At 59.4% G+C, this 57671-nt stretch carries 49 protein-coding genes, 1 tRNA gene and 1 riboswitch (1 of these 51 running past the window's edge); of the genes, 26 read left to right on the forward strand and 24 right to left on the reverse strand.

Annotation, left to right across the window (positions count from 1 at the left end; genetic code table 11):
* Positions 1-179: 179 nt before the first annotated feature.
* From ACB042_RS17370 to ACB042_RS17380, 3 genes are all read left to right on the forward strand, one after another.
* A tRNA-Asp gene (locus tag ACB042_RS17370) sits at positions 180-256 on the forward strand.
* Positions 257-656: 400 nt separating this feature from the next.
* Positions 657-974, forward strand: a complete 318-nt coding sequence (gene tmaR, locus ACB042_RS17375) for a PTS system regulator TmaR (protein ID WP_005336024.1) — start codon at positions 657-659, stop codon at positions 972-974.
* Positions 975-1182: 208 nt separating this feature from the next.
* Positions 1183-4266: a transglycosylase domain-containing protein gene (locus ACB042_RS17380; RefSeq protein ID WP_371178804.1), complete on the forward strand. Its 3084-nt coding sequence runs from the start codon at positions 1183-1185 to the stop codon at positions 4264-4266.
* A 109-nt stretch (positions 4267-4375) separates the two neighbouring features.
* Here ACB042_RS17380 and yidA read toward each other — a convergent pair whose 3' ends face one another.
* The 4 genes from yidA to ACB042_RS17400 all read right to left on the reverse strand — a co-directional run bounded on the left by yidA (position 4376) and on the right by ACB042_RS17400 (position 9663).
* Positions 4376-5185, reverse strand: coding sequence for a sugar-phosphatase (gene yidA, locus ACB042_RS17385; protein ID WP_371178805.1), 810 nt, complete (start codon positions 5183-5185; stop codon positions 4376-4378).
* A 114-nt stretch (positions 5186-5299) separates the two neighbouring features.
* The gene (locus ACB042_RS17390; RefSeq protein WP_371178806.1) at positions 5300-6967 is read right to left on the reverse strand and encodes a FapA family protein; all 1668 of its coding nucleotides are present in this window, start codon (positions 6965-6967) and stop codon (positions 5300-5302) included.
* A gap of 255 nt (positions 6968-7222) precedes the next feature.
* Positions 7223-8371, reverse strand: coding sequence for a competence/damage-inducible protein A (locus tag ACB042_RS17395; protein WP_371178807.1), 1149 nt, complete (start codon positions 8369-8371; stop codon positions 7223-7225).
* A gap of 53 nt (positions 8372-8424) precedes the next feature.
* Positions 8425-9663: a DUF3391 domain-containing protein gene (locus ACB042_RS17400; RefSeq protein ID WP_005336014.1), complete on the reverse strand. Its 1239-nt coding sequence runs from the start codon at positions 9661-9663 to the stop codon at positions 8425-8427.
* A gap of 144 nt (positions 9664-9807) precedes the next feature.
* On the opposite strand from ACB042_RS17400, the gene metA reads away from it, so the two are divergent.
* On the forward strand, positions 9808-10755 hold the full coding sequence (gene metA, locus ACB042_RS17405) for a homoserine O-succinyltransferase (RefSeq protein ID WP_021231656.1): 948 nt from the start codon (positions 9808-9810) through the stop codon (positions 10753-10755).
* Here metA and ACB042_RS17410 read toward each other — a convergent pair whose 3' ends face one another.
* Positions 10756-11274, reverse strand: coding sequence for a cyclin-dependent kinase inhibitor 3 family protein (locus ACB042_RS17410; RefSeq protein ID WP_371178808.1), 519 nt, complete (start codon positions 11272-11274; stop codon positions 10756-10758).
* A 143-nt stretch (positions 11275-11417) separates the two neighbouring features.
* Here ACB042_RS17410 and ACB042_RS17415 point away from each other — a divergent pair, with 143 nt between their 5' ends.
* A complete protein-coding gene (locus ACB042_RS17415) occupies positions 11418-11888 on the forward strand; it encodes an Lrp/AsnC family transcriptional regulator (protein ID WP_005336001.1) in 471 nt (156 codons plus the stop codon).
* 91 nt (positions 11889-11979) lie between these two features.
* Here the strand turns inward: ACB042_RS17415 and ACB042_RS17420 are convergent, their stop codons facing one another.
* Complete coding sequence (locus ACB042_RS17420) at positions 11980-13944, reverse strand: LTA synthase family protein (protein WP_371178809.1); 1965 nt, start codon at positions 13942-13944, stop codon at positions 11980-11982.
* A gap of 259 nt (positions 13945-14203) precedes the next feature.
* Here ACB042_RS17420 and ACB042_RS17425 point away from each other — a divergent pair, with 259 nt between their 5' ends.
* The 3 genes from ACB042_RS17425 to ACB042_RS17435 all read left to right on the forward strand — a co-directional run bounded on the left by ACB042_RS17425 (position 14204) and on the right by ACB042_RS17435 (position 18412).
* Positions 14204-14461 carry a DUF2442 domain-containing protein gene (locus ACB042_RS17425; RefSeq protein WP_005335997.1) on the forward strand — a complete coding sequence of 86 codons (258 nt, stop codon included), beginning with the start codon at positions 14204-14206 and terminating at the stop codon, positions 14459-14461.
* 245 nt (positions 14462-14706) lie between these two features.
* Entirely contained in the window at positions 14707-16674 is a 1968-nt protein-coding gene (locus ACB042_RS17430) for a TonB-dependent copper receptor (RefSeq protein WP_371178810.1), read from the forward strand.
* 109 nt (positions 16675-16783) lie between these two features.
* Complete coding sequence (locus ACB042_RS17435; protein WP_371178811.1) at positions 16784-18412, forward strand: alpha-amylase family glycosyl hydrolase; 1629 nt, start codon at positions 16784-16786, stop codon at positions 18410-18412.
* Positions 18413-18495: 83 nt separating this feature from the next.
* Here the strand turns inward: ACB042_RS17435 and ACB042_RS17440 are convergent, their stop codons facing one another.
* Positions 18496-19935 (reverse strand): RimK family alpha-L-glutamate ligase, encoded by a 1440-nt coding sequence (locus ACB042_RS17440; RefSeq protein WP_021231661.1) that lies wholly within the window; start codon positions 19933-19935, stop codon positions 18496-18498.
* A gap of 186 nt (positions 19936-20121) precedes the next feature.
* On the opposite strand from ACB042_RS17440, the gene ACB042_RS17445 reads away from it, so the two are divergent.
* From ACB042_RS17445 to ACB042_RS17455, 3 genes are read left to right on the forward strand one after another with little or no spacing between them, the layout of a single operon-like run.
* Complete coding sequence (locus tag ACB042_RS17445) at positions 20122-20643, forward strand: GNAT family N-acetyltransferase (RefSeq protein WP_005363198.1); 522 nt, start codon at positions 20122-20124, stop codon at positions 20641-20643.
* 31 nt (positions 20644-20674) lie between these two features.
* Positions 20675-20920 carry a DUF3624 domain-containing protein gene (locus tag ACB042_RS17450; RefSeq protein ID WP_005363187.1) on the forward strand — a complete coding sequence of 82 codons (246 nt, stop codon included), beginning with the start codon at positions 20675-20677 and terminating at the stop codon, positions 20918-20920.
* A gap of 56 nt (positions 20921-20976) precedes the next feature.
* Positions 20977-21723: an SDR family oxidoreductase gene (locus ACB042_RS17455; protein ID WP_005335978.1), complete on the forward strand. Its 747-nt coding sequence runs from the start codon at positions 20977-20979 to the stop codon at positions 21721-21723.
* A gap of 61 nt (positions 21724-21784) precedes the next feature.
* On the opposite strand, the gene ACB042_RS17460 is transcribed toward ACB042_RS17455, so the two are convergent.
* Positions 21785-23257 carry a C69 family dipeptidase gene (locus tag ACB042_RS17460; protein WP_371178812.1) on the reverse strand — a complete coding sequence of 491 codons (1473 nt, stop codon included), beginning with the start codon at positions 23255-23257 and terminating at the stop codon, positions 21785-21787.
* Positions 23258-23730: 473 nt separating this feature from the next.
* On the opposite strand from ACB042_RS17460, the gene ACB042_RS17465 reads away from it, so the two are divergent.
* Both ACB042_RS17465 and ACB042_RS17470 read left to right on the forward strand, forming a co-directional pair.
* The gene (locus ACB042_RS17465; protein WP_267518744.1) at positions 23731-24186 is read left to right on the forward strand and encodes a hypothetical protein; all 456 of its coding nucleotides are present in this window, start codon (positions 23731-23733) and stop codon (positions 24184-24186) included.
* A 143-nt stretch (positions 24187-24329) separates the two neighbouring features.
* Entirely contained in the window at positions 24330-25481 is a 1152-nt protein-coding gene (locus ACB042_RS17470) for an iron-containing alcohol dehydrogenase (protein WP_371178813.1), read from the forward strand.
* Positions 25482-25570: 89 nt separating this feature from the next.
* Here the strand turns inward: ACB042_RS17470 and ACB042_RS17475 are convergent, their stop codons facing one another.
* The 4 genes from ACB042_RS17475 to ACB042_RS17490 all read right to left on the reverse strand — a co-directional run bounded on the left by ACB042_RS17475 (position 25571) and on the right by ACB042_RS17490 (position 29262).
* Positions 25571-26029 (reverse strand): methylglyoxal synthase, encoded by a 459-nt coding sequence (locus ACB042_RS17475; RefSeq protein WP_005363178.1) that lies wholly within the window; start codon positions 26027-26029, stop codon positions 25571-25573.
* Positions 26030-26117: 88 nt separating this feature from the next.
* A complete protein-coding gene (locus ACB042_RS17480) occupies positions 26118-28229 on the reverse strand; it encodes a DUF885 family protein (protein ID WP_157161903.1) in 2112 nt (703 codons plus the stop codon).
* A 202-nt stretch (positions 28230-28431) separates the two neighbouring features.
* Positions 28432-28911, reverse strand: coding sequence for a bacterioferritin (gene bfr, locus ACB042_RS17485; RefSeq protein ID WP_005335967.1), 480 nt, complete (start codon positions 28909-28911; stop codon positions 28432-28434).
* A 144-nt stretch (positions 28912-29055) separates the two neighbouring features.
* On the reverse strand, positions 29056-29262 hold the full coding sequence (locus ACB042_RS17490) for a bacterioferritin-associated ferredoxin (RefSeq protein ID WP_042081881.1): 207 nt from the start codon (positions 29260-29262) through the stop codon (positions 29056-29058).
* Between the two features lie 136 nt (positions 29263-29398).
* Here ACB042_RS17490 and ACB042_RS17495 point away from each other — a divergent pair, with 136 nt between their 5' ends.
* Both ACB042_RS17495 and ACB042_RS17500 read left to right on the forward strand, forming a co-directional pair.
* Positions 29399-29710, forward strand: a complete 312-nt coding sequence (locus ACB042_RS17495) for an HlyU family transcriptional regulator (RefSeq protein ID WP_371178814.1) — start codon at positions 29399-29401, stop codon at positions 29708-29710.
* Positions 29707-31773 (forward strand): tRNA(Met) cytidine acetyltransferase TmcA, encoded by a 2067-nt coding sequence (locus ACB042_RS17500; protein ID WP_371178815.1) that lies wholly within the window; start codon positions 29707-29709, stop codon positions 31771-31773. Before ACB042_RS17495 ends, ACB042_RS17500 begins: the two co-directional genes overlap by 4 nt.
* Here the strand turns inward: ACB042_RS17500 and ACB042_RS17505 are convergent.
* The gene (locus tag ACB042_RS17505; protein WP_371178816.1) at positions 31760-32479 is read right to left on the reverse strand and encodes an SDR family NAD(P)-dependent oxidoreductase; all 720 of its coding nucleotides are present in this window, start codon (positions 32477-32479) and stop codon (positions 31760-31762) included. The genes ACB042_RS17500 and ACB042_RS17505 overlap by 14 nt on opposite strands.
* A 201-nt stretch (positions 32480-32680) precedes the next feature.
* On the opposite strand from ACB042_RS17505, the gene ACB042_RS17510 reads away from it, so the two are divergent.
* The 3 genes from ACB042_RS17510 to ACB042_RS17520 all read left to right on the forward strand — a co-directional run bounded on the left by ACB042_RS17510 (position 32681) and on the right by ACB042_RS17520 (position 34983).
* Positions 32681-33697 (forward strand): chemotaxis protein, encoded by a 1017-nt coding sequence (locus ACB042_RS17510; protein ID WP_005335957.1) that lies wholly within the window; start codon positions 32681-32683, stop codon positions 33695-33697.
* Between the two features lie 174 nt (positions 33698-33871).
* A complete protein-coding gene (locus tag ACB042_RS17515) occupies positions 33872-34351 on the forward strand; it encodes a hypothetical protein (RefSeq protein ID WP_005354955.1) in 480 nt (159 codons plus the stop codon).
* A 17-nt stretch (positions 34352-34368) separates the two neighbouring features.
* Positions 34369-34983: a superoxide dismutase gene (locus ACB042_RS17520; RefSeq protein ID WP_042053672.1), complete on the forward strand. Its 615-nt coding sequence runs from the start codon at positions 34369-34371 to the stop codon at positions 34981-34983.
* Positions 34984-35067: 84 nt separating this feature from the next.
* On the opposite strand, the gene ACB042_RS17525 is transcribed toward ACB042_RS17520, so the two are convergent.
* The 3 genes from ACB042_RS17525 to ACB042_RS17535 form a co-directional block, all read right to left on the reverse strand.
* The gene (locus tag ACB042_RS17525) at positions 35068-36015 is read right to left on the reverse strand and encodes a vancomycin high temperature exclusion protein (protein ID WP_179903093.1); all 948 of its coding nucleotides are present in this window, start codon (positions 36013-36015) and stop codon (positions 35068-35070) included.
* A 186-nt stretch (positions 36016-36201) separates the two neighbouring features.
* On the reverse strand, positions 36202-38961 hold the full coding sequence (locus ACB042_RS17530; RefSeq protein ID WP_201908194.1) for a collagenase: 2760 nt from the start codon (positions 38959-38961) through the stop codon (positions 36202-36204).
* Positions 38962-39431: 470 nt separating this feature from the next.
* The gene (locus ACB042_RS17535; RefSeq protein ID WP_144713949.1) at positions 39432-39749 is read right to left on the reverse strand and encodes a fimbrial protein; all 318 of its coding nucleotides are present in this window, start codon (positions 39747-39749) and stop codon (positions 39432-39434) included.
* Between the two features lie 91 nt (positions 39750-39840).
* Positions 39841-39927, reverse strand: a riboswitch (cyclic di-GMP riboswitch).
* Between the two features lie 860 nt (positions 39928-40787).
* On the opposite strand from ACB042_RS17535, the gene ACB042_RS17540 reads away from it, so the two are divergent.
* From ACB042_RS17540 to ACB042_RS17565, 6 genes are all read left to right on the forward strand, one after another.
* Positions 40788-41330: a fimbrial protein gene (locus ACB042_RS17540; protein ID WP_026034942.1), complete on the forward strand. Its 543-nt coding sequence runs from the start codon at positions 40788-40790 to the stop codon at positions 41328-41330.
* Between the two features lie 99 nt (positions 41331-41429).
* Complete coding sequence (locus ACB042_RS17545; RefSeq protein WP_019445468.1) at positions 41430-41819, forward strand: hypothetical protein; 390 nt, start codon at positions 41430-41432, stop codon at positions 41817-41819.
* Between the two features lie 67 nt (positions 41820-41886).
* The gene (locus tag ACB042_RS17550; protein WP_371178817.1) at positions 41887-44421 is read left to right on the forward strand and encodes a fimbria/pilus outer membrane usher protein; all 2535 of its coding nucleotides are present in this window, start codon (positions 41887-41889) and stop codon (positions 44419-44421) included.
* A 10-nt stretch (positions 44422-44431) separates the two neighbouring features.
* Entirely contained in the window at positions 44432-45163 is a 732-nt protein-coding gene (locus ACB042_RS17555; RefSeq protein WP_144713953.1) for a molecular chaperone, read from the forward strand.
* A 5-nt stretch (positions 45164-45168) separates the two neighbouring features.
* Complete coding sequence (locus ACB042_RS17560) at positions 45169-46197, forward strand: fimbrial protein (RefSeq protein WP_139741654.1); 1029 nt, start codon at positions 45169-45171, stop codon at positions 46195-46197.
* 11 nt (positions 46198-46208) lie between these two features.
* Positions 46209-46760: a fimbrial protein gene (locus ACB042_RS17565; protein ID WP_139741655.1), complete on the forward strand. Its 552-nt coding sequence runs from the start codon at positions 46209-46211 to the stop codon at positions 46758-46760.
* Positions 46761-46762: 2 nt separating this feature from the next.
* On the opposite strand, the gene ACB042_RS17570 is transcribed toward ACB042_RS17565, so the two are convergent.
* From ACB042_RS17570 to ACB042_RS17600, 7 genes are all read right to left on the reverse strand, one after another.
* The gene (locus ACB042_RS17570) at positions 46763-47998 is read right to left on the reverse strand and encodes a transcriptional regulator (RefSeq protein WP_371178818.1); all 1236 of its coding nucleotides are present in this window, start codon (positions 47996-47998) and stop codon (positions 46763-46765) included.
* 301 nt (positions 47999-48299) lie between these two features.
* Positions 48300-49703 carry an o-succinylbenzoate--CoA ligase gene (gene menE / locus ACB042_RS17575; RefSeq protein ID WP_371178819.1) on the reverse strand — a complete coding sequence of 468 codons (1404 nt, stop codon included), beginning with the start codon at positions 49701-49703 and terminating at the stop codon, positions 48300-48302.
* Positions 49696-50625 (reverse strand): o-succinylbenzoate synthase, encoded by a 930-nt coding sequence (menC, locus tag ACB042_RS17580; protein WP_371178820.1) that lies wholly within the window; start codon positions 50623-50625, stop codon positions 49696-49698. The genes menE and menC overlap by 8 nt, the downstream gene beginning before the upstream one ends.
* Complete coding sequence (gene menB / locus ACB042_RS17585) at positions 50625-51485, reverse strand: 1,4-dihydroxy-2-naphthoyl-CoA synthase (RefSeq protein ID WP_193861047.1); 861 nt, start codon at positions 51483-51485, stop codon at positions 50625-50627. The genes menC and menB overlap by 1 nt, the downstream gene beginning before the upstream one ends.
* Positions 51486-51607: 122 nt before the next feature.
* On the reverse strand, positions 51608-52405 hold the full coding sequence (gene menH, locus ACB042_RS17590) for a 2-succinyl-6-hydroxy-2,4-cyclohexadiene-1-carboxylate synthase (RefSeq protein ID WP_371178821.1): 798 nt from the start codon (positions 52403-52405) through the stop codon (positions 51608-51610).
* A complete protein-coding gene (menD, locus tag ACB042_RS17595) occupies positions 52365-54122 on the reverse strand; it encodes a 2-succinyl-5-enolpyruvyl-6-hydroxy-3-cyclohexene-1-carboxylic-acid synthase (RefSeq protein WP_371178822.1) in 1758 nt (585 codons plus the stop codon). Before menD ends, menH begins: the two co-directional genes overlap by 41 nt.
* 32 nt (positions 54123-54154) lie before the next feature.
* Positions 54155-55477: an isochorismate synthase MenF gene (locus ACB042_RS17600; protein WP_371178823.1), complete on the reverse strand. Its 1323-nt coding sequence runs from the start codon at positions 55475-55477 to the stop codon at positions 54155-54157.
* A 208-nt stretch (positions 55478-55685) separates the two neighbouring features.
* On the opposite strand from ACB042_RS17600, the gene ACB042_RS17605 reads away from it, so the two are divergent.
* Both ACB042_RS17605 and ACB042_RS17610 read left to right on the forward strand, forming a co-directional pair.
* Entirely contained in the window at positions 55686-56591 is a 906-nt protein-coding gene (locus ACB042_RS17605) for a 1,4-dihydroxy-2-naphthoate polyprenyltransferase (protein ID WP_162506408.1), read from the forward strand.
* 106 nt (positions 56592-56697) lie between these two features.
* On the forward strand, positions 56698-56913 hold the full coding sequence (locus ACB042_RS17610; protein WP_005363132.1) for a DUF6500 family protein: 216 nt from the start codon (positions 56698-56700) through the stop codon (positions 56911-56913).
* Between the two features lie 70 nt (positions 56914-56983).
* Here the strand turns inward: ACB042_RS17610 and ACB042_RS17615 are convergent, their stop codons facing one another.
* Positions 56984-57671 carry the final stretch of a PepSY-associated TM helix domain-containing protein gene (locus tag ACB042_RS17615; protein WP_371178824.1) on the reverse strand. The gene runs 707 nt beyond the window's last position, so 688 of the gene's 1395 nt are visible here — the last part of the coding sequence; its start codon lies off the right edge, out of view; its stop codon occupies positions 56984-56986.

A 57671-nucleotide genomic window follows, 5' to 3' on the forward strand; every position in this document is an offset into this window, starting at 1 on the left:
CCCATGCCGAACTCAGAAGTGAAACGCGGTAGCGCCGATGGTAGTGTGGCATTCGCCATGCGAGAGTAGGACACTGCCAGGCACCCAATTAAACAGCGATGTGAAGAATCATGTCACTGGCTGCGAGGATGACACCTCAGAAAAAGCGGCAAACAATTTAGCGAAAGCTAACCGAATGCGGAGCGGTAGTTCAGTCGGTTAGAATACCGGCCTGTCACGCCGGGGGTCGCGGGTTCGAGTCCCGTCCGCTCCGCCACTAATTTGAAGGCCTTCCCGATTGGGAAGGCCTTTTTGCTATGGGCGGTTTTGTCCATAAGAACCACCGATTTGCACAGCAGAGCCCAGTCGTGAGACTGGGCTCTGCTGTTTTTAGCGTGTTAAGCAGCCAGTGTTAGCATTTATCTGCAGGAAGAAAGCTAAAATCCTGGCATTTCCTCCATTTTCTATCTATATCAAGCTCTTATCTGATGGATTACTGGCCATTTTAACTGGTTTACTTTTGGCCAAACTCTGTTCATGGCGCGCGATTAGGGTTGTATCTCGCTTATAACTCGGTAGAGTAAGGGCATCTTGAGTTTGCCTGTCCCGCGCCGAGTTTGCCGGGTTCCAGGTGTAACTTGGCCAGTTTTTATCAACCTTAAGTCAGTGGTATCGATATGGAACAAGTAAACAAGTCCACCTTCAGCGATGTACTGGAATATGTGCGTATGTCCCGTCGCCAGAACAAACTCAAGCGTGAAATTGCGGATAACGAGAAGAAGATCCGTGACAACCAGAAGCGCGTGCTGCTGCTCGACAACCTGAGCGACTACATCAAGCCGGGCATGAGCATTGATGATGTGCAGGCGATCATCGCCAACATGCGTGCCGACTATGAAGAGCGCGTGGATGACCACATCATCAAGAACGCCGAGCTCTCCAAAGAGCGTAAAGAGCTGAGCACCAAGCTGAAGGGCATGAGCTCTCACAAATAAGCGTTGCGCTTTCGCTTAAGAGACACCGGCCACTGGCCGGTGTTTTGTTATCAGCTCGGATCTCTGCCACTCCTGCAACAATCGGCTCCCCTTTTTAGAATTGCCCTGTTACCATCACTACAAAGCGGTCAATAGTTTCAAGCCATTGACTTGAAAAGACTAAGCTTGAGTGAAACACAATAAATTGCGCAACCATGGTGGGGCTGATATGGGCGCATCAGAACAGACGGATTTGACACAAGTGGCATCTCAAGATTCATCTGTCCAGACCTCGGACGGGAACCCAAAGCGCAAGCGTCGTCCCTGGTGGCGTTGGCTGTTCTGTTTTCTCTTTTTATTGTGCCTGGGGGCGGTGATCGCTCTGGTTGGCTATGAGATGAAAACCTCGAAGCTGCAATCTCAGGAGATCTCCCGCTATGCCGCCAAGCTCACCTATCAGGTCGAGCCTGGCCAGAGCAAGCAGATCGCTTTCCCTGAGGATGGCCCGTTCGACAAGCGGCTCGGCTATGTGCAACTGCCGATGATGCAGGAGCGTTTGCTTCAGCGGGGCTATGAAGTCAGCAAGCAGGTGCATTTCTCCGACGCGCTCTATGACTACGCCAGTCGTGGCTTCTTCGTGCCCTATACCGAGAAGGTGCAGGCTGGCCTGACGCTGCACGATTGCCGTGCCGAGCCCTTCTATCAATTCAAGTATCCGACCCATCACTATCCGGATTTTGATTCCATTCCGCCGCTCGTCATCCAGTCGCTGCTGTTTATCGAGAACCGCGACTTGCTGAGCAACGAAGAGCCGTTGGCCAACCCGGCGGTCGACTGGCCCCGTTTTGCCAAGGCGGCGCTCTCCCAGGTGGGCAAGGCGCTCGATATGCAGGATCAATCTGCCGGTGGCAGTACCCTGGCGACCCAGGTGGAGAAGTATCGCCACTCGCCGGATGGCCTGACCCTGTCGCCGACCGAGAAGGTCCGTCAGATGGCCTCTGCCAGCGTGCGGGCTTATCGTCTCGGGCCGGAAACCCTCGAAGCGCGCAAACTGGTCGCTTGGGCCTACCTCAACTCGGTACCGCTCTCGGCTGCGCCGGGATATGGTGAAGTGCATGGTCTGGGAGATGGTCTCTGGGTCTGGTTTGGGGCCAACGTCGATGATGTGAACCGTCTGCTGGATCCCGCCCGCAACCAGAATGCGCCGCTGGCCGAACAGGGGCTTGCCCTGCGTCAGGTTGTCTCTTTGATGATTGCGCACCGCCGTCCCTCTTACTATCTGGCTCAAGGGCGAGAGGCGCTGGCTACCCTGACCGACAGCTACTTGCGCCTGTTTGTGCAGGAGGGGATGATCACGCCACCTCTGATGGAGGCGGCGCTCAAGGCCAAGATTACGTTTCGTGATTTCCTGCAGTCCCCTGCTATCACTCGGGTGAACAATAACAAGGGGTTGCAGGTTGCCCGTACTCGCCTGAGCCGCCAGCTCGGGGTGCAGCTCTATGACCTCGACCGGATGGATCTGACCGCCGATACCAGCCTCAACATGCCGCTGCAGAACGAAATCTCCCGTTATCTGCAACAGCTGGCCGACCCGACGTTTGCCGCCCAGGTAGGGCTGTTTGGTGAGCGCCTGCTCTCGCCGGAGAAGACCGGTGATGTACGCTACAGCTTCACCCTGTTCGAGAAGTCGCCGGAAGGGTTCAAGGTGCGGGTGCAGACCGACAACACCGATCAGCCGTTCGATATCAACGAAGGCTCTAAGCTGGAGTTGGGCTCAACCGCCAAGTTGCGGGTGCTGACTACCTATCTGGAGATCGTGGCTGAACTGCACGACAACTATGCCGGGATGCCGGTCGAGAATCTGCGCAAGCTGGCTGCCGTCTCTCAGGACAACCTCAGCCGCTGGGCCATCTCCTATCTGATGACGGCTCAGGACAAGAGCCTGCCTGTGATGCTGGAAGCGGCGCTGGATCGCAAATACTCCGCCAGCCCCAACGAAGGGTTCTTTACCGGTGGCGGCATGCACACCTTCAACAACTTCCGCCGCGAGGATAACAATCGCATTCCGACGTTGCGTGACTCTCTGCGTGAGTCGATTAACTTGCCCTTTGTGCGACTGATGCGCGATATCGTGCGCTACAGCCTCTACAAGGAGGGCAACCGTGCCCAGCTGCTCAAGGATGACAAAGATCCCCGCCGTCAGGAGTATCTGGCCAAATTTGCCGACAAAGAGGGGCAGACCTATCTGCTGCGCTTCTGGCGCAAATATCGCGGCAAGACTCCCGAGGAGCAGCTCGATACCTTCCTCGACGGTCTCAAGCCGAGTGCTGTACGTCTGGCGGCGGTTCACCGCTACCTGATGCCGGAAGCCAGCGAAGCCGCATTTGCTGCCTTCCTGGCGGAGCGGTTGCCGCGGGAGAAGCTGAGTGCGAAACGGGTCAATCAGCTCTATGTGAGCTATGGTCCGGGCAAGTATTCACTGCCGGATCAGGGCTACATCGCCCGGGTGCACCCGCTGGAGCTGTGGCTGCTGGCCTATCTCAAGGAGTTCGACAAGGCGACCTTTGCCGACGCGGTGGCGGCCAGTCGTGACGAGCGGCAAGAGGTTTACAGCTGGCTGTTCAAGACCCGTCATCGCAGTGCCCGTGACAGCCGGATCCGCACCATGCTGGAGGTTGAAGCCTTCCTCGATATCCATCAGCGCTGGGCCAAGCTCGGTTATCCGTTCGACCATCTGGTGCCTTCGCTGGCGACTGCCTTGGGCAGCTCCGGTGACCGTCCGGCTGCACTGGCCGAGCTGATGGGGATTATCCAGAATGGCGGTGTCCGCTCGCCAACCCTGCGTATCGAGCACCTCTCGTTCGCCAAGGGGACGCCCTTCGAGACCGAGTTTGAGCCGCAGCACACCGAGGGAACCCGGGTGATGCCAGCAGAGGTGGCGGCCGCCCTGCGCAGTGCGCTCTCCAAGGTGGTCGAAGGGGGCACGGCAAGACGTATCGCCGGTGCCTTTACCCTGCCGGACGGCACTGTGCTGCAGATGGGGGGCAAGACTGGAACCGGGGATAACCGGATTGAAACCGTGGGTCGTTATGGCAACGTGACCAGCTCACTGGCGCGCAACCGCACCGCGACCTTCGTTTTCTATCTGGGTGAGGATCACTTCGGTACCCTGACCGCCTATGTACCGGGTAGCCAGTCTGACAAGTTCCGCTTCACCTCGGCGCTGCCGGTGCAGGTGCTCAAGGGGATGGCTCCCCTGCTGACGCCTTACCTGCAACCGGGCTCCCATACCCAGTGTCTGGCGAACCAGTGATGTGAGCGAATTACCGCTCATCACGCAGATAACTGACCAGAAAAAACGGGGAGGCTGACAGCCTCCCCGTTTTTATTTCCTTATCGGACGCAGCGGCGCTCGATTGCGATCAGGCATTCAGTACGAACTGCTCGATCACCTGAGCCACGCCATCTTCATCGTTGCGGGCAGTGGTGTGCTGGGCGAGAGCCTTGATCTCGTCGGTGGCATTGCCCATCGCCACACCGAGGCCTGCGTATTCGATCATGTGGCGATCGTTGCCCGCATCCCCGACGCAGATCACCTGATCGGCGGTCAGGCCTAGGTGCTCGGCCAGCGCGGCGACGCCGGTTCCCTTGTTGCTCTGCTTGTTCATGAACTCGAGGAAGAAGGGGGCGCTCTGTACCACGGTATAGCGCTCATAGAGCTCTGCAGGCAGTCGCTCGATGGCGCGGGAGAGCTGGGGCGGCTCGTCGATCATCATCACCTTCATGATCTGCTCGTCGGCAGGCAGGGTGGCGAAGTCGATCAGATTGATCGGCATGCCGATCAGGCGGGATTCGTGCTCGGTGTAGGTGCTGACACGGGGGCTGATCAGGCCGCGGGTGACCGAGAAACCGTGGACGTTCACCTCCAGCTCATCAGCCAGTTTGGCGACGACGCTGGCGTCACTGCCGGTCAGCAGCTGGCTGCGGATGATGCGCTGATCGGCCACCTGTTGCACCAGAGCGCCGTTGTAGCAGATGACGTAGTCATGCTCTGTGGTGAGGCCGAGTTCTTCCAGATAGCGGCTCATCCCTTCCAGCGGGCGGCCGGAGGCCATCACAACGGTTACCCCTTTGGCGCGCGCGGCGCTGATGGCGGCGTGGGTGCGGGGAGTAATCTGGCCCTGCGGGTTGAGCAGGGTGCCATCCATATCCAATGCGATCAGCTTGTACATCTCTCACTACCTGAGTCTGGGTGGCCCGCCCGGTGGGGCCAAGGAAGTGGCGAGTGTAGCGAAAATCGGCGGCGGGATCACGGCCGGTTCAGCGATGGGGCCGTGCCGGTTGAGCTATTTGTGTCCCTCGTAAGGGGTCATCTCCAGGGTTTCATCATGGATGGTCAGGCGGGTAGGGCCTCGGGTGATGGTAACCTTGCGTTTGAAGCTGGCCATCTCGACCTCGATGCCGGAGTAGAGGTGTTGGGTGGCAATGACCTCCATCTGAGCCATCAAGTTTCGCAGCTCCTCCTGGTTGGCGGTGAGCTGCTCATCGAGCTGGGCCAGTTCGGCCAGCTGATGATCCCGGATCGGTTTGAGCTTGCGCAGAGTATCCGGATTGCGCTTGTCGCCGGGCAGTTGCAGCAACTTCATGACCAGCTCCTTGATTTTCTCCAGCTGGGCCTGACACGCCTGCTGGCGCTGCTTGAGCTGGTGTTCCTGCTCCTTGTGGGTGAAGTAGCCACCAAGGATCTGCAGCCGGGTATGGTTGGCGGCCTCGGCCCCCAGGCTGGGGGCCATGATCAGGCGATTGGCAATGCTGGTCCCCCCCAGCAGAGTGCCTTTGCGCATGTTGCTATCGCCCACCTTGATGTCTTGTCCGCTGCGGGAGTAGCAGTGGCTGAGCTGGCTCTGGATCTGGATATCTCCCCCCGCCTCCAGCTGGGCATACTGGGCGTAGCTGGCGTGGATCTCTCCTTGTGCATTGAGCTGGCAAAGGTACTCCCCCTGCTCGTTGCGGCGGCCAATGACGCCGTGACGTACCGTAATGCTGCCCCCTGCCTCGATCCAGCCTCCTTCGATAAAGCCACCGATGACGATGTCACCGCTGACCCGGATCTTCATGCCCGGGTTGACGTCGCCGCTGACGATTAATCCCCCTTCAAAATCAATGTGGCCGTGGCGGGCATCCACCTGTTTGACGTTGAGCACCTCGTCCACCTTCATGCCTGCTTTTTCCTGACAGGGCAGGCCAGCCCGACCGGCAATCAGCAGGTCGGGATCGTCGGGGGAGATAAAGGTGCCCTCGCCAGCACTCATCGGACTGTCTTTGCCATCCTTGGCGGGCAGGTCCTGACCGGTCACGGTAAAACCGGGTACCCCGACGGTGGCCGGATGACGGCGCATCAGCGCAGCGCCTGCCTTGACGGTGACGATGGAGCCGAGATCCCGCAGGTCGACCTTGCCATGCCCTAACTCCTGCGGTTTGAGGATCCGTTCGGCCGGGGTCTCCACCAGCCGCTCATAGCGAGTGTCCTGACCATTGACGGCAGGCTGGCCGTTGGCAATCACCAGCTTGAGCTGACTGCCGGGGGCGGCCTCCTTGGCTGACTGGATGGCAGCGGTGAGCAGTTGCTCACTCACCCCCTGTTTGATTTCGCTGATGGCGATCGCCTCTTTCAGCTGTTCCAGCGTCACATACTTGCCACCCCAGTCGGCAGTGATCTGGGCGATGGCGCTCATGCGATCCTTCTCCACGATTACGGCGAGTCGGGCATCCTGACGCTTGCCGACAGGGATGGGGTTGGTGGGGACGGGGGCGGCAGGGTTGGTGAGCAGGGTATTAAGCAGGCTGATGGCCTGTTTGATCCCCTCGGGCTGCGGCTGATAGCGGCGACAGTTGGAAGCGAGCAGCAGAGCCTGCACATCCTGTTCCGTGACAGGTTTGGTGAGACCGGCGGCAATCCGCAGGCAGACCAGTTCCATATCGCTTGATAGCAGCAACCACTCTTTGCTTAACACCGCATCTCCTTGCTGGATGAGAACGGAACGATCGGCTCGTTCCTCTACTGTCATTTAATCTCTCAATGATTAATAAAGCGAGTCGCCAACCCTGAGAGTGGGCAGTATTCAGATATTTCCTCTGAATGGTCAATGAATTGAAGTCAAATCGGTGATGGCGGCCAGATAAATGTGGGCGCTGTTTGGAAACTGAGTGAAAAGACGGATCGCAGCGCCAGCGACATAGTGTCGCTGGCAGGGGAATGGCGGTTCTTATCAGCTGCGCTGGGCTGTTCTGGCCAGGGTGAGGTAATCGGCCAGTACCGGCAATCCCAGCAGATGGCGGCGCAGCATATCGAGGGCGGCGAAGGCGAGGATCTTGCGGCGGCTCTCCGGGTCGGGGTGGCTGACCTTGACCGTCTGACCGACGTGCATGCCATCGGCGCTGAGCAGCAGTGGCACCCCCTCCGGCCCTTTTCGCCCTATGGTCAGTTGCAGGCCCGCATCGGTGGTCGGCAGTTGCGCCAGCTCATCGGCTAGTTGCGTACTGAAGTTGGCCTCCAGCCGGGGATGGCCGTGACAAAGCGTCAGCAGGGCGCCGCCACTCTCTCCCTCCAGCAGAGCTAGCGGTTTGCCTTGCAGCAGCGCCAGGATCTGCTGCGCCGGTTCCGTATCTCCGCTGCCAACCAGCCAGGGTCGGATCGTATCCAGCAGTCGGCGCTCTGCACTCTCCATGTCAGCGGTATTGGCGCCGTGGCCGATCAGTTTCAGCTCGATAAGGGGCATCGAGGAGCGGTAACCCAGCTCGATGCCGGCTGGCCAGGGTTCGGCATCCAGCATATCGCTGAGGGCTGATTCCGAGATGCCGAAGGTGTAAAAGCGACGCAGCTCGGTATCGATCTGTGCTCCGGCCAGCTGTTTGAGGCGCGGCAGAATTTGCTCGCGCACCATCTGCTTGAATTCGAACGGCACGCCCGGGGTGAAGAAGAGCTGGCTCTGGCCACTTCGCAACACAAAGCCGCAGGCGGTGCCGACCGGGTTGTCGAGGATTTCGCTCCCCTGCGGCAACCAGGCCTGTTTGGCATTGCTTTGTGCCATGGGGCGACCACGGCTGGCGTAGCGCGCTTCGATGGTAGCGAGCCAGTCGGGGAAGAGGGTGAGCGGCAGGTCAAAGGACTCGGCGGCGGCCTGAGCGGTGAGATCGTCGGCGGTGGGCCCGAGCCCGCCACACACCAGCACCACCTCGGCGCGGCTGGCACTCTCTTGCAGCACCGTTTTCAGGTCGGCGAGGTTGTCCCCTACCGTCAGGCGACGGCGCACCTGCCAGCCCTGTTCCAGCAGCAGAGCGCTGAGCCAGGCTGCATTGGTATCAACCACCAGACCCGTCACTATCTCGTCTCCGGTACTGATGATCTCGATACGCATGGCAGGCTCCTTGGATTAAACGGGTGGCAATGGTTGGCCTCGGGCCAACACAATCAGGCTTTGTTGTGCTCGAAGTAGTAGCTGATCCGGGTACGTGGATTGAGGTACTCGAACACGGCGGGCGGCAGCCGTTTGGGGTGGATCACCTTGGCGATTGACAGTTCGGCTTGCTGCAGGTCGATGATTGCCGCTTCCTGACGGGGAATGCGCGGATCGTAGACCAGCACCGAGGGGTAGAGCAGGCGGGAAGCGTTGACCGACATTACCAGCCCCACCTGACCGTTGGAGAGTTGCACCACGCTGCCGGGGGGGTAGATCCCCATCAACCGGATCAGCATGCTGAGGTACTCCGGATTGAACTGCGCCTTGCGCTGCTTGTAGAGGCCGCTCAGGGCCGAGTAGGGCACCTTGGCCTGCATGTGGCAGAGGTTATCGTACTCGTTGATCAGCGACACCATCTGGGTCAGCGGATCGAGCTGGCCACCCTTGAGCCCTTCCGGCCCGCTGCCATCGAGATATTCGTGGTGATGGAGCACGATCCCCTTCGCCTCGGCCGGGAAATCCTTGGCCAGATTGAGCAGATCCAGCCCGTAGCGCGGGTGCTGGGCCATCAGGTTCTGCTCCGGCTTGGTCAGCGGCTCGGTCTTGCGCAGGATCTGGCTCGGGATCTTCAACTTGCCGATATCATGGAACAGCGCCCCCATGCCGACCTGACGGATCTCGTCGGCCGTCATGCAGCACTCCTTGGCCAGCAGCATGCTGAGCACGCTCACATTGAGGGAGTGAAAGTAGAGGTTGTTGCCATCCTCGCTGTCGGAGACCAGATGGAGCACCATCTCGTCCACCGAGAGCAGCTGCTCGGTCATGGCATTGACCAGCTCCTGCGCCTCGCCGATGGCATTGAGGGGGCGGGACTGGATCTTGCTCATCACGCTGCGCACCTGCGCCAGCGACTGCTGGAACTGCTTCTCGCACTGCTGCAGATTGCGGCGATAGAGTTGCAACTGCTCGATACGGCGATCCTTCTCCTGCTGCATCTGGGCCTGGCGCTGGGCTGCGTCTGCGCTCTCTTGTTGCTGAGGCTGTACCTGATTGAGAGGTTTGGGCGGAACGTCGCTCTTGTCGGGAATGATGGTGACCAGTTTCAGGCCGAGACGGCGGATCAGCTCGATCTCTTCTTCACTTTTGATCTTGAAGCTGGAAAACAGGAACGGGTGTTCGCGCCACCCCAGTGGCAGGGATACATAGTTGCCGACTTGCAGTCGATCTACGGAAATCTTGATACCGGTCATTATCTTGGAAGCAGGAGACACACTGAGCCGTATGCTAGTCAAAGGCGGGAGTGAATACAAAAGGTATCTGATGACAGGGCAGGAGCTTTATTATAGGCTTCTGGATGTCCAGACATATTTACTGATGCAGTACAGGGAGTAAGCATGCCGATCAAGATCCCGGATCAGTTACCCGCCGCCGAAGTGCTGGGGCAGGAGAACATCTTCGTGATGACGGAATCCCGGGCCGTCACCCAGAACATCCGCCCGCTGCGGGTGCTCATCCTCAACCTGATGCCAAAGAAGATTGAGACCGAGATCCAGCTGATGCGGATGCTCTCCAACTCGCCGCTGCAGGTGGATGTGGATCTGCTGCGCATCGATGACAGGGAGTCAAAGAACACACCGCAGGCCCATCTGGAGAACTTCTATCACGACTTCGAGCAGGTGCGTGGCAATAACTACGACGGCATGATCATTACCGGGGCGCCGCTCGGGCTGGTGGAGTTCGAGGAGGTGGTCTACTGGCCGCGCATCGTCGAGATCATCGAGTGGTCCCATCAGCATGTCACCTCCACCCTGTTCCTCTGCTGGGCGGTGCAGGCGGCGCTGAAAGCCTTGTATGGCATGGAGAAGCAGACCCACGGTGAGAAGCTCTCCGGGGTTTACCGCCACCATCGCCTCGATGAGCACGAGCCGTTGCTGCGCGGTTTCGATGACGAGTTCGTCGCCCCGCACTCCCGTTACGCGGCGTTTGATGGCGATCTGATCCGCGCCCATACCGACTTGCAGATTTTTGCCGAGTCAGAAGAGGCGGGGGTCTATCTGGCGGCCACCAAGGATTGTCGTCAGGTGTTTGTCACCGGCCACCCGGAGTACGATGCCCTGACGCTGGACGGGGAGTATCAGCGGGATCTGGCGGCGGGGCTCGAACCGGCCATTCCGGTCAACTACTACCCAAATAACGATCCGGGCAAGACCCCGCGCGCCAGCTGGCGCAGCCACGGTCATCTGCTGTTTGCCAACTGGCTCAACTACTACGTCTATCAGCTCACCAGCTATCGGGTGGAAGATATCGGCAAGGTCTTTACCTACGACCAGGGAGGCAAGTAGTCAGTCGCCCTGCGCCAGCCGCTGGGCCAGCTGGTCGAGCCATTGGCGGTGGCAGGCCAGGGTAAACGCCTTGGGTCTGTGGGCCTTGATGGCGGCCATCGCCTCTTGCTGTGGCTGGCCGAGGGTCATCAGCAGCGCGGCGGCGACCAGACCGGTACGACCGCTGCCCCCTTTGCAGTGGATGACCAGATGTTTGCCATCCCCCAGCAGCTCGCGCAGCTGTGGCAGCGCCTGTTGCCAGGCAGCTTCGAAGGCGGCATCGGGGGCCAGATCATCCTCGATGGGCAGATGGAACCAGCGCATCCCTTCGTGCTCGACCTGCTGGCCGAGCTGCGCCAGTTCGAGTCGGATCAACTCGGCGCTTGTCATCAGGGTCACCACCCCGTGGGCACCGGCCAACCGCAGTTGATCGAGCGCCAGGGTCAGCGGCACCTGCTGGGTGCCGGGGCAGGGGGTCAGCAGCAGCTGACCGTCGACACGGGGAACCTCAAGGCTCCAGAAGGGGTGATACGGGTGCATGGCGGATCCTCGCGTGGTGGCCGCAGGGCTGCGACCGGTGAATGGCGCCAAGGATAGGCGGGGCAGGGGGGATGTCAATGGCCGTTGTGTTTGCCCCGGTTTACGGGCAGAGTCTAAAAAATTGAGCGATTCAAGGAGTTAAGATGAGAAACCTGGATCAACTGGATTTGGATATCCTGGCCCATCTGTTTCGGGATGCGGGCATGACCAACAAGGATCTGGCCGCGCTGGTGGGTGTTGCCCCCTCCACCTGTCTGGAGCGGGTGCGCAAGTTGCAGCAGGATGGCGTGCTCAAGGGGGCACACTGCGAAGTGGATTATCAGGCCCTCGGTGGCCATATTCAGGCCATGGTCTCCCTGCAGCTGGCCCGCCACAGCCGCCAGATCATCGATGCCTTCCGCGATGCCATTCTGGCGCTGCCCGAAGTGATCAGTCTGTTCCACATGGGGGGCAAGGATGATTTTCTGGTGCACCTGTGTGTCTCCGATACCGAGCACCTGCGCAACTTCGTCTTCGATCACTTCACCTCCCGTGAGGAGGTGGTGCACCTCGAAACCTCGCTGGTATTCGAGCACAAGTTCAGCCGCTCCCTGCCTTGCTTTCCCCAGCCATAACGGCCAGTGGGCCGACAGTCTGAATAGATGGAAAAAACCGCCAGCTGGCGGTTTTTTCCATTCTGCTATCGATTGAATTTGCACGGGTGGCTCAATTGGCGGCGGTGCGTTCATCCTTGGCCGTCTGATAGAGGCTCTTCTGATAGGCCATGCTGCCCCACAGGGCCAGACCAAGGGCATCCTCCTTCAAGGCGTCCGGCTGCGCCGCAAGGGTCAGCTTCTCGTTGGCATCATCGTAGACATAGCCCTCTGCCGCCCGTTCCGGTTGCAGGATCACCACATCCTTGCCGCGCATCAGGGCGAAGTTCTTGTCGTACTGCATGATGGCGCGCCCCGGCCAGTCGGCGGGCATACGGGTCAGATCCTTGCCGAGCATGGGGTAGTCGGCACTGATCCCCATCAGGGAGAGCAGGGTCGGCGCCATGTCGATCTGACTGACGACGCGCGGATCTTTTCTCGGCACTATGCCGTCGCCCACAATGACGCCGGGGATATGGAAGCGGGGGACGGGCACCAGACTGGCGCCACCGACCCGGCTGTCGTGGTCGGCGATGACCAGGAACAGGGTGTCTTTCCAGTATTCGGACTGTTTCGCCTTTTTGAAGAACTCGCCGATGGCGTAATCCGCATACTTGGCCGCGTTGTTGCGGGTCTGCTTGGGCTGCTCGAAGAGTTCGATGCGGTTGTCCGGGAATTCAAACGGATCGTGATTGCTGGAGCTGAACACCAGACTGAAGAAGGGTTTGCCCTCCTTGTGCAGCGCCTTGAAGGTCTCGTCGGCCTTGGCCATCAGATCCTCGTCGGAAGCTCCCCAGGAGCCTTTGAACACCGGATTGTCGAAATCCTTCTGTTCGACGATGGTGGTGAAGCCGTTGCCGAGGAAGAAACTGCGCATGTTGTCGAAGTGACTCTCGCCGCCATAAATAAAGCTGGTGTCGTAACCCCGCTGTTTGAGCAGGTCCGCGATGGTGAAGAAGTTGGTCTGGCTCTTGCCGAGTTTGACCACCGACTGTGCCGGGGTCGGCGTGAAGCCGGTCAGTACTGCCTCGATACCGCGCACCGAGCGGGTGCCGGTGGCGTAGAGCTGCTCGAAGGCCCAGCCCTGCTGCGACAGGGCGTCGATGTTGGGGGTAAGCGGCAGGCCGCCGAGGGAGCCGACAAACTGGGCGCCCAGGCTCTCCTGCAGCAGGATCACCAGATTCTTCGGTTTACCCTGGAAGCTCGCCTGGTTGAAGGTCTGGCTGGGCAGCAGATCGGAGTTGAAATCACTGGCCGGACGGCCACTCTCCTTGCGCATGACCTCGAGCACCTTCTGAGGGGTCATCTCGCCGTAAAACTGGCCGGCATCCTCCTCGGCGCCCATCTGTTTGATGGCAAAGAAGAGGGAGTAGGCGGAGTTGACGGTGAGCGAGTTGACCAGCGGATCCTCGGCAAAGGCGACCATGGCCGGGTTCAGGGCGCGGTGGCCGAGACTGGAGCGGGCACCGAGAAAACCTATGGCCAGAATGAGCAGGGCGAAGGCCGGACGCAGATACCAGCGGGGGAAGCTGAGACCACGTACCAGACGGCCGCTCAGCCACCAGCCACCGGTCAGCACGGCGCCACTGAAGAGTACCGCCAGCAGCAGCTCGGCTTTGCGGCCCGCCCACAGCATGGCGAACACCTCTTTCGGATAGATGAGGTACTCCACATAGAGACGGTTGGGACGCACGCCATACTCGGTGACAAACGAGGGGGTGGAGATCTCGAGGAACAGCATCAGCCAGAGTCCGACGGTCAGCCAGACGCGCATCAGTTGCAGCCAGCCTCGGCCGATGGCATGGGGGCCTGCCAGCAGCAGAGTGAGCATGGCGGGGACACCCCAGACCCAGCAGAGGGTCGCAAAGTCTACCCGGATCCCTTGCAGCAGCATCTCCTGCCAACCGGCCACGGCATCCACCCGTTCCAGTTGCCACATACCGAGGGCGATTCGGCTGAAAGAGAGAGAGAAAATCGCGAGCGCGCAGAAGACGGCGAAGGGCCAGAACGGGCCGAGTCGCTGTTTTAGATCTGTCATGTTTGTTCCTGAATGAGACTCTAAACGTCTGTCCACAGACGTTTTTTTAGTTGTTGTGAGGTTATGACAGATCGAATTGGTTAAGGTTGCATTCAAGTTTGTTAAAAGTCGGCATTAACACATTTGTCATCTAAAAATGTGATGTCGCGCCACTAATGAGCACAGAATAATCTGCTGGGTAAAATGTGAGCCACAGCGTGTATGGATGGGGAGTTGGTGTTTATAATTGCCGCGAATTATCTCAATCGGAGCCGAAGGGATGCCGGTCTTTATCGATGTCGAGTATGTGCGGGGATGGCGCCTGTTTTTGGTGTTATCGGATGGCACCACGGGGGTGCTGGATCTGACCCCCTGGCGAACCCAGCCGCTATTTGCAAAGCTGGAGAGCGAGCGTCACTGCGCCCGGGTCTTCATCAACCGTCACCACCAGCTGGAGTGGCCTGTTGGATGTACCTTGTCAGCCCATGAGGTCTATCACCTCATCTCTCCCATCGATGAGCGGGAAGCCTTCAGCTAATCCCCATTTTTTGTGAGCCAACGCCAGATTCCTGTTACTGGAATGTTTGCCCGTTTGCCTTTCTGAGCCAACTTGGGTAAAACCTGCGCAACATTTTGCCAACTTGCCTTCGCTTCATCTGACAGAGGCTTGCCGCTTTCGCGCCGCAGGCCTTTTTTACGGCCTGACGGCAAACCTTTCCCTTGCTGAAAGGTTTAGTTGGTTGAATGAAAATAACAAAACAAACAAATACATAAGGAAAATGTATGGCTTGTCATATGCGCACACCCCTTGCCCTGCTGGTTGGTGGACTCGCCTGTCACGGCGCTGCCGGTCAGGAACAGGTGCAACAGCTGGATCCCATGGTGGTGGTGGCAACCCGCCCCGCCAGCACCCTGGAGGTGACACTGGATCCCAAGAAGCCCGGTTCCCCCATGCCCGCTGCCGACGGCGCCGGTTATCTGAAGAATGTCACCGGCATGAGCATGGTGCGCAAAGGGGGGCTTGGTGGCGACCCTGTACTGCGGGGGATGGGGATGTCCCGCCTCAACGTGCAGATGGATGGCGGCATGCTGGCCGGTGGGTGTGGTGGCCGGATGGACCCGCCCACCGCCTATGTGTTCCCCCAATCCTTTGATCGGATCCGGGTGCTGAAGGGGCCGCAATCCCTGGAGCAGGGTGCCACCCTGGCGGGAACTGTGCTGTTCGAGCGGGACAGACCCGAGTTCACCGCACCGGGCCTCAAGGCCGATGCCTCGGCCCTCTATGGCAGCTTTGGCCGTGATGATCAGATGGTGGATATGACGGCGGGCTCGACCGACGGTTATCTGCGCGGTCAGTTCACCCACTCCGACAGCGACGATTACCGCGATGGTCACGGCAACGAGGTGCGATCTTTCTATCGCCGCGAGAACGGCACCGCCCAGCTGGGCTGGACGCCGGGGGAGCACACCTGGCTGGAACTCACCGCCGAGCGTAGCAATGCCCGTGCCGCCTATGCGGACCGCACCATGGATGGCCCCATGTTTGATCGCGAATCCTTCGGGCTGAAGCTCAAGCAGGAGCAGATCACCACTCACTGGCAGCGCAGCGAGCTGACCCTGTGGGACAACTACATCGACCACATCATGGACAACTTCAGCCTGCGGCAAAACAGCGGCATGAAGATGCTCTCCAACCCGGATCGCCGCAACACCGGCGGTCGCTGGGCCAACGACATCGCCTTGCCAGCAGACTGGCTGCTGACCGCCGGGCTCGACAGCAACCGGGATCAGCACCGCAGTCGGAGTGGGGTCGACTATGCCACCAAGGATCGCCAGCGCACCCTGCGTTTCGAGCAGCAGGGCGGCTTCGCCGAGCTGGGTCGTCAGCAGGGGGCTCACAGCTACAAGGGCGGTTACCGTCAGGATAGGGTCGAGACCACCCGCTATGGCGCCGGTGAACAGACCCTCTACAGCGATACCCTGAGTCTTAACAGCGGGTTTGGCCGCTACGAGTACCAGTGGTCGCCCCGCTGGTCCAGCTATCTGGCCTGGGGGCAGGCAGAGCGGGCGCCGGACTACTGGGAGCGCAGCAAGGACAGTACCCCGTTCACCCTCAACCCGGAGCGCAGTCGCCAGTGGGATGCGGGGTTGGCCCTGCGCAGTCGCGAGCTGGACCTGACCCTCTCCCTCTTTAGCGCCGATATCAAGGACTACCTGCTCTACAACAGCAAGTCGAACAAGGTGCGCAATATCGATGCCCAGACCCGGGGTGGCGAGCTGGAGGGGCGCTGGCAGTTTGCCGAGCAGTGGCGTCTCGATGGTGGTTTGGCTGTGGTCTACGGCGAAAACCAGAGCGACAACAAGCCGCTGGCCCAGATGCCACCGCTCGATGGCAAACTGGCGCTGGGCTGGCAGCCGGACGAAGCGCTGAGTTTCACCCTGCTGGGGCGCGCGGTGGCGGCGCAGGATCGGGTAGATCTCTGGTCCGGCACCGTTGCGGGTCAGGATCAGGGGGAGACTCCGGGCTTCTTCACCATGAACCTGAGCGGCGCCTGGCAGTTTGCCAAGGGGTGGCAGCTTTTGGCCGGGGTGGACAACCTGTTCGACACCTTCTACTACGAGCACCTCTCCAAGTCAGTGCACGCCAGTCAGGCGGGGCTGGGCTATGAACAGAGCGGCCGCATCCCCGAGCCGGGTCGCTCGTACTGGCTCTCGGTCAACTACCGTTTTGCCTCAGCGGGTGTGCTCTAACCAGTTGAGTCAGATAACGTTTTCAGTCACAGACACCGCTGTGTGAGCATCGCTATCATGGTGAAAAACAGGCGTATCAGACGCCTGCTCTCACAGCGGGAACATAACAATGAAACAGGGAACGTTACGCTATGGCGGCCTGCTCGGGGCCGCCCTGTTACTTGCGGCTTGCGGCGGCAGCGGTAGTTCAGGTGGGGAGAGTTCTTCCCCCGTCGTCAATCCGCCGGTCACCCACCCTCCGGTCGCCACGGCCAGTCGTGCCTGCTATGGCGACGCTCAACCCGCCTGCAACCTGCGCATCTATCAGGTAATGGTGGAGTCGTTTGCCGATGGTGACGGCAGTGCCAACTACGGCGTCGGCTATGGCCCCTCCCAGCACAACGGCGATCTGCAGGGGATCATCGACAGTCTCGACCACATCAAGAGTCTCAACGTCAACGCCATCTGGCTCACCCCGGTGTTCGACTCCTGCGCGGGGCAAGGCGGCGATAACAAGCTCGATGCCACCGGCTACTTCGCCTGCGACTTTTTTACCGTGGATCCCAACTTTGGCAGCAATGCCAAGCTCAAACAGCTGGTGGATGCAGCGCATCAGCGCGGCCTCTACGTCTTCCTCGACGGGGTGTTTGGCCACGTCAACAAGGTGGGGGTGAGCAAGCCCTCGCCAGAGGGGCGTCTGCCAGCCCTCACCAGCGGCGGTGCGGGTTATCCCGGCCAGCTGGTGGATTACAGCAAGCCGGAGAGCCTCGCCTACTTCAAGGAGGTGGCCCGCTATTGGGTCGAGCAGTACGGTATCGACGGCTGGCGCCTCGATCAGGCCTATCAGCTTGGGCTGGATGATTGGCGCGCCATTCGCAGCGAGGTGGAGCAGGCCAGCGCGGCGCGCAAGGCCGCCGGTCAGCAGTGGGGCACCCTTGGCTACATGGTGGGCGAGGTGTGGAAGGGGGCTGATGACATTCGCGCCCAGGCTTACGGCAGCAGCGACAATCCGGCGCTCTCCTCGGCCTTTGACTTCCCGTTGCGCTACGGCATCCTGCAGGCGCTGGCGGTCGAGGAGTCCGGCAAGGGCGGGCAGGGGGCCAGCGTGCTTGACGCCAGCTGGAACAAGGTGGAGAACTACCCGAATCATGCCATGCCGAACCTGATGCTGGGCAACCACGATCTGGTGCGTTTTGGCGATCTGCTGGAGCGCGGCAACTTCAAATCGACCGAGTACTGGCAGCGCCACAAGGCAGCCTTCAGCTTTATGGCGGCCCGCTCCGGCCCCATCACCTTCTACTATGGCGAGGAGTTTGGCGACGAGGTGCCGGGCTTTGCCGCCAAGGTCGGTGGTGACTGCGCAGCGCAGGGCTTGTGCGACGATCATGTAGCCCGCAGCGACGGCAAGGTGCCCGCTGTCACCGGCTTTGTGCCAAGTAGCGAACAAGCCGAGCTGAAAGAGTGGCTGGCCCAGCTACTGGAGATGCGTGCCGCGCACTCCGCTCTCTATCAGGGAGAGCGAGTCAAACTGGTGGCCGATGGCAGCCTCTATGGTGACATCAAGCAGACGGCAGGGGAGCAGATAGTCTACCTGCTTAACCTCTCCACCACGGCGCTCAGCTACAACCTGCCGACGGGCAAACTGCGCAGCGGCAGCGCGCTGGTGGATCTGCAAAGTGGAGAGAGTCTGGCCATCGGCGGCAGCAGCGTGACGGTGGAGCTTCCCCCCTTGAGCGGGCGTTTCCTGCGTCTGCAATAAGTCTGCGGCAGCACGCTTTGATACGAGAGAGGGCCCCATCGCGGGGCCCTCTCTGTCATTGTGGGCGACAAGGTCGTGGCGGGTTATGCGGTTGTCTGGCCCCGGTTTTCCAGCCGCTGGCGGAAGGCACGGGCCAGTCGCTCGTAGAGATCCTGCGCCTCCTTGTCTTCGATATCGCCGCGGATCCAGGGGTTATCGACGATCTCCAGCAGCACGCAGTCGCGCCCTTGCTGGCGCAAATCGAGCCCGTAGAGGCCATTGCCGAGCTGATGCACTGCGCGGCGGGCGGTCTGCAGCACCCGCTCCGGCACCTCGTTGAGCGGTAACGCCTCGATGCGGCTCATGTCGAGAGGGTGCTTGCGGCGGCGAATGCGGTTGCCGGGTTCGGGCCGGTAGCGGCGACAGGCGAACAGCGGCGAGCCGTCGAGAAAGCCGATGCGCCAGTCAAACTCGGCGGGGATCCGGCTCTGCACCAGCAGCAGGGCGGAGCGGCCCAACCCCTCGTCCAGCAGGCGGGCCAGCTGTTGCTCGTCGCTGGCCATGGCGAGATCGCGCCCCTGTGCCCCGTCGGGCACCTTCACCATCAGCGGCAGGCCGAGCCGCTGCACCAGCTCGTCCACATGGTGGCGGCCGCGGCGGGTGACCACCATGGTGGGCGGCATGGGCACGCCGCTGCGCACCATCAGCTCGTAGAGATAGAGTTTGTTGCTGCAGGCGAGGATGGCGCGGGAGCTGTCGATCACCGGCATCTTGAGCTGTTCGGCGCGATGGGCAAATTCGAAGGTGTAGTGGCCGACCGCGGTTTCGGCACGCAGCCAGAGGGTGTCGAACTCCGGCAGCCGCTCTATGGCCGACGGTGGCAGGATCTCGGCCCGGATGCCTTGGGCGGCGGCAGCCCGGATAAAGCGCTCCAGCGCCAGCCCGTCACTGCTGGCACGGCCATCATCGGGGTCGACCAGAATGGCGAGCTGGTAGAGCGGCGCCGCCTGCTCCTCGTCACCGGTCCCCACCAGTGCCTGAGCGTGGTGCAGCATCAGCTCTTTCTCGCTTGGGCTCAGCTCCAGCGGCGACAGGCTCTGCTGCTGGCGCACGGACCAGCCGTGGCGGCCGCGCTTGAGGGTCAGCTCCTGCAGCGGCAACTGGCTGAGGCCATAGTAGTAGCGGGCCAGTCCCGCCAGCTCGCTCTGTTCACACTGGCCGAAGATGGCGCGTACCCGGATCCGATCCTCGCTCTGCTGGGCCAGCCACCCCTGCGCCTTGCGCCACAGCTTGGCCGGTGGCTGCTGGGGTTGCAGTCGGCTGATGGCTTGCAGACCCGGCAGGCAGTGGTGGCCGCGTGCCTGGGCCAGCAGCGAGCAGTAGTAGCCTGCGCTAAGGTGCTCCAGATTGCGGCAGAGGTTGATGATGCGGGGTCGGCCGCCGGTGGTCGGCACGCCATGTTGCAGATAGGTGCGGGCGGTCAGCAGATAATCGGCATGGCAAGGCCAGTCGCCCAGCTCTTCGACGATGACATAGGTACTCATATTTTCGGCTCCACAGATCAGACTGCCTGAACAGGCAGGATCCCCAGTGGGCTTCGATGCACCGACAAGCACGACAATGGCGCGAGGGGAAACAAGAGGTTACAGTGCCTAATATGACGCCTTGGTAACTTGTGATACAAGTCGCATTTTTGGTGCTGAAGATAAATAACCGAACAAGGACTCCCCGTGTTGACCGTACGTGCTGCCCGAACCGATGATCTGGGCGCCATCGTTAATCTGGAACGCTACTGTTTTCCCCCTGAAGTCGCCTTTGGCCGCAGCCGCTGGCACTATCTGCTGGCCCACGCCAAGGGGCGCACCCTGTTGCTGCTGGACGAGAAACATCAGCTGATGGGCTATCTCTGCCTGCTGGAGCACAGAGGCTGGGATCGGCTGGTCATTCAGGCGCTGGCCATCCGCTGGACGGTGCGCCGTCTGGGCTGGGCCCGCCGTCTGCTGGAGCAGGTGATCCGCGAGGGCAAGGCCGCTGGCTGGGGGGCGATTCGCCTCGAAGTGGGGGATGCCAACGAGGAGGCGCTGGCGCTCTATCAGGGATTGGGATTTCGTCCCCAGCAGCGGCTGGCGGACTACTATGGCCGCGACCAGCACGCCCACCGGCTGGTGCTGCCGCTGGTGAGCGACGAGGAGCGTGAGCGGCGCAGAGTGGCTCGCACTCAGGCGCGCAAGCCCTCTGCACAGGCCAACTGATCATGTTGAACGAGCAGAATCGAGGAGCAGGATGAGCTGCGACAACTGTCTTGCCACCGCCATCAGGGCCAAGCTGGGGCGCTGTCCGGTCTGCGCCGGCCAGACCTTCGTCATCGGCCTGATTGGCTGGCTGGTCTGGTGGTGGTGCGGCGCCGACACCTCGGTCAACGCCCTCACCGGCCTGCTGTTTGCGCTGGGTGGCTCGGGCCTGTTGCTGCTCCATCTGGTGGTATTTGTCTGGCGCAAGGCGACCGGACGTGAATTGAGCGATGAATGAATCTGAATAGATTCAAACAGATAAATAACAATATCGGTGTAGATATGGAGGTTCAGATGATTGCAATGGTAACGGGCGCCTCGTCCGGTTTTGGTGAGTCCATCAGCCGCCAGCTGGTGCAGGCGGGCTACAAGGTGATCGGCACCGGTCGCCGCGCCGAGCGGCTGGCTGCGCTGGCTGACGAGCTGGGCGAGCAGTTCCTGCCGCTGGCGTTCGACGTGCAGGACAAGGCGGCCACCCGCGCCGCCATCGCCGGCCTGCCAGCCGCCTGGAGCGAGGTGGATCTGCTGGTCAACAACGCCGGTCTGGCGCTGGGGTTGGAGCCGGCCCACAAGGCGGATCTGGAAGATTGGGAGCAGATGATCGCCACCAACATCAGCGGTCTGACCCTGCTCACCCGATTGCTACTGCCGGGCATGGTGGCGCGCAATCGCGGCCATGTCATCAATATCGGCTCCATCGCGGGTACCTACCCCTATCCGGGCGGTAACGTCTACGGCGCCACCAAGGCGTTCGTGAAGCAGTTCAGCCTCAACCTGCGCGCTGATCTGGCGGGTACCGCCATCCGCGTCACCAACGTGGAGCCGGGCCTGTGCGGCGGCACCGAGTTCTCCAACGTGCGCTTCCACGGTGACGATGCCAAGGCGGCCTCCGTCTATCAGGGGGTGGAGGCGATCCAGCCGGAAGATATCGCCAATACCGTGCTCTGGGTGAGTCAGCAACCGGCCCACGTCAACATCAACAGCATCGAGATCATGCCGGTGGCCCAGACCTTCGGCCCGCTCAATATCAGCCGCCGCTGATCGCTGCATTGGCTGAAACAAAAGAGGCTCCCGTGGGAGCCTCTTTGCATTGGCGAGCCGGTCACAGGCTCATGATCTTTTTGAACTCCTCCGGCGAATACTTCTTCTCGCTGCGCTTGGTGAGATCCGTCATCAGCTTGTAGCGCAGTTCTTTGGCCATCTGATAGGTCTGCTCCAACTGGCCATAGGAGTAGTCGGCGGCCAGCCCGATGGCGGTAGCCTTGTCGCTGGCGTAGGCCTGCTTTAGGCTCTTGTCGAGGATGGCGACCTCCTTATAGAGCTTGTTGCTCTCCTTGCTCCAGACGCCGCGCAGCAGCGGCAGGTACTTGTCCGGATCGGCGCTGGCCAGCGCGGTCAGGCTGCGGAACTGCCAGTAGGCGGAATCATCGGAGTAGCTGTCGTTGCCGGTGCGATAGGGCAGGGGATAGTTTTCCAGGGTGTTGTAGAGCGGCACCATCACAGATTCGGCCAGCACGCCGTAACTCTGCCAGATCAATCCCTGCAGCTCTTTGGGCATCTCCTTGCGCAGCTGGATGACGTGGGATTCCAGCTGGCGATCGACCCGGATCGGCCGCTCCGCCTTGCCCGCCAGCGACGTGCCCTCATAGGTGGCGCTCAGCACCTTGGCTACGTCCGGCACGGTGATGGGGGCATCTGGTTTCATAAAGAGCGGATATTGCGCCTGCCGGGTCGCCTGTTTGTGGGAGGCGGTCAGCATTTTTTGGCCGAGCCACTCCCGATCCACGTTGTAGGGATCGGCAATCACCCCGAACGCCTTGGCGAAGTTGAACTCTTTCGGGTCGGCGTTATCCAGCAGTTTGTGTTCGCGCACGAACTCCAGCAGCTTGGCCGAGTGCAGCACATCGGCGCTGTCGAGATTGACGCCGTGAATGCGCAGGCCGTTGGCCACCATGGCGTAGCTGTCGTCCGGCACCCGCACCGCGATCCAGTGGTGGCCGGAGCCAATTTCCATCAGCCAGGCTTCGTTCACATCCGCCAGATAGAGGCTGTTGCCTTCACCGGCGCCATATTGCTCCACATAGCGGCCAAGCAGCTCGACCCCCTCTTTGGCCGTTTTGGCCTGCGGCAGGATCAGGGTGGGGATGATGGCTTCAATCACGCCCTTCTCGATCAGCGGATCGGCTTTCCGGGCCTTGTCGTTGACCTCGGCACTGGTGGTGGCCGAGATGGCGACGTTGAACTCGTTGATGCCGCGCTCCTCATAATATTTGCCTGCCGGATCGCTGGACGTCGCATCCCAGTCGTGGATGGCGGAGTAGGCGAAAAATGCTTTGGGCATCGGCACTTCCAGCCCGTTGCCCAGTTTCCAGAGTTTGCCCTCATTCTGCTGTGCGGGCCGGAAGGCGAGGTACTTGTTCCAGTTGTTGACGCCAAAATCCTCATTTCTGGCGATCATTACGCTGCCATCGGCACTGGCCCCCTTGCCGACGATGAGGCCGGTACAGGCGTCGGCACTGGTGCCAAGCAGGGTGAGCAGGGTGGCGGAGAGAAGACTCAAGGTGTGTTTTTTCATAGGTGTACCTGAAGGGTTGCGGTGAGTGAGAGTCAGACGAGGGGATGAGGTGTGGGGAGGCTGCAACTCCGAACTGGCAGCGGAGTGAGCACGACAGATTGGTCTGCCTGTTATTGTTTTTTCGAACAGATCATCCATGACACGGCTGGCTGGTTGTGATGTGCGCCAAAATTGTATTCCCGAGTGGTTGTTTATTTTGTGATCGAGCTGCTGTTCCTGACTTTTCTCTGGCGTCGTGGTGCGCGGACGGCGAAATGTGCCAAAACAGCGTGAACCGGCAGCAGATGAGTCATGATTCTGACGCCAGTTTGCGTGGGGGACGTGGTGAGATCCGCCATATCTCTGGATCTCGCACTATCTGACAAGTTGGCCTGTAACTTGCTGGTTTAATTGATAATGGTGGGGCTTGACGCCCCATGTGACCGGATCAGCCTGTGCCCATTGCCGCAGATGCGCACCGAATTGGAGCCCCCATGGATATCAAACCCTACAGCCAGCAGCTTGCCCAGAGCGCATCCAACAACCGCGCCCTCGCTACCCTCAACAGTGCCAGTAGCGGCGGTCAGGGTGGTGGCTGGGAGGAGATGGTCAGCCTCTCCACCCAACGCATGACCGGTCAGGCCCAGCAGGTGCTGACCTACGAACATCTGGCCAAGAACAACAAGTTGCCGCCGGCGCTCGATATGAGCTCCGACAAGGGGGGCGTGGTGCAGCAGCTGGTGGACAAGGCGCTTGGTTTCGATCGCAAGAAGTTCAACGAGATCGAAGAGAAGCTCAAGACCATCGCCGACAACAAGAAGCTGACGCCGGAAGAGCGGGCGGAGCAGAGCAAGCCGCTCAACGAGCTGCGAGAGGCGATGCTCAAGGAGGCGATGGATCGCCTGACCGGCAAGAAGAGCTCATCCACAGATGAGGCCAAAACCGCCTGATCCTGCCGCTGTTCTGAGATCTACCCGGTCGGCACCGATGGGCCAGTGTCGACCGCCGATGGGCAAGCTTCTGCCACCTCTTTTGACCTCACCTCCCCACAAGCGCACAATGTCCGCGCATTGAGCCAGTCGAGGAGTCCGCCGTGTACAACTTCCAATATGCCAATCCGACCCGTATCTGTTTTGGCGAGGGGCAGATCGCTAGCCTGCCCGAACTGATCCCGCCCGGCAGCCGGCTGCTGGTGCTCTACGGCGGAGGCAGCATCAAGCAGAACGGGGTGTATGAGCAGTTGACCCGGGCGCTGGAGGGGGTGACGTGGCAGGAGTTCTCCGGCATCGGCGCCAATCCCAGATACGAGCTGTTGATGGAGGCGGTGGCGCAGGTGAAACGCGAGCGCATCGACTTCCTGCTGGCGGTCGGCGGTGGCTCGGTAGTGGATGGCACCAAGTTTGTCGCGGCGGCCGCCTGCTATGAGGGGGATGATCCCTGGGATATTTGCGGTAAACAGGCGAGCGTGCTCAAGGCGCTGCCGATGGGCTGTGTGCTGACCCTGCCAGCCACCGGCTCCGAGAGCAATCCCACCTCGGTGGTGAGCCGGGGGGATGTGAAGGTCTCCTTCAGAAGCCCGCTAGTGCAGCCGCAATTTGCGGTGCTCGACCCGACCACCACCTACAGCCTGCCGCCGCGCCAGACCGGTAACGGGGTGGTGGATGCCTTCGTCCATATTGCCGAGCAGTACCTCACCTTTCCGGTGGGAGGCGAGGTACAGGATCGGCTGGCGGAAGGTTTGCTGCAGGTGCTGGTGGAGAACGGCCCCAAGGCGCTGGCGGAGCCGACCAACTATCAGGTGCGGGCCAATCTGATGTGGGCGGCCAGTCTGGCGCTCAACGGCCTTATCGGTTGCGGGGTGCCGCAGGATTGGGCCTCTCACGCCATCGGTCATCAGCTGACGGCGCTTTACGGGCTCGACCACGGCCAGAGCTTGGCGGTGGTGCTCCCCTCATTGCTGCGTGAGCGGGCGAGCCAGAAGCAGGACAAGCTGGCTCAGTTTGCCGAACGGGTGTGGCATTCGACCCGCGAGGACAAGGCCCTGCGCATCGAGGAGGCGATCATCCGCACCGAGCAGTTCTTCCAGAAGATGGGATTGGGTACCCGGCTTGCCGACTATGGCCTCAGCGAAAGCTGCATTCCGGCGGTCTGCTCCAACCTCAAGCGGGTCGGGCGCACCGCACTCGGGGAGCAGCAGGATATCGACCCGGATCAGGTAGCGCGGATCCTCGCCCGGGCGCTATAAGTCGGCGCCGGTTTGTTTCCCTGGCTGATTCATTTTCCCAATAAAAGAGGGCCGCTTGTTGCGGCCCTCTTGCATCACGGGTTAGCCGATCACTCGGTGCGCGCCTTGAGATAACCGGCGTAATCCGGGATCTGTACGCTGAACGCTTGCCGCATATGGGGGCTGTCCATGATGAAGTCGGCGGTCGCTTCGTTGGTGGCGACCGGGATGTTCCAGACCGCCGCAAGGCGCAGCAGCGCCTTCACGTCCGGATCGTGCGGCACGGCATTGAGGGGATCCCAGAAGAAGATCAGCACATCGATCTTCCCTTCGGCGATCAGGGCGCCGAGCTGCTGGTCGCCCCCCATGGGGCCGGAGAAGAGGCAGGTGATGGGCAGTTGTGCCTTCTTGCCGAGCATGGTGCCGGTGGTGCCGGTCGCATAGAGATGGTGGAGCTTGAGCTCCTCCTTGCGGCGCATCACCCAGTTCAGCAGAGGGGTCTTCATGTTGTCGTGAGCCACCAGTGCCACCCGTTTGTGGGGCGCCATCTCGCGTGCAATCTGTTCCATGGAAATCGTCCGTAGCATTGTTATTGGTAGAGAGCCGTATCCTAATCGAAAGCGGCGCCCGTTGCCTTGCCGGGCGCCGTAACTGTGATCACTTCGACTGTTCAATCCACTGCTTGTTCTTCTGCTCCAGCACCGAGATGGGCAGCATGCCGTATTCCAGCACATGGTGGTGGAACGCCTTGAGGTCAAAGCCTCCGCCCAGTGCCTGCTCGGCCGACTCCCGCATCCGGATCAGCGCCAGCTGGCCCGCCTTGTAGGAGGTCGCCTGGCCAGTGTAGGCCATGTAGCGCGGTACCTCGGAGCTGATGTCCCCAGCACCCAATGCCGAGTTCTCCTTCATGTAGTTGACGGCCTGATCGTGGCTCCAGCCATACCAGTGGATACCGGTATCCACTACCAGCCGCATCGCCCTGAGCATCTCCTCGTTGAGGCGGCCAAAGTATTGCAACTGGTTGTTGAAGGCGGATGATCCCTCGACCTTCACGTCTCCCACCGCCGGATCATAGAGGCCCCGTCCCTGATAGAGCCCCATGTCGTGATCCGCCAGGTACTCGGTGTAGAGCGCCCAGCCCTCCGCATAGGCGGTGTAGGAGGCGTTAGCCACGTACTGCGGGAAGTCGGGATCCTTGGCGGCCAGCTCCTGGGCGATGGTGATCTGGAAGTGGTGACCCGGCGCCGCCTCGTGGGCCAGCAGGGTGCTGATATTCCAGCTCTGCAGACCATAGGGGTAGTATGTGTTGAGGAAGAACTGCCCCTTGCGGCCGGTCTGCGGGTTGCCGTCCTGATACCAGGCCACTCCGCCGTATGGCGCATCTTCATAGGAGACGGGCACCACCTCGTAATCCAGTTTGGGAATGGTACGTTCGGCATCGAAGAAGTCTGGCAGCACCAGTGCTGCTTTGCTCTTGAAGACGTTGTACTCCTGCAGTGCCCGCTCGTGTTCGGCCAGCGCCTGCTGCTGTGGCCTGCTCAACGTCGCCCCGGCTGCATTGTCCGGGTTGAGGCCGGCGGACCAGACCTCTAGCGGGTTCTGATAGAAGAAGGCCGGCTCGTTCAGATAGCGGAAGAAGGCGTAGATCTGGCCGCTCTGCTTGCTCTGGCTCACGTCGTCGCTGTCACACTTGCCGACGGAATGGCATACCTTGACCATGGCAGCGAAGATCCGCTCTACCTCGCTCAATCCCAGCTCATGTACCTGCTCGGGTGTCATATTGGTGGTGGTGTGCTTCTTCAGCAGCCAGCGATACCAGTCTCGCCCGTTGGTCATGCCACAGAAACCGTCGTCACACTCGCCACTACCCAAGCGCACTGCATAGGCGCCGCCATGCTGGTAATCCAGATAGTCGCGCAGCGCCAGATAACGGCTGTTGATGCTGTCCAACACGGCTTTGTAGTCTGCTCGCAGTGTGGCATCGGCATCCCCCGGCAACTGCTGCCAGCCGAGGTAGGAGCCGGCGATCGCCTCCCCATCCAGCTTGCTGTTGAGCTGGGCCAGCAGCCGGTCTACCAGCTCATCAGGCAAGGTGTTGCCCTGAACACTGGCCAGCTCGAACTGGTGTTTCACCTCGGCAAGATAGACATCATAGGCCTTGAGCCAGGTGAGGTGTTCCTGATACCAGGCCAGCTGGGTCATTGTTGTCTTTGCTCGAGTTGCCATTGCAAGTGCCGGAGCTGTGTCTGTGCGGTCGAGATCCCGTCGCCATGCGCCATCACCCGGCGTGACCCTGTCGGTCGAGCTGTGCTCGAAATAGTCGAAGTCACCGCTGACGGTGCGAGCCGCTTTGCCGCTGGCAGGGGCTGCTCCGACGTCATCTGCCAGATCCACCACGCGGTTGCGGAAGTGATGGATCGGGATCTGGGATTGGGGTAAATCGTATCCTTCAAGATTGATCTGCAAGTCCCAGCGGATCATGTCGTAGAACAGCCGATCCCGCTCACTTAGCACCGTAGGATCCAGAGCATTCAGTCGTTGGATCAGTGAACTGTCGAGTGCTTTGCGCTTGGCGATGCTGGTGGCATCGATGGCAAAACCGTAGGGGTCGAGCGACTGGCTCTCGCGCAGGGCTTCATCCATGGTCTGCATCAGGGATGCTTTGGTGGCTGCGGGATCTGCAGGTGCGTTCGAGCTGTTGTCATTGCAGGCGGCAAGAGACAGTGCAATGGCGCAGGCTAGCGCGAGCTTGTTGGGTAGGAAGTGCATGATGTAGTCCTTTCACATGTTGTTATTGTATGTCCCTGTGAGGGGCCCCAATAGTGCAACTCCCAAGCGTCTGTTTTTGCGATCTGAATAGCAAAAATACGCTTATTTTTCATGCTGATAAGTGGCGTGAAAAGCTATGCAGCCAGACATTAAAAAACCCGCCTGAGCGGGTTTTTTAACCGTTTTTTCATGCCATAACTATTCAGGATGAACCATGGTGCAGTTGCGACTGCTGGTAGTTCTCCAGCCCGATGCGATCGATAAGATCGAGCTGGGTCTCCAGCCAGTCCACATGCTCCTCCTCATCCTCCAGGATCTCCTGGAACAGGTCGCGGCTGATGTAGTCCTGCACCGACTCGGCATAGGCGATGGCTACCTTGAGGTCGGGGATGGCATCCATCTCCAGCGAGAGGTCGCAGCGCAGCATCTCTTCCACCGTTTCACCGATACGCAGCTTGCCCAGATCCTGCAAATTGGGCAGCCCTTCGAGAAACAGCACGCGCTTGACCAGCTCGTCGGCGTGTTTCATCTCATCGATGGACTCGTGATACTCCTTGTGCCCGAGCGCCTTGAGGCCCCAGTCATCGTAGATGCGGGCGTGCAGGAAGTATTGGTTGATGGCAATCAGCTCATTGGCCAGCACCTTGTTGAGGTGGGCAATGATCTTGGGATCTCCTTTCATCGACAGTGCTCCTTGGTTCGTGCCTGAGGCTCCGATCGTTAGAGCTTAGTCCAGAAAAGTGACAATAAGAGGTCTGGCGAGCCAGCTCGCCTGAGAAAAGGGGTGACCCTGTTGGCGGGTCGCATCAGAAAAGAGGTGTCCGGATCAGGCCACTTCGTAGTAGAGCACGGGTTGCTCCTGCTCCATCCTGTCGAGTTCGGCGGCGATGATCTCCATGGTCATGCGCACGCATTTGCCACACTGGGCGCCCACCTCGAGCGACTGCTTGAGCTGGCGGAATTCGCTTTTACCTGACTGCACCGCTTTGCGGATCTGGGTATCTGTGATGCCGCGGCACAAACAGACGTACATGATGGTCACCTCTTGTGGAATGAGATGAAATCTAAATGAGAATGGTTCGTAGTGCAAATAACCATTGGTAATAAGATCCCCTGCTTGCCACTGTGCAACCCCTTGGGGACAATGCTGGCAACCAGAGGAGATCACCATGCTCAAGAAACTGTTCAGCGCCCTGTTCGGGGGCGAGCCGACCAAGGCGCCGGAAGTCACTCCCACCGAATATGCCGGCTATCTCATCTATCCGGAACCCATGGCCGAAGGTAGCCAGTATCGGCTGGCGGGCCGCATCACCAAGGAGCTGGACGGCGTGCTGCAAACCCATCGTTTCATCCGCTCCGATCTGTTTGCCAATCCGGCCGATGCCGAGCGTTTCATGGTGCAGAAGGCCCACACCTTTATCGATCAGATGGGAGATCGCATGTTCGAGCCCCGCAAACCGGCTGACAACCAGAGCTCATGACACCACAAGAGGTCACCCTGCTGCGCGAGGCGCTGGCCCGCGCCGGTGAGCGGCGCATGATCTGGCTGGAGGGGGAGGAGGCCGACTGCATTGCCCGCGCCCAATCCCTGCTCGGTGAGACCGTCTTCTGGCTGGGTGCCGGGCCCGAGTGTTATGCCCCTCAACCCGCTGCCAAGGCGCTGCAGCGGCTCGGCCAGGAGTGCGACACGCTGGTGTTCAATGCCTTTAGCGGCTTTCATCCCGACGCCTTCGGGGCGCTGGCAGGTACTCTATGCGCCGGTGGCTTGCTGTTGCTGCTGACCCCGCCCAGAGTAGAGTGGCCTTCATGGCCGGATCCTGACCGGATTCGGCTGGTGGCCCAGCCGGAGGAGGCGGGCCGGGCCGGGCACGGCTTTATCGCCCGACTGGTGCGGTTGCTGGAAGGTGAGCCAGCCCTCTCTCTGGAGCCGCCGGTTTGCTCGCAGCCGTGGCAACCGCTTGGGCCCGAACGCAGGCTGAGCCGCGATCAGACACGGGCACTGCCCGCCATCCACAAGGTGTTGCACGGCCATCGCCGCCGTCCGCTGGTGCTGAGCGCCGACCGCGGCCGAGGCAAGAGTGCGCTGCTGGGGCTGGCTGCCGCCGAGCTGCTGCGCCAGCAACCCTCGCTGAACATAGTGGTGACGGCCCCCTCGCAGGCGACGGTGGCGACCCTGTTTGCCCACGCCGCTCGCGGGCTAGATACTACGCCGGAACAGCGGACCGGACTGAGCTACTGCTCGCCGGATCGGCTGGTGCACGAGGCGATGAATCCCGATCTGCTGCTGGTGGATGAAGCGGCCGCCATTCCGACCCCGTTGCTCGAGGCCATGCTGGCCCGCCACAGCCGCATCGTGTTTGCCACCACCGAGCATGGTTACGAGGGGACGGGGCGCGGTTTTCACCTGCGCTTCAAGCGGGTGCTTGATAGCCAGACCCCGGAATGGCAGGAGATCCACCTCTCTGAGCCCATTCGCTGGAGTGAGCGTGATCCGCTGGAGCCGCTGATTTTCCGCCTGCTCGGCCTCAATGCCGAAGTGGCAACTCCCTTGCTGCCGACCAGCCCGAGCTGGCGTCTGGTCAATCAGGAGGCGCTGGCGAGCGATGAGTCGCAGCTCAACCAGCTGTTCGGCCTGCTGGTGCTGGCTCACTACCAGACTACGCCGAGCGATCTCAGATCCCTGCTGGAGAGCCCGGATCTCGATATCCATCTGCTGGAGCAGGACGAGAGCCTGCTGGGTGTGGCGCTGGTGGCGCGTGAAGGGGAGATAGAGCCCGAACTGGCCGAGGCGATCTGGGCCGGGCGTCGCCGTCCGCGCGGCCATCTGCTGCCCCAGTCGTTGCTGGCCCACGCCGGTTTCAAAACGGCGGGGGGGCGCAGCTACGCCCGGGTGATGCGTATCGCCATCCATCCCGAGCTGCACCGGCACGGTCTGGGGTCGCTGCTGCTTGGCAGGCTTGAAGAACATTATCGTCAGGCGGGGATCGATTACCTTGGCTCGGCTTTTTCGGCCAGCGCCGACCTGCTCCCCTTCTGGCGCAAGGCAGGACTGACGGTGCTGCGCATCGGCCTGCAGCGGGATGCCGCCAGCGGCTGCCACGCAGCCCTGCTGCTCAAAGTGCTGAAACCCGAACATGAGATCGAGTTGAATCAATGGCAGCAGCGTTTCATTCGCCAGTTGCCGACCCTGCTGGCGGGTGAGTTGAGCTTGTTGGAGCCCGAGCTGGTATGGCAATGTCTGCAAGGCAGGACCGTCACCGCAGCGGAGCTTGACGAGTTCGAGCGCGATGAGGTTGAGTGCTTTGCCCTGCATCACAAGCCGTTTGAACTGAGCCAATCCAGCCTGCAGTTGTGGTTGGCGCGCAATCTGGCTGTGCTTGGTTCACTGACTCCTGAAGAGCGTTATCTGCTGATCGCAGCCATCTGGCAATATGCCGACTGGGGAAGACTGGCTGCGAGGTTGCAACTGGCGGGCAAGCCCGCCGTGATCAAGAGTTTGCGGGCACTGCTGGCGCGTCTCCTGACCTCCCCTACCACTCGATAGGTTTGCCCTGCCAGTCGAGAAAGCTCAGCTCGCCATCCGGTTGCAGCCGGTTCATCAGGTTAATCAGATGGTCGGCTACCAGCTCGGGACTCTGCACATTTCCTGGCGGTACATTGGCGTGAAACGGGCGGGAGAGTTGGGTATCCACGGTGCCGGGATGGAAGGCCAGCAATTTTACGCCTGGGGCCCGCCTGGCCAGCTCGATGGCGGCACACTTGAGCAGCATGTTGAGGGCGGCCTTGGATGCGCGATAGCCATACCAGCCGCCCGCTCGGTTGTCGCCAATGCTGCCGACCCGAGCGCTGAGAACGGCCAGAGTGCAAGGCTCGCGGCCAAACAGCGGTAACAACTGGCTGATCCAGCGCAGCGGCAGCAGGGCGTTGGTCTGGTAGAGACGGGTCATGGCATCCAGATTGATTGCTTCGAGCCGCTTCTCTGGCTGGATCTCCCCCTGATGCAGTATGCCGTTGCAGATCACCACCCTGTGCGGTCTCGGTGCCAACTCCGCGATGCGCGCCACCACTTCTGTCATCTGCTCATCACTGTAATCACAACATAGCCAGTGCAGACCCGGCGATGAGAGGCCAGCAGGTGCGGGCTGACGGCTGATGGCAATCACTGGCCCGCCCCCCGCCGCCAACCAGTGTGTTACCAGAGCCGCACCGATACCGCCAGAAGCGCCAATCACGACGATACCTTCAATCATCTCAGGCTCCTTGTGAGTACATGATGGATTTCACCATCTGCCAATGTTGTCCTGAGTGGCAGATACGAGCCCGCCAGCCTGCGGGATCAAGCGGTTAACGCTGCAATCTTGCCGAGATCCGAGCCGCTGGGTGAATTCCATTCCTATACTGATGGAAAACCGCAGCGGTCTGCTGCCCGCGCAACCAGAATGAGAGTCACCATGATGTCCAAAGATGGGGAAGAGCGTAAATCTATCCTGACCGAAAGTGGCACCAATGAGCTTGAGATCATCGAGTTTCACCTCAAGAAGCAGCTACCGGACGGCCGTGAAAAAACCGCTTATTACGGGATCAACGTCGCCAAGGTGCGCGAGGTGATCCGGGTGCCGGAGACCACAGATTACCCCAATGCCCAGCGCCATATGGTGGGGGTATTCTCCCTGCGGGATCGCCTCATCCCGCTGGTGGATCTGGCGGGCTGGCTCGGCATCAAGACCAACCCTGACCCCAGCCACAAGGTGGTGATCGTCACTGACTTCAACAAGATGGCTAACGGCTTCCTGATCGACAGTGTCAGCAGGATCCACCGGGTCTCCTGGGAGGATGTGGAGTCCCCCAGCCAGTTTCTGGAGGCGGGGGAGAACGACTGCGTGGTGGCCGTGGTCAGGCGTGATGGCAACCTCATCATGATCCTCGATTTCGAGAAGATCATCGCCGATATCAACCCCGAGCTCAGCATGGAGAAGTACGACGTCACCCAGGATCGCAAGGTGCTCATCGACGATCGCATGATGGCGCTGCGACAGGGCAAAACCATTCTGGTGGTGGATGACTCGGCCTTTATCCGCAAGATGATCGAGACCACCCTGCGCACCGCTGGCTACAACGTGATTACGGCCAAGGACGGGGGAGAGGGGTTGGAGATGATGACGGATTTCGATCGTCTGGCCCAGGAGGAGAGAATGCCGGTGACCGGCTTCGTCAATGCGGTGATCACCGATGTGGAGATGCCGCGCATGGATGGCATGCACCTGCTCAAGCGGCTGCGGGACACCCCCTCCTACAAGGAGATGCCCATCGTGATGTTCTCCTCTCTGATGAGCGATGACAACCGCCAGAAAGCGCTACAACTGGGGGCCAATGATACCATCACCAAGCCCGAGATAGGGCGCATGGTGGGGATGATGGACCATATGCTGCTGGGGATCGCCCCGCCTTCGCCAGCCAACAACATCTGACCTGCCGTTAACTTCCAATTAGCCGGTCGAATCCACTGACCGGTGCCTCAAGCGGCCACTCCTTGCCAAGGAGTGGCCGCGCTGTTTTGGCTGTTTGCTGCGATCCCGACGCCCCTTGTCTCCTGGATATGATTTATGTAATGATAATTATTATCATTTGTTGGTGTGAAGCATATGACAGCAACCTGGGTGAAGGGGTGGGTCGAGTCGACCGAAGGTGGCAGCAGCATGAGTCACTGGAAACAGCAGACCAGAGAGGGCAACCGGCTGTTTGACTGCGGCGAGTATCATCAGGCGTTGGCCCATTATCAGCAGGCGCTCTGGCTGGCTCGTCAGCAATTGGTGCAGTGGCACGACGCGGATGAGGCGGTGGCTGCGCTGGTTGTGGCTCACCACAATCTGGCGGATCTGCTGGTGGCCATGACTCTGCCCGATCGCGCCGCCGACCTGCTCTGCTATGTGCACGACTGCCTGCTGGCGACCTGTCACTCCCCCGCTTGCTCCTCTCGCCTGCGAGAGGCTGCTTTGCGCCATACCCGCACAACCCGTGCCGAGTTGCTGACGTTCGTACAGCGCCACGGCAGCCACGCCGGGATCATGCGTTCGCTCGGTCACTGCCTGTGTCAGAGTGAGCCCTCATCCCGGCTCCATTAATCCGAACAGAGGTCATCATGAGCCATACCCTGCCAGCCCTGAACTATGCCTACGACGCACTGGAACCCCATATCGATGCCTTGACCATGGAGATCCACCATAGCCGTCATCACCAGACCTATATCAACAACCTCAACGCCGCACTGGAAGGAGCGCCCGAGCTGGCCGCACTGCCGGTTGAGGAGTTGCTGCGCCGCTTCGATACCCTGCCTGCCACCTTGCAGGGGGCGGTACGCAACCATGGCGGCGGCCATGCCAATCACTCCCTGTTCTGGCTGGTGATGAGCCCGCAGGGGGGCGGTGAGCCGGGTGGTGAGCTGGCTCTGGCCATCGAGCGGGAATTGGGGGGATTCGATGCCTTCAAGCAGGCTTTCACTCAGGCGGCTCTGAGCCGCTTTGGCAGTGGCTGGGCCTGGCTGGTGGTGGACAAGGCGGGCAGATTGCAGGTGGAGAGCAGTGCCAATCAGGATAGCCCCCTGATGCATGGCCATACCCCGATCCTGGGGCTGGATGTGTGGGAGCACGCCTACTATCTCAAGTACCAGAACAAGCGTCCTGACTATATCGCTGCCTTCTATCAGGTGGTGGATTGGGCCGAAGTGGCCCGCCGTTATCAGGCGGCGCGAGGCTGATTTGGCCGCTGGGAATGGGTGTACAGGCTCACCGCCACAACCTGCGCTGTAATAACAAGACCCGCCAGTTGGCGGGTCATCTGTTTATGGTGCGGCTGTGCTGGCGCTGGCGGCTGAAGGGGCCACCGGCAATGTGGGCAAGGCCGCGCTGGGTGTCTTGGCGGTGGTTTCTACCGCGGATTTGGCGGGAGTGACCGGCTCAGTCGTTGCCGCAGCGGATAAAGCTAGCGTGACTTGTTCAGTCACGGCCGAGGAAGATGGAGTCGCCGACTCGGTGGCAACCGCGGCAGATACTGCCGCTTGCTTGGCCTCATCCACCGCCGGTTTGGGCTGTTTGAGGCAGGGTTGCAGGCTGCCGATGGTACTTAGTGACTGGCAAGGCACAGGCAGGCCGATGGGGACTGGTGCCCCGAGGAACTTGGGTCCCTTGTCCAGCACATAGAGGTCGAGCAGCCCCATCAGGCGGGCAAAGACTTCCCGCACCCGGGTGCGGATCCCCTGATAGGCGCTGGGATCCTCGGCATTAAAGCCGACCGCATCGATACCGAAATGGCGGGCGATGAAAATGGCCCGCTCGTTATGAAAGCCCTGGGAGACCACGGTAAAGCGCTCTTGGCCGAACACCTCTTTGGCGCGAACCACTGAGTCGAGGGTGCGGAATCCGGCGAAATCCATATAGATGGCGGAGGCGGGGATGCCCGCCTTGATCAGGGCGCGGCGCATCTGGCGCGGCTCGTTGTACTGCACGGTGGCGTTGTCACCGGAGACGATGATGAAGTCCACCTTGGCATTGTTGTAGAGCTCGGCCGCCGCCTTGATGCGGTATTTGAAGTAGTGGTTGGGGCCGCCACCGGAGAGATATTTGGAGGTACCCAGCACCACCGCAACCCGGTTGTAGGGCACCTTGTCCACCTGATCGTAGGTGTAGTGACGGGCATCCGAGACGATCCACTCGCTGTAGCCCAGCAGCATGGCAATCAGGGCCAGCAGCAAAACGAGGCAGGCGAGGAGGATCTTGGCAAACTTCTTCATGCGCGGTGCGGTCAGGGTCTGAAGTTGGGAGTGGCTATCGGCATTCTATTACAACTCGCCGCTGGCGTCAGGCTTGATAACGGGCGGGCATCTCATTCGGGCAGAGGTTGTCGCAGCAGAGGTCGGGAAAGCGGGAGGATAAAGCGAGGGGCTGCGGTGGCAGCCCCTCTGGTCGGTGAAGGTCTATCAGTGGGCGGAGTCGTTACCCTTGCAGGCGTCTGACTCCTTGTTGGCTTGCCACCAGGGCAGCAGATCCCGGGCGAGCCACGCCTGATAGGCATCGCTGTCGTTGGCGATCAGCCGGTCCAGCTCCCCTTCGAAGTCGCTCATCGCCTGCTGCCGATCCGGATTGCGCAGCGCCTGTGCCAGCGCCAGCCAGCTGGCGCCGCGACCGGTATCGTTGAGGAAGCGGTGCACGGTATAGGACCAGGAGTAGACCATCTCGCCACCCTGGTCGTAGTCAAGGTGGAGGATCGCCGCCAGTGTCGGACGCTGGTTGGCGGGGCGGTTTGCCACGTTATCCAGACCACGGGCAAAGCACTGGCCGTGGGCGATGTACTCTGCAATCCCCTCTGCCCACCAGGTAGTGCGGTTGAGCGGATAGTGGCCGAAGCTGCCGTACTGGTTAAAGCGGCCGTCGAGATAGTGAACGTACTCGTGGCGCAGGTTCCACACCTGGAAGGCAGGGCGTTTCCACTCCGCCTCATAGGCGAAGAAGCGGGCCTGATTGCCGGGGCGAGCCGGATCCCCCTCGATATAGATGCCGCCATTGTCAGTGGAGACACCAAACAGCGCGCTGCCGTAGCGGCCCCAGTCGGCGGAAGAGTTGAAGATCACCAGCTCCAGCGCTTCGTTGTGATCATCGGCCACCGGTTGCCAGCCAGTCTCCATCTGCTGGTGGAAGCGCAGCTCTTCATCACCCAGCTCGCGGCAGATCCCTTCGGCCTGAGCCTGGGTCAGATCCTGGGCGCGCAGACGCAGGGTGGGCGAGCAGGTGTGCTCGAACGGCAGAATATCTTCCATGCGGATCGGGGTACAAAGCCCGGCAAACTCGCCGCTGACACAAGCCTCGCTGGTGCGATCCGTGTAGGTGAGGTAGTAGCTGGAGAGGGTCAGGGAGACCTCTTCCAGCATGGCAGCCGGATGTTGGCCGCCCGGGATCAGCCCCTGCTGGCGCATGATGGCGATGACATCGCGATCCAGCTGCTGGCGATAGGCGATCGCCTTATCCGGGCTGGTGTGATGGAGGTAGCGCATCATCTGGTAGAGGCGGCTGTGGGCATCGAGGATGTTGTTGAAGATAAACAGATCCCGTGAGCCGTCGCGCTGTTTCCAGAGGGCCAGCTCGCTCAGGCCCAGTTGCAGCAGGCTCTGGCGCAATGCCGCCTCCTGCTGCAGCACAGCTGCGCTGAAGTCTGCCTGCTGACCGTAAGAGGCGCTCTGATCGACCAGATTGAGCAGCTCGAACAGGCCATCGGCCCAGGGTTTGTGGCCATTGATCTGTGCCGCATGTTGCACCGCATAGCCGAGCGCCTGGTTGAGCTGGGCCAGCATGGGGGCGGCACTCTGGCGGAAGGCGGCTTGCCCAAGTTGCCCTTGCGCTGCCACGCTCCAGGCTTCCAGCACTGTGCCAGCCTGATCCTGCGGTTCAGCTCCCAGCAGCAATGGGTGGTTGAGCAGATCAATCATCACCCCGGCCAGTGCCCGGGCGACCTGATCACTCTCCTTGCCAACGCCGCCGTGGTAGTTGTGGGCGCGCACATAGTAGAGCAGCTTGTCCATTGCCGGATGGGTCGGTTGGTTGGCCGCCAGCAGGGCACGCATGCCGCGCACCACCGCCATCAGCTTGGCGTCATCGTGGCCGTAATCCGCCTGCCAGGCAGGACTGTTCTGGCCGCTCACGTCGGCCACCAGTTTGGCGGCATCGCTGTCGAGCAGATCCACATCGGGCTGCTCGGGCTCGGAGCAGAGACGACCGTTGGCGCGGCGGCATTCCAGCTGCTCCTCCTTGCTGGCCAGCACGATGGGGCGATTGAGCACCCGGCTCTCCTGCCACTCTTTGCTCTCTGGCAGGGGTTGCCACTCGCCGCCGGCGACCGGGTATTGGTAGCCGCTATCTTGCAACGTTACCTGAACCTCGCTGCCAGCGGGGATCACCTGACGGCAGATGCGATAGCGGATGGTGTTGCTCCCCTCCTTGCGCTCCTGTGGCTCATCACACTCTTGCTGAGGCGTGAGCTGATCCAGCTGCCACTGATAACGGCGCCAGACATGGATCTCGCTGACCTGAGCGGCTGCCTGACTGCCTGCCACCGGTTGCAGACGGAAAAAGATCTGCTCCAACCGGCCATCCCGCTCGCTCGGGGTCTCTTCAAGTACCTGCAACTGCTGCCAATCCTGCGGCTGATAGTGCCACTCCGACTCTGCGCAGCGGCCTTGTGCGTTGAGTTCGCAGCGATCCAGCTCCCTTTCGCTCTGGCCCAGGATTATGGCTTGCGGCAGCGGCAGACGATCTTGGCGCTGGGCGGTCGGCGTGCCCGCCAGCTGCTCCCAGCGACCCTGCTTGAGGCCATAACCAAAGTCATAACTGCTGGCGGGAATGAGCTTGCCCGCCGGAATCCGATCTTCACAGCGCACGAAGCGGATCTGCCAGCCCGCATCTACCTTGAGCTGCGGCTCGCCACAATGTTGCTCGGCCAGTGCGGCGAGATCGCTGCTCTGCCAGTCGAAGCGACGGTAGACCCTGAGCTGCTGGTAAGGAGTATTGCTGCTGCGCGCCTTGAGCTCGTAGGTGATCTCGGTGATGCGAGCGGCCAGTTGCCGGCTCGATTCGCCAGTCAGCTGATACTGTCGCCAGTCATTGGGGGAGTAGTTGGCTTGCGCCGAGGATGTAGCCAAAAGCAGGGGGCCTGCCAGCAGCATCCACCCGGTACCTGAACGGTTCATTTTTATCCCTTTGTTCTCGTTTGTGTATTGTCTTGCGAGTAATCGCAAGGCAATTTACAGAGACTCAAAGGAATATCAATTGTTTTTTAAATGACATATAAATCAATGATATATCGTTGATTTATATGCTTGCTGTTTTTGAACTCCTGCTGCCGTAGTGAGGGCTCACATGCGACTTTATTGGCGAAGTTGTTAGTTGTGTAAAGTGCGTGTCAGATCTCATTTAATCAACACGAGACATGCAGCAAATGACCAGGAAAAGCGAGATGTCCCTGTGGCTTAAGCCACATTATCTGGGCGCATGATGACTGGTGACTCAATCAGCAAAGCCAGCTATTTGTTCGTGAGGAGGCGGGATGAAAAGATATTGGCCGCCTGTATGGGTAGCACAGGCGACCTGATAAGAGTTGCTTTCAACACCACCTGCTCATCTGTTTCGCGCCAATTTCAGCGTCACTACAGATGAATCATCAGAGATAGCTGACGGTCACGATCGCCATGTTGCTAGCATTGGTCACTTTGTAGCTGATCGTGCTGCTAATTGAGCTGATTTGACCGGCTTGCTGCAAGTTAGCCAAAGGCATGGTTTGCTTGTTCATGCCTGAATAGCAGGTCACGCTGCTGTCAGAAAAATCACATGGAGATTCATAGATAGTGCCAGTAAACGTCACTGAGCCATCAGCCGCAGAAGCTGTGGATGGCAACAAGGCGGTACCAAGCAGCAAGGAGGTGCATACAGAGAAAACTGTCTTGCGAACTAAACGGGAGGCGGTGTGTTGAGCTTTCATATCTATGTCCTTTTCGTCACAGGTGTTGTACGAAAAGGGCAACGCAATCAAAGAGTAATGCCATAAATCGGCAATAACATCACTCTTCTCAGATGGCAGCTCCGCTGTCTTAGGTATCAAAACCCTTAGACCGGTGGCTTTGCGTCCCGACCTTTCGATCGGTTTGCCCTTTACTCTATGTCTAGATGATAACACTCCACTTTGAGAAATCAATCGGCTTAAAAATCATGAGAGATGGATCACAGTTAGTCTGCATAATTAATAACGTATATTTATTTTTTATCTCAAATCTTGCCTGTGAATATTGCGGGCAAGCCTCTATATTAGCGCGTCATATCTATGATTAATATGTAATGTAGTAGATGTATATTTATGTGTGGGCTGCCAATGATTTGATTACCTGATTACCTGATTACCTGATTACCTGATTACCTGATTACCTGATTACCTGATTACCTGATTACCTGATTACCTGATTACCTGATTACCTGATTACCTGATTACCTCTTTAGGGGGCGATTTATGAAGTGGTTGATAACTACTGTCAAAAATAGATAGATTATCTTTGTTGTGTTCTTGTTGAAATTTTGTGTGCGACTTTGAATTCACAGTCTGACAATATTGCAATAGATGTCCTTTATATGAACTTTATTTATTTCATGATATCGCTTTATGTTTCACTGTTGGTTTAAGTCATTGTTTTTAATGTGTTTATAAAAAAATTTATACAAATCAAAATGTATTTGATGTGCATCAAACGAGTCGTTAATTTGTTCGTCAAGCAAAAGCGGAATGCGGCTTTCTGCACAGACGACGACGTATGGTGTAGCGGGAACTACCCCGGATGCTGTGTGTTGCTTTTGCTTATTTAAATAAACCTGAAGAGGCACAGTTTATTATTGGCATGACCTCTCATCGGCTTAATGAGAGACGAGCGCCAACAGTTGCTGTGCAGTATATCGCGGCATCACTTAATATCGTGACTCCAGCATGATTGGAGTGATGCAGTACAACACACGTTAATGTAGGTATAAACGAATGAAAGCTAATAAGATTCTGGTTGCTATGGGTGTTGGTTCCATGCTGCTGTGCGGCTCCGCTTTTGCTGCTGGTGGTGCCGGTTCCGGTAAAGTCACTTTTAACGGTGAAATCATCAACGCTCCTTGCTCTGTAGCCCCTGAGTCTGTTGACCAGGTAGTTGAAATGGGCCAGATCAGCACCAAAGAGCTGGCCAACGGTGGTGAGTCCAACTCCAAGCCGTTCAGCATCAAGCTGCTGAACTGTGAAATCTCCGACGCCGAAGATGCTGTCAAGGTGACTTTCAGCGGTGCCAAAGACCCGGTAGATTCCAGCCTGCTGGTGATCGGTGGTGGTGACGCCGCTGGTGCCGGTATCAAGATGACCGCTCCGGGTGGTGCTCCGATCGTGCTGGGTACTCCGACTTCAGCCTTTACCCTGGTTAATGGTGATAACGAACTGCCGTTCAGCGCCGTGCTGAAAGGCTATGCAAAACAAGACACCAACCCGCTGAAAGCCGGTGCTTTCACTGCAGTGACCAACTTTACTCTCTCCTACGAGTAATAGAGTGCCTTAACGTGTGACAAGGGTTGTGGTGGTGCGAGCCACCACAACTTCACACATTCTGTTTCCTCACATCGAACCCTAATCATGAAAACTTCAATGATGGCGGCCATGGTGCTGCAACTGGTGATGATGGCGGGATCAGTCCACGCCAACGAACTCACGGATGGACTAGCCGAATCGGGCTGTACGCTGAAGGTGCTGCGCAGCATTCCGCTGCAGGCTCAGCAACCGGGTACGTTGAAAATCAGCGGTTGTCAGGTTGACGGGGCGACGGTGGCATCACTGCCTTTTATTTCCATGTCCGTGCGTGGTGCCATGAGCGATGAGCTGGGCATTCTCAATAACGGCCAATATCACAAGGTATCCGGTGAGCGCTTTATTGTCTCGGATATCGTCAACAGTGATCTGGAATTCAATTTGGGGCTCATCAGCAGTCAGCTGTTTTTTCCGGACAGTACGACGCTGTTAGAACTCAATTATATGTAAGCAAACCAATTGCTTAGTGTAGATACCTCATTACGTGAGACCTTTATGCAATTCCTAGAGTGAAAATATGAGCGTTTCAACATCAGACTCTGTGAGAAAAAAACATTATTCAAAAATGGCTTTTATGCTATGCGTGCCCGGCCTGATGGCGGTGGCAAATCACGCATGGGCAGAAACGGAGTTTAATATTGATGCGCTCGATCTGGATGAGCGGACCAAGATCGACCTCTCCCAGTTTGCCGACGAAGGCTACATCCTGCCCGGCGACTACTACCTCGAGATCGAGGTCAACAAGAACAAGCTGCCCCTGCAGAAAATCCCTTTCTACGAGAGCGATACTGGCAAGGGAAAGGGTGGGGTAGCCTGCCTGCCGCAAGACGTGATCCCCAAGCTGGCGCTGACCGACGAGGCCATCGCCAAGATCGATACTTGGCACGATGGTCAGTGTGCCAACCTGTTGGCGCTGGACGGCGTAGTGATCTCGAACGATATCGGTAACGGCTTGCTGCGCATTGCCATCCCTCAGGCGTGGATGAAGTACAGCGATCCCAACTGGATTCCGCCCGAGCAATGGGATGAAGGGATCCCGGGGATGATGCTGGATTACAACATCAATGCCCAGGTCAACGAAGGCGATGGTTACTCCAATCACAACATCAGCAGCTATGGTACGCTGGGGTTCAACTACGGCGCCTGGCGTCTGCGGGGTGACTATCAGGCCAGCTCTTACTGGGGTGATAATGAGCGGACGTCGACCGAGCTGAACCGTATCTATGCCTATCGTCCGCTGCCGAACATGGCCGCCAAGCTGACAGTAGGTGAGCAGCAGCTCAACTCCCAGTTAATCGATGGTTTCCGCTATACCGGCGTCAACCTGGCCAATGACGAGCGCATGCTGCCGCCTAGTCTGCAGGGTTATGCGCCGGAAGTGAGCGGTATTGCCAAGACCAACGCCAAGGTCACTATTTCCCAGTCCGGCCGGATCATCTATGAAACCAACGTGCCGGCGGGCCCGTTTCGCATCCAGGGGCTGGACAGCTCGGTGCGCGGCCGCCTTGATGTGCGGGTAGAGGAGCAAGATGGCAGTGTCAATTCGTTCCAGGTAGACACGGCAACCGTTCCCTACCTGACTCGCCCTGGCTATGTCCGATACAACCTGGCGGTTGGTGCACCTTCCGAACAGACGGATTCGGTGCACGATGTGCACGGCCCTGCCTTTGTGACCGGTGATTTCTCTTGGGGGGTGGCGAACTCCTGGTCGCTGTACGGCGGCAGCCTGATTGCGGGTGAATACAACTCCATGGGATTGGGTATCGGTCGTGATCTCTATACCTTCGGCGCTATTTCCGCCGACCTGACCCAGTCCATCGCCAAGTTGCCGGGCCTGTCGACCAAGATTGGCCAGTCGGTACGGGTGAACTACGCCAAGCAGTTTGATGAATACAACAGCTCGATCACCTTCGCGGGTTATCGCTTCTCCCAACATGACTTCATGACCATGTCGCAGTTCCTCAATAACAAGGATCGGTTGGAGAACAACACTACGACCTCGAATGATGACTACAACACCTGGGGTGACAAGGAGCTCTACACCATCACCGCCAACAAGACCTTCTGGGCGGAGGATGCAGCCAAGGCGCTGACTGTTTATCTGGACTACACCCACCGAACCTACTGGGATCACGAGGCAGAGGATCGCTACGGCCTCACTATCAACAAGAACGTGAACATCGGCAGCTTCAAGGATGTTTCCGTCTATGTGTCGGCCTACAAGACCAAGACCGAGAACTACGAGGATGACAAGAGCGTCATGTTGACCCTCAGCGTGCCAATAGGGGACAGAAAGAGCGCGGGATACAGCGTACAGTCCTCCAACGGCAAGGTGACTCACCTGGCCACCTATCAGGACTACAGTCGACCGGATGATACCTATCAGTTGGGGGCGGGCGTGCAGAGCAATGGCCACGCCGTGGCGCGGGGTTACTACAACCACAACAGCGACATCGGAGCGGTCAGTCTCAATGCCTACAGCGTGCAGAGCGAATACACCTCGGTTGGTGCCAGCCTGCGTGGCGGTCTGACGGCGACCCAGCACGGTGCAGCCCTGCACCAGGCGACTCGTCGTGGCGGTACCCGTATGATGGTGGATACCGACAATACCTCCGGCATCTCTTTCAACAATGGCCGCGCCGTGACCAACCGCTTTGGCGTCGCGGTGATCAGCGACATGACCGACTATCGCAAGAGCGACACCCGGGTCGATGTGGATCAGCTGAGCGACGACATCGATGCGATGAATGCCATCAAGCAGGGGACCCTGACCGAGGGCGCAATTGGGTATAATGCTTTCGAAATTGCGGAAGGGTTCAAGCTGCTGGCCAATGTCAGACTACCCGATGGCTCAGTGCCGCCGTTTGGTGCCACCGTCGTCAAGGATTCCGGCCGTGTGCTCTCGGTGGTGGATGAAGATGGCCTGGTCTATCTGACCGGGGTGAAACCGAATGAAGCGTTTGAACTCTCCTGGGGCGGGGCCCGCCAGTGCAAGATAGTGGCACCGCAACAAGTAACCGATCTGTCGATGAAGACTCTCACTTGCAAGTAATGGGATACCGATGAAAAAGCTGCTTTCTTATATCTGTCTGGCTGCGCTTGGCATGACCTCACTCAACGTCAGTGCCGCCATTGTGCTGGATCGTACTCGTGCCGTTTATCCGGGCGGCGCAAAGTCCATCAGCCTCAACATCAAGAACGAGAACCAGAAGCTGCCCTACCTGGCGCAGGCCTGGATTGAAGATGCCCAAGGCCAGAAAATCTCTTCTCCCTTCGTGGTGCTGCCGCCGGTACAGCGGGTGGATGCCAACCAGAAGTCCATCGTGCGCATTGCCAGTGTGCCGGCCGTTGACAGCTTGCCCAAGGATCGCGAGTCCATCTACTACTTCAACCTGCGCGAGATCCCGCCCAAGAGCGAGAAGAGCAACGTGATGCAGATTGCCGTGCAGTCCAAGATCAAGCTGTTCTACCGCCCCGAGGCCATTCTGCCCGAGCGTGGGGCAGTCTGGCAGGATCAGGTGCTGATCACCAAGCAGGGCAAAGCCCTCAAGGTCAACAACCCGACCCCTTACTACATCACCTACGTGGGCCTAGGTCATCCGCAGGGCAAGGAGCGGAGCACTATCAAGGGTTTCTCCGCCTTTATGGTTTCTCCCAAGTCAGAGCTGACGGTCACTATCCCGGAACCCCTGGGCAATGAATTTGTGATCAGCTATGTCAATGACTACGGCGGATATATGGATATCAAATACCAGTGCACAGGCAATGCCTGTAAAGCCGTGAAGAGCGAGTAAGCCTTATGCTACGTTCCATCTTCTGTTCAAGTCTTATGCTGTTGGCAGGAACGGCATTGGCAAATGGCTATGTGACGCCTAACCCAACCCATAATTACTATATATCGTTGGACAAGGCTGACATTCAAAACAGACCTGGTTTTACTACCAAGGCATTTGAGTGGAATTTGAGAGGGCAATACTCAGGTATCGTTACCTGCCCAGATAGAAGCATTCCGCAATCTCCAGTGTACTATAAAGCAACAATGACGGATGGCTTGCCTCAAGTTGGTGATGGTTTTGTAAAACTGAATGACTTTTTGGATATGAAAGTCGAAATTTGGATAGCCGGTTGGAAGAAAAAATTTGTTACAGCCCCATTTCCGAATGAAAGTAACGATTTCCCAAATTACTCTTGTACTAAAGGGAAAGAGACAAGAATAAATAATTTCGAAAGTGGTAGCCGTGGAAAGGTAACTTTTCGCGTGAGAAAACAAATAATTAATGGTGTGCAAATATCAGATCGTCAAGTTGTAGAGATGTATGGTCGTCTAGGGGCTACAACTACAGACTTTAATAGTTTGCCAATGTCTAGAATTACGATTACATCTGCAATTTTATATGTACCAGAAGAATGTGTAATCAATGGCGGGCAAACTATCGAAGTCGAGTTTGGCGATTTACCTGGAACAGGACTGGATGGTAATAATTTTGAAAGAGCTGTGCCACTAACTTTCCAATGTAAGGGGGGCGCGTTTGAAGGTGATGCATTGAAAATAAACCTTGGTATCTCAGGACGACCAGCCTCATTCAGCCAGGATTATTTGAGAACAACCAGTGACAGCTATACGGGTAACAAGGTTATTCCCGATTTGGGAATAAAATTCAAGCAGCTGGATGGTTCACCGTTGCAGTTAAACAAATTCTATCCGGTTTCCATGCAGGGCAATATCGGTGATTGGGGCTTTATCGCTGCACCGGTAACCCCGACAGGTGCAGATATTCCGGCGGGCGATTTCTATGCGACAGCCACCATCGTTGCCGAGTTCCAGTGAGGAGTTGTCATATGTTGCGGACATTGTGGATAGGTTTGGCGCTTTGCCCGGTGCTGGCCGTGACGGCGGCCCCTCGTGCTGGCGATGATCTGGAGTTGCTGGGCAATACAGTCAATCTCCATGGCCGGATCATCGACCAACCCTGTGTGGTTTCCCCTGAATCCCTTGATCAGGAGGTCGCGATGGGGGTAGTTGATGTGAAGGAACTCTATGCCAACGGAGTTGCGGAGCTAGTGCCGTTCTCCATTCGTCTGACCAATTGCAAGCCGGGTATTTTCCGCATGGCCAAGGTGACCTTTACTGGCTCGCAGGATCCCGAACTAAGCGGCGGATTGGCATTCACGGCTGGGATTGCCAGGGGGGCAGGCATCCGCCTGTATGACGTGGCTCAATCACCTCTGAATTTGGGTAGTGCCTCCCGCGGCTATCTGCTAGGTGGTGCGGCAGATAATGAGCTTCAATTTTTTGCCAGGGTTGAAGGACATCCTGCTGCATTGACCGCCAAAAACATCCAGCCTGGCGACTATTCTGCCGTCGCCAATTTCATCGTTGCTTATGAATAAACTCAGAAGTCATTGCGCTGGATGACTTTTGTATTGCCATGGCTGGGCCAGGTGATGACGCCACCTAGATAACTGGAAAGGTAAATACCTCCAGGCAATTGAATGAACTTGGCTTTTTGTTTGGGGGGAGTTAGCGCCGCGACCAGAGTGGCGACCATAGCGTTATTGGTCAGCGCCTGCTGGTCAATGAAATTGACAATAGTATTTTTTATCTCGACCGAAATATCGCCATTATCCCGCTCCAGATCCCCAACAGAATCCAGATTGAACAGCGTCTTTCCCTGATTGTCAGTGGCTATCACGGTAGCCACTACTATTTCTCTGTTCATGGTCACAATATATTTACTCTTTCTGGTCATTTCTACCCAGTTGTCTGGTGCCTGACAATCTCTGTGATATCTGACTGTGGTTTCTTGATTATTGTAATAGTTGTTGGAAACATTATTTCCCTGCTGGTTCATGGTTGTGATAACGCATTGAACTTCTTCGGCCACCGGGTGACCGCTACGCAACAGGAAGATATTTTCGGATAATTTCCTGCTGCTATTGTTGATGGAAAAATAGCTGATGGCTTCTTTTCCAACCAGAATTGAAATCTGCTCATCAGCCTTACGTGAAACAGGCTTTATCAAGTGCGTCAGCGAATCTATTTTCACATTCAGTGCTTTTTCCGTCTCGCTGGTCATATAGAGAGAAATCTGACCTAAATTGATAGTGCGTAGTGTATTTGCTGTCGCATAGTTATAAATGACGAGGGCTAGTGAAGTCAGCGAGACCAGCAACAATGCAAACAGCAAAATACGCTTTGGGCTGAAATATCGGTCATATTTGCGGCGAGTATATTGCCGTCTGGCTTGAGGTGCAGGGGAAGGCGTCGGTGCTTGAATTTCTTCCGCTGGTGCTGGTTCTTCACTTTCCCCTGCGAGCTCAATCGGAGCACTAAACATATAGCCAACCCGTGGAATGGTATCGATCGCATCCATTAAGCCGAAGGATTCCAGCTTTCTTCTCAACGAGAGTATCTGCCGGTTCAAATTGGTATCGGTATTGTCCTGATTTGGCCACAAGGCATCCTGCAGTTTGCTTCTTGGAATGACAGTGCCTGCCTCATCACACAGCATTTCGAGTAGCTCGGCTTCCTTGTTGCTGAGCTTGATGTCCTTGTCCCCTTTCGAGATTCGGAATATTGCAGCGGAGAAAAAGATATCCTCTGCAATCTTATAAATTCTGTTACTCATGTGTGACTCGTCTTACTACCAAGGAGAGCATTTTACCACCACGCAGTCTTTGTTCAAATAATGATAAATCGTCAATTTCTTTTATTATCATATGGTTAGCTTTCCTACTAAATGCATGGTGGAGGGTATGGTACTACAGCCAATTAATTTGGTTCAAAAAATGTGCAAAAAAAAGGCCGTTTATGTAATCGTTCTCACTTATTCAGACTGAGGAGGAGGATTTTGATACCACCAGCATTTTATTTTGAGCCATATGTGTATTTGGATGGCTCCGTGGTGTCAGTTTTTGTCGCATGAATAATTATTGCGACCTAATGATATTCTGAAATTGTTTCCGCTGTGGCTTGAGATTACCGCCAAGATCGGGCCAGGGGAGCCAGTGGTCGGGCACCATAAAGCCGGGCAGGGTGCTGCGGATCCAGGCTGCCAGTTCGGAGTCGGGAACTGGCTCGCCGTGCCAGTCGATAAAGGCGGCGGGGCGTTGCCCCCACTCGTCGCTCGGCACCGGCACCACCAGCGCCTGGGCGACAGCGGGATGATCTACCAGTCGCTGCTCGATGGTTTCGGGCTGGATGTTTTCGCCACCCGAGATGAAGAGGTTATCGAGCCGTCCCTCTACCAGCAGCTCCCCTGCCGCAGTGAACCTCCCCTTGTCGCGAGTATGAAACCAGCCTTCGCCATCGAGGGGCAGTTCCAGCTCTCCATCTCGGTAGTAACCGGCAAACAGGGTGGCGCCGCGCACGCAGATCTCCTGCTTCCTGATGCACACTTCCCGCCCCGGTAGCGGTTTGCCAACTACGCCTGCATCACCGGGGATAGCGGTGCAGACCTGGCTCCCCATCTCGGAGAGACCATAACTCACCTTGGGTTCGAGCCCCATCGCGCAGAGGCGGCTCACCAGCGGCTGCGGGATGGCGGCGCCACCGAGCAGCAGCTCGCGCAGGCGGGTAAGGGCGGGATCAAAGCCCTCTGCCAGCAGGCGCCAGAGTTGGGTCGGCACCAGAGACACGTGAGTGATGGGCTGGCACTCCAGCCGCTCCTTGAGGGAGCGTTCACGTTGATCCAGCACCAGAGTTGCGCCCGCCAGAAAGACCCGAAACAGTATGGCGTAGCCGCCCACATGGAACAGTGGCAGGGAGAGCAGCCAGCCAGACTTCTCATCGAGGGGAATGAGGGTGGCAGAGCCGCGCGCCGAGGCAAGGTGGTTGCAGAGCCGGTGCACCACCGCTTTCGGCGTACCGCTGGAGCCGGAGGTGAGGATCATATTGTTGAGTTGGGTCGATTCCAGCGGCCACGCTTCCTCTCTTGCTGGCAGTTCGCGCGTGAAGTCGAGCTGCAAGGGCTGCCAGTTGCCTGCCGGGATCTCCCCTGCCGACCAGAAGGCATCGGCATCGAGTTGTACCGCCAGCTCGCGCTGCTTTTCGAGAGGAAAGGCGGGGTTGAGCGGGCAGAACACCACGCCGCTGCGCACGCAGGCCCACGCCAGCAGCACATCTTCCAGCGCACCGCGCACCACCGCTGCCAGATGATCGCCACGGCGCACGTCGGCCTGTTCCAGCTGTTGGCACAGGCTGTTGAGGCGGGCATCGAGCTGGCGGTAACTGAAGGGCGAGGCGGCGTGGATGGCAATGCGGTTCGGGGCTGTGATTGCCCGGTGGCGTACCGGGCAAGGTGTCTGTTCGGGTGAACGGGTGGGTTCAATCACGGTAATACAGTTGCTCCAGTCGGCTCAGGTCCGGTTTGCCATCTTCCCCCAGCAGGTTGCCTGCCATCCAGCGGCGGGTATCCAGACCCGGCGCCTGTTCCGGCGCCCACTCGCCTGCCAGATGAAAGAGCTGGTTCAGGCCCAGATCCGATTCGAAGCAGGAGGAGATGATCACCTTGAGCCGCAGTTCGCGGGCGCGGGCGATCAGGGCTTCGCAGTTGGCGAGTGAACCGAGCAGGGTAGGCTTGAGCACCAGCGCGCGCAGTTGCGGGATCTGCTCCCACGGCTTGCCTTGTGCCAGCAGCTCGTCCAGCGCCACCGGCATGCCGGTGCGGTTGGCGACAAAGGCGATGTCGGCAAAGTCGGCGCAAGGGTCTTCCAGATACTCGATGCGATTCGGGTCGAGGTGGCCACAGAAGGTCCACGCCTCCTCGCGGGTCCAGCCCTGGTTGGCATCCAGCACCAGCTTGAGGGAGGGAAGGCGGTCGCACAGCAGGCGGATCAGCGCCAGCTCGTCACGCATCGGGTAGCGCGCCACTTTCAGCTTGGCCTTGCCGGGCGTGCGGTGCAGCCACTCTTTCCAGTTGCGCAGCAGCTCCTGGGGGGAGCCTTGAATGAGGGGATAGGGCTCCGGCAGCGGGTTGCGCTGCTCGGGCCATGTCCGGCGCGCGCAGTCGAGGCCAAATTGCACCGACGGCAGCACGGGGTTCGGGGTATCGCCGGCGGCCAGGGCCGCCAGCGTGGCGAGGGCTTCTGCCTCTGCCTGTTGCAGGCTCTCTTTCGAGAAGCCGGGCAGGGGGGCGATTTCCCCCCAGCCGTCGTTGATGCGCACCAACAGCCCCTCTCGCGCCACCTCCACCTTGCCGTGAAAGGTCAGTGGCTGGGTAAAAGGCAGTTGATAGCGATACAGGGCGAGTGTCATCAGGGGTTCCGCTTGTATTTGGAGAAGTCGGGGCGACGCTTTTCGTTGAAGGCGTTGCGGCCTTCCTGACCCTCTTCGGTCATGTAGAACAGCATGGTGGCATTGCCCGCCAGCTCCTGCAAGCCCGCCTGACCATCACAGTCAGCGTTGAGGGCGGCTTTCAGGCAGCGCAGCGCCATCGGGCTGTTTTGCAGCATTTCGCGGCACCAACGCACGGTTTCACGCTCCAGTTCGGCCAGCGGCACGACGGTGTTGACCAGACCCATATCGAGGGCTTGCTGGGCATCGTACATGCGGCAGAGGAACCAGATTTCGCGGGCCTTCTTCTGGCCGACGATGCGAGCCATGTAGGAAGCACCCCAACCGCCATCGAAGGAGCCGACTTTCGGGCCGGTCTGGCCAAACTGGGCGTTGTCGGCGGCGATGGTCAGGTCACACATCATGTGCAGCACGTGTCCGCCACCGACTGCGTAACCGGCCACCATGGCAACCACAGGTTTCGGGCAGGTGCGGATGTCGCGCTGGAAGTCGAGCACGTTGAGGTGGTGAGTCCCCTCGTCATCGCGGTATCCACCGTAGTCGCCACGGATCTTCTGGTCGCCGCCGGCGCAGAAGGCTTTCTCGCCAAAACCGGTCAGGATGATGGTGCCGATCTGATCGTCATAACGGGCATCGGCCAGCGCCTGCAGCATCTCTTTGACGGTGCGGGGGCGGAAGGCGTTGCGCACCAGGGGACGGTTGATGGTGATCTTGGCAATGCCATCGTTGGACTTGTGATAGAGGATGTCCTCGTAACCGGCGGAGCAATCCTGCCACTCAACCGGAGCGTACAGTTCCGCTTCCGTCATTGCTTCAATCATGGTTTTTTCCTTCTGATCTGGGAGAGTGCAGTTGAGCACCGAGTTGAACACAGAGTTGAACACAGAGTTGAGCAATCCCGGCATGTTGAACAGGTGCATACAGTTCAGCTTCCGTCATTGCTTCAATCATGACTCGTCTCTTCTTGTTGGTTGACCCACTCCGCGAGGAGTCGGGCAAAGTTATCAGGCTGATGGGCGTGCAGATTATGGCCGCCATCCAGCACCAAGTGGTTGATTCTGCGATTTTGGTTCGCCAGCTGGCAAGCCAGCTGATGGAATTTGTGATCCCGCTTGCCACTCACCCAGGTGACCGGCAGCTGGCTCGCCATGAGCCAGGGGGCGAGATCCGGTTGCTTGCCGAGCGAGGTGGCGCGCAGCATGGTGGCGATGCCCAGGCCGTCGTTGCCAAGGCGGCGGGCGATCTGGCGGGCCCGGGCCGCGTCGTCGAGATCGGCAAACACCCCTTGCCGGTACCAGTCTGCCAGCACGTCAGCCAGGGGCTCCTGCTCGAAGCGCCGCGCCCACTGTTCATCGTGCTGGATGCGGGCGGGCCGTTCACTGGCCGGTAGCCCCGGGTGGCAGTTCTCCAGCAGCAGCCCCCGTAGCCCGGCGGGCTCGCGGCTGGCGTGATAGAGGGCCAGTCGCCCACCCAGCGAGTAACCCGCCAGCAGATAGCGTTCAATGTTGCGGCTGGCCAGCTCGGCGACCAGCCACTGGTGGCTCTGCTCAAAGTCGCTGACGGTGAGAGCGCTATGCTGACCGTGGCCCGGCAGGTCGAGGGCGATGCATCGGATGGCGGGCAGCCGGTCGATCACCGGTTGCCAGTCGCCGCTATCCCCCAGCAGGCCGTGCAGCAGCACCAGCGGCACATTGGCATATTTATTTGCCACGGATGGCGGCCCCCAGTGCCTTGAGATCATCGGCCACCTGCTCGCTCGGTACCCGGATCTCGATCAAGGTAACGCCATGTTGGAGGGCGGCGCGGTAATCGCGTTCGAACTCGGGCAGGGTGGTCGGTGCCCGATAGGCGAGGCCAAACATGGCGGCGGCATGTTCAAAGCTGAGACCGTGGGGCAGTCGGTAGTAGCTCTCCAGCAGCTCCCCTTCGGTGGGCACCGGCAACATACGGAAGATGCTGCCGCCATCGTTGTTGAGCAGGATCACCACCAGCGGTCGGCTCGCCTTGCTGAGCAGGGCGAGGCTATTGAGATCGTGCAGGGCGCTAAGATCGCCAAGCAGCAGGGTGGTGGGCTCATCGCTGCCTTGCTCGACCGATTGGGCAAACCCGCAGGCGGTGGCGATCAGGCCATCGATGCCGGAAGCGCCGCGGTTGGTCATCACCCGGCTCGGCCCCTTGCCCGTTTCGCCGAGCATATCCATCAGTCGGGCTGGCATGCTGTTGCCGACAAACAGTTGCCCTTCGATAAGGGAATTGAGGCGATGGCAGACCCCAAGCTCGGAGAAGCCCTCGCAGGCAGCGGCGATCTGCTGGCTGGCGTTATGTTGCAGCTCGGCCAATGTGTGCCAAGGGGCTTGTGTGGTGACCGGATGGGCCGCTGCGAAGGCGCTGGCATTGCAGAGCAGCCGGTTGCGCAGCCGGTAGTCGGGATCGAGCCGCGCCGGTTGCGGATCCACCAACCAGTAATCTTGCCATGAATGGTGTTTGATGAACTGGCCGAGCCGCTTGGAGACAAGCCGCGCGCCAAATTGCAGCAGCACCTCGGCGCGGCCGAGCTCGGCGACGAATTCAGGGTCGTTGAGCGCCATATCCATGTGGATGAGGTTACGGCAATCGAAGCGGATCTGGCTCTGCAGATCCGCCAGCAACGGCCAGCCAAGTTGCTCTGCCAGTTCGGCGACCACCTGTGCCTGTTCGGGGTCAGTGATCCTGCCGGCGACAATAATGCCGCGCTGTTGGCGAAAGGTTTCCCACTCCGCCTGAGGTGGGCAGCTCGGCTCGTTTTGCTGCCACGGGCTCCAGGGCTTGTGCGAGCCGAGCCAGTCACCGAGGGGAGCCAGATAGTCGGAGAAATCCTGATAGTGCTCGCCCGGGTAGAGGGGCTCGGGGTACATGCAGTTGAAGTGCACCACCCCGGGGGTGAGCACCTGCTTGGCCAAGGCTTGGTCCACCGAGCTCAGCACGAAGGCGGCCGGGATGGTGGCGGTGGGGCTCGGCAGGTTCTGCTGATAGACGGGGTAGCGGCCGAAGATCCCCTGCTGGTCGATCGCCTGGTTGGCTCCGTTGTCGATAAGCTCGTGAGGGCGATCGGCGGAGAGAATAATCAGCGGCACGCCGGTGAGCTGGGCCTCAGCCACCGCCGGCCAGAGGTTGGCCACCGCGGTGCCCGAGGTCATGATCACCGCCACCGGCCGGTTGCTCCCCTTGGCCAGCCCCAGCGCCATAAAGCCGAGACCGCGCTCGTCAAAGTGCAGGTGACGACGAAAGCCCTGATGCGCCGCGGCGGCCATGGTCAGCGGCGCAGAGCGGGAGCCGGGGGCCAGCGCGATGTCGCGCACCCCGAGGCGAAAGAGCTCCTCCAGCAAGAGGGAGGACCAGACGTGGTTGAAGGTGGCGTGCTGGCTCGAAAACGGTGTGCAGGCAAACTCTTCGCTGGCAGGCTCTTTACGGGTGGGCATAGGGGCTCTCGTAGCGTGAAAAGGGTGAATGACTATCCCAGCAGGGAGAGCACATTGGCGATCTTGTTGTCGAGTTCGGCCCACTCGGCGACAGGCTCGGAACCGGCGACAATGCCGGCACCGGCAAACAGGGTGACGCAGCCCGGCTGAATGCGGGCGCTGCGAATGGCGACCGAGAACTCGGACGTCTCCCGACTCAGCATGCCGCAGGCTCCGGCGTACCAGCCCCGATCATAGGGCTCGAACTCGCGGATAAAGGCGAGCGCCGCCTCGCGCGGGGCACCGCCCACCGCCGGAGTCGGGTGGAGGGCGTCGAGCAGCTGCCAGTCGCAGACCCCGGGCTTGAGCTCGGCTTCGATATCGCACTTGAGGTGTTGCAGCAGCCGCAGTTTGAGAATGCGCGGCTCGGTCAGGGTGGCATCGTGGGTCAGTGGTGCCAGACGGCTGAGGATGTCGGCATGTACCAGCCGGTTCTCCAGCTGGTTCTTGCTGTCGGCCAGCAGCTCGGCAGCCAGTTGGGCATCCACCTCTTCATCGCCGGAGCGGCGAATGGTGCCCGCCAGTGCCTCGGTAAAGAGGTGGCGATCTTCCCGGCGGTAGAGCCGCTCGGGGGAGCAGGCGATAAAGGCCTGCTCGGGGGAGAATTGAAAACCGAAGTGGAAGCAGTCCTGGGCGTGGCGGGCCCACTGGTCGAGCATGGCCCAGGGATTGATATCCGCATCATGGTTCGGACTGGTCAGCACGCTCTCCCGCGACAGCACCACCTTGGGGGTGTGGGCCTGAAAATCAGAGGCGGTGACGCGCTCCACCAGCCTCTGCCACTGGGCGGGGCCGGGGCAATCCTGTCGCTGCCAGGGCTGCTTTTGCAGGGCGGGCAGCGGGGCTTCCGGGCGCAGGGTATCGAGGGCGGCTTCGGCCGCCTGCAGTTCGGCCTCGAGATTGTCGTCATCCAGCCAGAGGTTGAGGCAGAGGCTGACGCACTCGCCACGGCGCACCAGCTCGATGCGGGGCAGCACGAAACGGCAGGGGCCAAACCCTTGCCAGCCGGATTGGGCCGGATCGAACGCCAGCCCGCCATAGTAGCGAGGGCTGTCGTCATGATGCTGGTTGGCTGTATTAGTGCACACCTGCTTGATGGCGTGCGGTTCGGTCAGTTCATGGATGGCGCCCAGCGCGACATACTCGGGACGAGCCTCTCCACGGGCCTGCCAGTAGATGCGGGGATAGAGGGTTTGCGCCGCGAGCCAGCCCAGAAAGGAGCGGATTTCGATCGCCACTCGCAACCGTACGAAGCCGCTGACGTTGCTGTGACGCAGGGCGTCCAGTTGTTGCTTGATATGGGTCTGAGCCAACATGGATTCTTGTCTGAGCCGGGTAGTAACGAGCGATCCGGTAGCTGGATGCCGTAGGTTTATGCCAAAGGGCGATGATTTCCTATATATTATCTGCCCATTCGTCCATGTAAATCGCCCGCGGGAGCTTCACTCTCCGGGGCCAAGTATACCCAAATCCGGTTCGATAACCCTTAACACGATCAATATCCGATTGTTTGGCCATCACAAAATGACAAATACCTTCTCTGTTTGGTTGCTGGCGGCGCGTTTGCGAACATTGCCGCTCGCCTGCTCTTCCATCCTGCTGGGCTCGGGGCTGGCTGCCAGTCGTGGTGCCTTCGATGGCACCATCATGGCGCTCTCCCTGCTGACCGCCATCCTGCTGCAGATCCTCTCCAATCTGGCCAACGACTACGGCGATGCGGTCTCCGGCGCCGACAACGGCGAGCGGATCGGCCCGCAGCGGGCAGTGGTCTCCGGCCTTATCACCAAAAAGCAGATGTGCGTGGCGATGGGGCTGACTGCGCTGGCGGCGGTGGCCAGTGGCCTGCTGTTGCTGGGCTGTGCCTTCGGCGGTCAGTGGCTGCAGATTTTGGCATTTGTGGTGCTGGGTGGTGCGGCCATTGTCGCGGCGGTGACCTACACGGTCGGCAAGACTCCTTACGGCTATCGCGGGTTTGGCGATATCTCTGTGTTCCTCTTCTTCGGCCTGCTGGGGGTGCTCGGCTCCTACTACCTCTTCACCAAGACGCTGGAGTGGGATCTGCTATTGCCTGCCACCGCCTGTGGCCTGCTGGCCACCGCCGTGCTCAATATCAACAATGTGCGCGACATTGAGACCGACGCCGCTAGCGGCAAGATCACCCTGGCGGTGCGCCTTGGCCGCAATCGCGCCATCGCCTATCACTGGGTACTGCTGGGGGCAGCGCTGCTGGCGACCATCGCCTTTATCCTGATCCAGCCCGCCAGTTTCTGGCCGTGGATCTTCCTGCCCGCCATGAAGCCTCTCAGCGATGCGGCCCGCACCTTGCGCGAAAGTTACGATGGCGAGGTGCTGACCGGCGCCCTCAAGAAGACCGCCATCAGCGCGTTTCTGTTCAGCCTGCTGCTCTCCATCGGGTTGGCGTTCTCCTGATGAACGACCGGCTTGTTGTTATGTGAAACGGGCTCCCGAGGCGGGAGCCCTTTTTGTGTGCCGATGCGACGCGTTGGTACTGAATCAGTCAGACAGGAAGACTGCCATGCGTGCATCACTCAAACAGAAAATCATTCAGGTATGCCAGCAGAAAATCGCCCAGAAGGGGGAGACGGTCGGGCTCTCCTTTTATGCTTTTTTTGCCAATCGCAATGACGATCCCGAGTTGTTGATGGAGGCGGCGACCTGGTGGATCCGGACCCACAAGCTCGATCACTTCGAGAAGGCCAAGAAAATTCTCTTGTTGGTCGAGCAGGAGTGATAGTCGGCGGCCATGAAACAGAGAGGGCGCCCAAGCGGGAGCCCTCTCTGCTGGTTAATGATGTTATCGACTAGCTGGCGCGCGCCACCCTGAGAGGGCGGCGGGAGAAAATCAGGGTATCCAGCAGCCAGATGGCGATCATGGAGGCTCCCACCAGCGGGAAGGCGATCCCCAGCAGGATCAGCAGGGCGATGGCACCGCGCATCGGCGGGAGTTTGGCAGGCAGCGGCGGCGCGGCGAGACGGCCCTGCGGACGGCGGCACCACCAGATCCACAGGCCGCTCATGGCGCTGGCCAGCACCATCAGGCAGATAAGCAGCATGGCGAGCTGATGGGGCCAGCCGTAGAGCTTGCCCATGTGCAGCATGACGCCGCTCTCCACCGTTTTGGCGACCGGGCCGTAATCCTGCCAGCGCACATCGGCCAGTACCTTGCCTCTGTATTGATCGATATGCAGGGTGGCGTCGTTGCGCGGATCGTCGGCAAACAGGGCGATGGTGTAGACGCCGGTGGCGCCGACCGGCGGGGTGATGCTGTAACCCGGTTGGACTCCCCGCTCATGGGCGATCTCGACCACCTGTTGCAGCGCAATGCGCTGGCTGGCCATCACCGCTCCCTCGTGCTCGCCGTGGTTCATGGCACCGTGATCGTGCCTCTCATCAACCGGCCGCGAGCTGGGCATAGGGGTGTTCTCCACCGCCCAGGGAACCGTCTGCTCGTGGGCCTGATTCAGGCTTCGGGCCAGCGGTGCCGATTTG

Source organism: Aeromonas sp. S13(2024) (assembly GCF_041402405.1).
GTDB lineage: Bacteria > Pseudomonadota > Gammaproteobacteria > Enterobacterales > Aeromonadaceae > Aeromonas > Aeromonas veronii.

Bases quoted from the DNA above. Each gene is read 5' to 3' on its own strand.
- menB (WP_193861047.1), bottom strand. From the start codon at position 51,485: ATGATTGAAGCAATGACGGAAGCGGAACTGTACGCTCCGGTTGAGTGG.
- ACB042_RS17380 (WP_371178804.1), top strand. From the start codon at position 1,183: ATGGGCGCATCAGAACAGACGGATTTGACACAAGTGGCATCTCAAGAT.
- ACB042_RS17560 (WP_139741654.1), top strand. From the start codon at position 45,169: ATGCTACGTTCCATCTTCTGTTCAAGTCTTATGCTGTTGGCAGGAACG.
- ACB042_RS17525 (WP_179903093.1), bottom strand. From the start codon at position 36,015: ATGAAGAAGTTTGCCAAGATCCTCCTCGCCTGCCTCGTTTTGCTGCTG.
- ACB042_RS17520 (WP_042053672.1), top strand. From the start codon at position 34,369: ATGAGCCATACCCTGCCAGCCCTGAACTATGCCTACGACGCACTGGAA.
- ACB042_RS17565 (WP_139741655.1), top strand. From the start codon at position 46,209: ATGTTGCGGACATTGTGGATAGGTTTGGCGCTTTGCCCGGTGCTGGCC.
- ACB042_RS17395 (WP_371178807.1), bottom strand. From the start codon at position 8,371: ATGCGTATCGAGATCATCAGTACCGGAGACGAGATAGTGACGGGTCTG.
- metA (WP_021231656.1), top strand. From the start codon at position 9,808: ATGCCGATCAAGATCCCGGATCAGTTACCCGCCGCCGAAGTGCTGGGG.
- ACB042_RS17480 (WP_157161903.1), bottom strand. From the start codon at position 28,229: ATGCACTTCCTACCCAACAAGCTCGCGCTAGCCTGCGCCATTGCACTG.
- ACB042_RS17600 (WP_371178823.1), bottom strand. From the start codon at position 55,477: ATGTTGGCTCAGACCCATATCAAGCAACAACTGGACGCCCTGCGTCAC.
- ACB042_RS17540 (WP_026034942.1), top strand. From the start codon at position 40,788: ATGAAAGCTAATAAGATTCTGGTTGCTATGGGTGTTGGTTCCATGCTG.
- ACB042_RS17555 (WP_144713953.1), top strand. From the start codon at position 44,432: ATGAAAAAGCTGCTTTCTTATATCTGTCTGGCTGCGCTTGGCATGACC.
- ACB042_RS17465 (WP_267518744.1), top strand. From the start codon at position 23,731: ATGGATATCAAACCCTACAGCCAGCAGCTTGCCCAGAGCGCATCCAAC.
- ACB042_RS17400 (WP_005336014.1), bottom strand. From the start codon at position 9,663: ATGACCGGTATCAAGATTTCCGTAGATCGACTGCAAGTCGGCAACTAT.
- ACB042_RS17415 (WP_005336001.1), top strand. From the start codon at position 11,418: ATGAGAAACCTGGATCAACTGGATTTGGATATCCTGGCCCATCTGTTT.
- ACB042_RS17495 (WP_371178814.1), top strand. From the start codon at position 29,399: ATGCTCAAGAAACTGTTCAGCGCCCTGTTCGGGGGCGAGCCGACCAAG.
- ACB042_RS17490 (WP_042081881.1), bottom strand. From the start codon at position 29,262: ATGTACGTCTGTTTGTGCCGCGGCATCACAGATACCCAGATCCGCAAA.
- menD (WP_371178822.1), bottom strand. From the start codon at position 54,122: ATGCCCACCCGTAAAGAGCCTGCCAGCGAAGAGTTTGCCTGCACACCG.
- ACB042_RS17535 (WP_144713949.1), bottom strand. From the start codon at position 39,749: ATGAAAGCTCAACACACCGCCTCCCGTTTAGTTCGCAAGACAGTTTTC.
- ACB042_RS17455 (WP_005335978.1), top strand. From the start codon at position 20,977: ATGATTGCAATGGTAACGGGCGCCTCGTCCGGTTTTGGTGAGTCCATC.
- ACB042_RS17550 (WP_371178817.1), top strand. From the start codon at position 41,887: ATGAGCGTTTCAACATCAGACTCTGTGAGAAAAAAACATTATTCAAAA.
- ACB042_RS17505 (WP_371178816.1), bottom strand. From the start codon at position 32,479: ATGATTGAAGGTATCGTCGTGATTGGCGCTTCTGGCGGTATCGGTGCG.
- ACB042_RS17460 (WP_371178812.1), bottom strand. From the start codon at position 23,257: ATGAAAAAACACACCTTGAGTCTTCTCTCCGCCACCCTGCTCACCCTG.
- ACB042_RS17530 (WP_201908194.1), bottom strand. From the start codon at position 38,961: ATGAACCGTTCAGGTACCGGGTGGATGCTGCTGGCAGGCCCCCTGCTT.
- ACB042_RS17515 (WP_005354955.1), top strand. From the start codon at position 33,872: ATGACAGCAACCTGGGTGAAGGGGTGGGTCGAGTCGACCGAAGGTGGC.
- ACB042_RS17605 (WP_162506408.1), top strand. From the start codon at position 55,686: ATGACAAATACCTTCTCTGTTTGGTTGCTGGCGGCGCGTTTGCGAACA.
- menH (WP_371178821.1), bottom strand. From the start codon at position 52,405: ATGATCTCAAGGCACTGGGGGCCGCCATCCGTGGCAAATAAATATGCC.
- menC (WP_371178820.1), bottom strand. From the start codon at position 50,625: ATGACACTCGCCCTGTATCGCTATCAACTGCCTTTTACCCAGCCACTG.
- bfr (WP_005335967.1), bottom strand. From the start codon at position 28,911: ATGAAAGGAGATCCCAAGATCATTGCCCACCTCAACAAGGTGCTGGCC.
- yidA (WP_371178805.1), bottom strand. From the start codon at position 5,185: ATGTACAAGCTGATCGCATTGGATATGGATGGCACCCTGCTCAACCCG.
- tmaR (WP_005336024.1), top strand. From the start codon at position 657: ATGGAACAAGTAAACAAGTCCACCTTCAGCGATGTACTGGAATATGTG.
- ACB042_RS17510 (WP_005335957.1), top strand. From the start codon at position 32,681: ATGATGTCCAAAGATGGGGAAGAGCGTAAATCTATCCTGACCGAAAGT.
- ACB042_RS17435 (WP_371178811.1), top strand. From the start codon at position 16,784: ATGAAACAGGGAACGTTACGCTATGGCGGCCTGCTCGGGGCCGCCCTG.
- ACB042_RS17450 (WP_005363187.1), top strand. From the start codon at position 20,675: ATGAGCTGCGACAACTGTCTTGCCACCGCCATCAGGGCCAAGCTGGGG.
- ACB042_RS17420 (WP_371178809.1), bottom strand. From the start codon at position 13,944: ATGACAGATCTAAAACAGCGACTCGGCCCGTTCTGGCCCTTCGCCGTC.
- ACB042_RS17610 (WP_005363132.1), top strand. From the start codon at position 56,698: ATGCGTGCATCACTCAAACAGAAAATCATTCAGGTATGCCAGCAGAAA.
- ACB042_RS17430 (WP_371178810.1), top strand. From the start codon at position 14,707: ATGGCTTGTCATATGCGCACACCCCTTGCCCTGCTGGTTGGTGGACTC.
- ACB042_RS17570 (WP_371178818.1), bottom strand. From the start codon at position 47,998: ATGAGTAACAGAATTTATAAGATTGCAGAGGATATCTTTTTCTCCGCT.
- ACB042_RS17500 (WP_371178815.1), top strand. From the start codon at position 29,707: ATGACACCACAAGAGGTCACCCTGCTGCGCGAGGCGCTGGCCCGCGCC.
- ACB042_RS17545 (WP_019445468.1), top strand. From the start codon at position 41,430: ATGATGGCGGCCATGGTGCTGCAACTGGTGATGATGGCGGGATCAGTC.
- ACB042_RS17475 (WP_005363178.1), bottom strand. From the start codon at position 26,029: ATGGAACAGATTGCACGCGAGATGGCGCCCCACAAACGGGTGGCACTG.
- ACB042_RS17440 (WP_021231661.1), bottom strand. From the start codon at position 19,935: ATGAGTACCTATGTCATCGTCGAAGAGCTGGGCGACTGGCCTTGCCAT.
- ACB042_RS17410 (WP_371178808.1), bottom strand. From the start codon at position 11,274: ATGCACCCGTATCACCCCTTCTGGAGCCTTGAGGTTCCCCGTGTCGAC.
- ACB042_RS17425 (WP_005335997.1), top strand. From the start codon at position 14,204: ATGCCGGTCTTTATCGATGTCGAGTATGTGCGGGGATGGCGCCTGTTT.